The following is a 57671-nucleotide window of genomic DNA, read 5'->3' on the forward strand; positions in this document are numbered from 1 at the left end:
CCTCTTGATTTATATAATTCCATATGTTTTTTTAAGTTTTTTATTTATGATAAATGGGTAAACTAAATAGTAAAATGAAATAATACCTAACGTTATTAAAATAATACCAACCGATAACCAATTGGGCATAATATTAGAATATCGAGTTACAAAACCTTCTAAAAAACCAGCCGCAATAGTAAACGGAAACGTACTAATTAATATTTTAACACCATCTTTCATGCCTCTTTTAAAGCTTGTAACTCTAGAATAGGTTTTAGGAAATAAAATACTTGCTCCCAAAAGTAAACCCGCTGCACCTTCGATAACAATAGCAAAAATTTCCATAGCGCCATGAATCCATATACCACGAACACTTTCCCAAAGCACGCCATGTTTTTGAAACATAAATTGAAAAGCGCCAAGCATAATACCGTTTTGTAACAACACATAACCTGTTCCGAGTCCGCCAAAAACACCAAATATAAAGGACTTGATACCCACGTATAAGTTATTGAGCGTAATGCCTATAAAACTCCCCCAATTACTTCCACTTTTGTAAACAGCCACCGGATCGCCTTTTTCGATATTCTCCAAAGTCATGTTTACATAATGATCGCCTAAAATAAGACGCACAAACGAATCATCGAAAGCAGCCGACAAAACACCAATGGCAACAAATGTTAAGAAAATAGCGAATGCATAAAGCACATATCGCCTGCTTTGATAAACAATTAAAGGCACTTCTATTTTCCAAAATTGTATAAATCTATTACTGTCTTCACGCTTAGTTTTATAAATTTTTTGAAAAGCTTTGGCTGCTAAGTTGTTTAAATAAAGAATTGTTTTACTTTTGGGATAATAGGTTTGAGCGTAAGATAGATCGTTTACCAAATGAATATAAAGAGAAGCCAGCTCGTCTGGATTTTTTAAAGTTTTTCCAAAAATAGCTTTTTCAAAATCTAGCCATTTCTCTTTGTTTTGTTTAATAAATGCAACTTCTCTCATGTGTAATCAAATTAAAACAATTCATGGTAGAGTTACAAATAAATACTACACAAAATGTTAATATAAATTTTACAGCGGCAAGTGTTGGTGAACGTATTTTAGCATATGGTATTGATTGGATTATAAAAATCGCCTACATTATTGTTGTTTACCAGCTGCTTTTCAACCTGTTTAACATTCCTGCTTTAATTCAGGATATGGATAATTGGTCTCAAGGCGCTATATACGTCACCTTCTATTTTCCCGTTATTTTTTACACCTTAATTTTTGAAACTCTTTTGGACGGACAAACCTTAGGTAAACGTATCTTAAAAATAAAAGTGGTAAAAATAGATGGTTACCAAGCCTCTTTAGCCGATTTTTTGATACGTTGGCTTTTTCGTATTATAGATTTAAATATGCTTAGCGGTGTGGTTGCATTAATCTCTATTATTACGAGTAGTAAAAACCAAAGACTGGGTGATATTACGGCCGGAACATCGGTAATTACGTTAAAAAACAATGTAAATATCAGCCATACTATTCTAGAAAATCTGCAAGATAACTATAGGCCCACTTACCCGAATGTTATAAAATTATCGGATAATGATGCTAGAATTATAAAAGAAACATTTACCACAGCAAAAGCATCACTAGATTATCCAACTTTAATAAAACTGCGTAAAAAGCTTATAGAAGTTATTGAAATCAAAGAAGTTAAACAAAAAACTGACATAGAATTTATTGATGTTATTATGAAAGACTACAACTATTACACTCAAAACATGTAAGTGTGGTATTTCTGTTATTCTTATAAAAAATTACTAAACAAACATCTCGTAAAAAATCTTCCTAAAGAAAACAGAAACACTCCTTAAAAAGAACTAATTTCGCGCAAAAAAATAAGCGTTGTTAATACGTTAAACTGTTCAGCAATTACATATATCTACTGAATTTTCTAATAAAACATTTAACAGCTATAAATTGAACTCATATGTTTTACATCGATATTTTAGGTATTGTTGCTTTCTCTATTTCGGGTGTTTTAATTGCCTTAGAAAAAAAGATGGATATTTTTGGCATCTTAATCATTGCCTTTGTAACAGCTGTTGGTGGCGGAACATTACGTGATCTACTTATTGGCCACACACCAGTAAGCTGGATGCAAAACATCACTATTTCTTACGTTATTTTAGGCTCTACCATTGCCGCAGTACTTTTTAGAAGTAAAATTAATTACCTACGTACCTCTCTATTTTTATTCGATACCATTGGTATAAGCATATATACTATGGCAGGTGTTGAGCAAGGTATTGAAGCCGAGTTACACCCGTTAATCTGTATTGCTTTAGGAACAATAACAGCTAGTTTTGGAGGTGTAATTCGTGATATTTTATGTAATGAAATTCCTGTAATTTTCCGCAAAGAAATTTATGCTACCGCGTGTATTATGGGTGGTGCGACTTATTTTATTTTAAAAGAATTTCCTATTCAAGAAAATTGGATTTTTATAATTTCTGGTGCTGTAGTTATTTTAATACGCTTACTTGCTGTTAAATTTAAAATCTCTTTACCACGACTTTATAAGGAAGAATTCGAACATTAAGTTTTTTAGTATGAATCTTTACTTGTTTGGCACTAAATCTCCCCACTCTGTCCAAGAACCATCGTAAACAGATAAGTTGTTATAACCAGAAATATCTGCCGCTAAAGCCAAAACACATGCCGTTAAACCAGATCCGCACGAAAATATAATATCATCATTTTTATCCGCTAGCATATAAAAAGCTTTTTCTAATTCTACTTGAGGTTTTAAAACACCATCGGTTAATAAATCTGTAAAAGGTAAATTAACCGAGTTTGGAATGGTCCCCATACGCAAACCTTCGCGAGGTTCTGGTACTTCACAGTTAAATCGTCCGGCAGAACGCGCATCTATAATTGTATGTGTTTTATTTGCTGAAGCTGTTTTTACATCATCAAAAAACTGCATAAATTTTGGTTGAAGATTAGCTGAAAAATCACCAATTTCACCATCATAATTCGTCATAGACTCTGTGGCATAACCAGCCTTTAGCCACTCAGGAAAACCTCCATTTAAAACCGCAACGTTATTATAGCCAAATGCCCTAAATAACCACCAAACACGTGCGCTCGAGTAAATTCCTTTATCATCGTAAACTACAATGGCACTATTGGTATTTACTCCTAAATTTCGAGCTTCTCTTTGAAACTGTTCTTCCGAAGGAAAAGCGCTAGGAAACGGATTCGATACATCGCTAAATTTCTTTTTGATATCGAAAAGTCTTGTTCCTGGTATTTGCTTTTGCGAAGCATTAAAAACTTTATTTATAGTACCATCTAAAACAATAAGGTTTTCATTGTTTAAATGCTCTTGAAGCCATTTTACAGAAACAATTGGTGTTGGTAAACTAATTGAAGTGCTCATGTTGATTTTATGGTTTAATCAAATATAAAGAAATAAGTTGTTTTCTACATATATCTATAATGTCCAATAATTTTAAAATCAAAAAGACAGTCTTCTAAAACTTGTCCGCTACCAATATTATGAACAATTAAATTCCGTTTTCCGTCTGTAGATTTTTTATTGACAACAATTCCTATATGCGTTATGGCACCTCCTAGATTCCAACACACTATATCTCCAGGTAAATAGTCTTTAGCTAGGTCGCTAATTACTTTTTCTGCACCTTGCCTTTTAAAATATGTCATTAAATTAGGCACTCTTCGATGATCAATATTTTTATCAGTTCTTTTAAGTCCCCAAATTTTAGGATAAGCACTAAAATTAGCTTTCATATCCTCATGCACGTTTTTCTGCAAGTCGACTCCCATTTTTCTATACGCACGAATAACAACATCTGTACAAACGCCTTTATCTTTAGGCACATCTCCATTTGGATAATCTATTGAAAAATAGCTGGGATCGTAAACCACGTTTTGTTTTATTAACTCTAGAGCACAATCTGATAGTTGAAAATTAGTGTTTTCAGTTTGCGAAAAACAAAAATTGAGGTTAAATAATAATATTAAAATAAATACTTTTCTCATAGAAAGCCTGATTATTTAAACCCCTTTTTTCGCTTGAAATAACACTATAGTTATCTGAATTAATTCATGGCTGGATCGGACCTTAAAACTCCAGAATTTGTATGCACATTACCTACTTCTGTAATTACTGCCCCTTCTGGACCTGCCATTTGCCAATGAGCAGACTCTACAAGTGCTAACGAATCGAAACCACCTTCATTTAATTCTACAATATGGTTTGCCGTTACCTTACCGTCCCAATGTGTTTTTGGAACTACAACTTGAGGAAATTGATCGCGGTTATTCTCGCCTACACCTGCTACATAACTTTTACCGTGCCTAATAAGCCAACCTTCCATTTTAGCTGGATTGTTTTCTGCTGCAAAATGCATATGCTCTCCTAACATTTGACTCGGCAATAAAAAGATATCCATTAACATATATCGGTCATCTTCATTATTCACAAACATAACAGAAGCTAAACCTAAGTTAGCATAATCGCCTTTGTTATAATCGGTAAGCCAAATTTTTTCGCGAAGTCCATCAAACACTGGGTAATTATGATATTCTAACATTTCGATTAAAGCATCTTTAGCCTTTTCTTCTAAAAACTTACCATCCTTATCGTAAAATTGGTCGTTAGTAAACTTTAATTCCGTTTTAACAACCTCCTTAGTGTTTACCATTGGCTTTTTTTCTACTTTATTATTACAACTTGTAAATAATACAAACATTAATAAAGCGTTTATAAGAATTCTTTTTTTCATAAAATGTGTTTTATTTAAATTTTTATGTTTTTTATTTTACCTCCGCATAATTATCATCCCATTCTTGAGGTTTTGGATCGTGTAGCTTTCCTAAAGATTTCGCCACAATCATAGCCACAGTAGCATCTCCTGTTACATTAACAACGGTTCTACACATATCTAAAGGTCTATCTACAGCAAAAATTAAAGCTAAACCAATAGGCAATAATTCAGCAGGAAACCCAATAGATTCTAGCACAATTACAAGCATTACAATACCGGCACTTGGTACAGCTGCACTACCAATAGAAGCTAGCAACGCCGTACCGATAATTACTAATTGATTGGTAAATGTTAAACCTTCTGGCCAAACTACTTGCATGATAAATACGGCTGCAATACCTTGATATAAACTGGTTCCATCCATATTTACTGTAGCTCCAACGGGCAGTACAAATCCGGCAACTTCACCGTCTACTCCCAAATGTTCTTCTACACGTTCCATAGTTACAGGTAATGTTGCTGCACTACTACTTGTTGAAAATGCTAATAATTGTGCTGGGCTAATTTGTTGTAAAAACCACATTGGTGATTTTTTAGTGTACACCGCAACTAGAATTAAATAAACACCTATCATTAAAACAAGGCCTACAACTACACATAAAGCGTATAATAGTAATTTTAAGAGTATCTCAGTATCATCGAAAGCTATAATTACATTCGCCATTAATGCAAACACGGCATAAGGAGCAGAAAGCATAATTAAGTCGACCATTTTCATGACCACATCATTTAAAGAATTAAAAAAACCTGTTAATGGTTTGGCTTTTTCTTCTCCAATTAGTAATAAACATATACCAACAAAAAGTGCGAAAAATATAATTTGAAGCATTGAAGCCTCTGTGAAAGATTGAAAAATATTACTCGGAAAAATATCTACCAAAGCTTGTAATGGTCCTGCATTTGTTCGTGCAGATGCTTCGCTAATTTTATCGGCTATACCAGTGTCATTAGCATAACGTAATTTAATTTTCTCAATAGTTTCTTCTGGCATTCCAACTCCTGGCTTTACTGTATTTACCAAAGCCAAACCTATAGCAATAGCTATTACGGTAGTTCCCATGTAGATTCCCAGGGTGCGTAAACCCATGTTTTTTATTTTAGAGATATCTTTTAAATCGGTAATTCCTTTTATTAAAGATGCTAATATTAAAGGTACTGCAATAAGTTTTAAAAGATTAATGAATATCTTTCCGAAAGGTGCAACCCAGTCGCCTACAAAGCCTCTTCCACCGTCTACATTATTCATAATAAAACCAAAAATGATTCCGAGAATCATTCCTATAATAATCTTCCAGTGCATTGCAAGTTTTTTCATATGTTTTAGGATACTTTTTACGTCTTTAAAATTTGACACAATATAAGTATTTTTGGTATGAAAAAAAGCAGATTCGCTATGAGTTTACTGCAAAAAATTGAAGATAAATTAGATTTTTAATTACAAATACGAATATTTGCACACAATAAATGAATGAAAAGTGTCTTAAATTGATTTTTTAATAATTAAATACACGTGTTTTTTAAGCAAAAAAAGACACTACCAAAAGCTATAATTTGGCAGACAGGTTTAGCCCCGATAGCAGCGACATCCTTCTTATATGCTTAATATTTAAGTTATTAAACAGAAAAACAATAACTGGTTAAGCTATATTTTTTTAAACACAAATGACGTTTCTGCACATAAAAAGATATAGCGGAAAGCGGGAAATAGCTTCTAAAAAATATTTTAGTTATAAAGCTTATTAATTAATTGAAAATCGGCTATTACAAGTGCTGCCATAGCTTCTACAATAGGTACGGCGCGTGGTACAACACATGGGTCGTGACGTCCTTTACCTTGCATTTCTACAAAATTACCATCTTTATCTATGGTTTCGTATTTTTGAATTAGCGTAGCCACGGGTTTAAATGCAACACTAAAATAGATATCCATACCGTTGCTTATTCCGCCTTGAATACCGCCAGAATAATTTGTTTTTGTAGTACCATCACTATTAAAAGCATCGTTATGATCGCTTCCATACATGGTGCTTCCATGGAATCCGCTACCATACTCAAAACCTTTTACAGCATTGATAGATAACATGGCTTTACCTAGTTCCGCATGTAATTTATCGAAAACCGGCTCACCTAAACCAACTGGTACATTTTTAATTACACAGCTCACTATACCACCAACGGTATCACCTTTTCCGCGAACTTCCTTGATGTAAGTTTCCATTTTTGCTGCCATATCTTGGTCTGGACAACGTACGATGTTAGATTCTACTAAATTTAGGTCTAGCTCGTTGTACGGTTTATCTAATTTCATGGTGCCAACTCCAGAAACGTAGGCTATTATTTCGATACCTTTTAGCATTTGTTTTGCAATGGCTCCGGCCACTACGCGACATGCCGTTTCGCGCGCCGAGCTACGACCACCACCACGATAATCGCGTACACCATATTTTTTATCATAGGTATAATCGGCGTGACTTGGACGGTAACTATCTTTTATATGACTGTAATCGTGAGATTTTTGATTGGTGTTTTCGATAACAAAACCAATAGATGTTCCTGTGGTTACGCCCTCGAAAATGCCTGAATGAAATTTTACTGTATCAGGTTCTTTACGTTGTGTAACGATAGCAGATTGGCCTGGTTTTCTTCGGTTTAATTCGTTTTGAATTTCGTCTAAATCTAACTTAATTCCTGATGGACAACCATCTATAACACCGCCCAATGCTGGGCCGTGAGATTCGCCATAAGTTGATAAAGTAAATAGTTTTCCGAAGGTGTTACCTGCCATGATTTCAATTTTTGGCTAAAATAAACTATAGTCGTGAATTTGACGAATTTAGTTGAATAAAAATGTTGGTTAAAAATATGTTTTATTGTCCTTTTCTTTAATTATTATGCCTTTGGTTTAGGCTTTTATTTTATAAAAAAATCTTTAAATAAAGATATCTCGTATCTGTAACAATCTACCTAATTATCAAAAATTTAATGTTTTAACAAAGCTAAAACACACGTAACACTTAGTTAACAATTACCTCATAATTAGTTAATTATATAGTAAACATTAAGTAATACAAATCTCACCTAATTATTAGAAATTTACAATGAACAACACCTCAGCTTTTGAAAATAAAACGTAAAATAGAAATTGCCGTAATATCGGATGTGCACCTTGGAACCTATGGTTGTCACGCCAAACACCTACTTACATACCTAAATAGTATAGAGCCTAAAAAACTTATTTTAAATGGTGATATTATTGATATTTGGCAATTTAGTAAGCGTTATTTTCCGAAATCGCATTTAAAGGTTATAAAAAAAATAATGACCATGGCTTCTAATGGTGTGGAGGTGATTTACATTACTGGTAACCATGATGAAATGCTTCGGAAATTTAGTAACACTACTATTGGCAACATTTCTATTGTGGATAAAATAGTTTTAGACTTAGACGGATTGAAAGCTTGGTTTTTTCATGGTGATGTTTTTGATGTTTCCATACAAAACGCCAAATGGCTAGCGAAACTCGGCGGTTATGGTTACGATATGCTTACACTAATTAACCGCGGTGTAAACTGGTACTTAGATAAACGTGGAAAGGAACGTTACTCACTTTCTAAAAAAGTTAAAAACGGAGTTAAAGGTGCCGTAAAATACATAAACGATTATGAAAAAGTAATATCGGAACTTGCTATAGAAAACGGCTACGACTACGTGGTTTGCGGACATATACACCAACCTAAAATGGAATATATTGAAAACAAACACGGTAGAACCATGTACTTAAACTCTGGTGATTGGGTAGAAAACTTTACTGCCTTAGAGTATCAGTTTAAACGTTGGAAGATTTATAACTTTAGTAAAGATAAACTAGCGCCTTTTATAGTTGACGAGGATTTTGAGGAAATGAAAATTAACGATTTAATTGCCGCCATTACTATTGTAGATCGGGCAGAAAAGAAATCGAAAATTTAAGCCAAACTAGCTATTCTACAGTTGAGTAGCAAAAATCTACATTTCGGTAAACTGTTTTATAATAACCTGTATTTAAGTGAGATCTTTGAAGTGTTAAACAATTAAAACACAACATTATGAAAACTTTATCTCTTATTTTCGCTTTATTATTTTCAATAACTTTTACTACCGCTCAAACCTCCGAAGGCAAAAACAACACTAGCAGTATTCATGTTAAAATAAACAAACTACCTTCTAGTAACGGCCATGTTATTTTAACTCTGCATAGCGAGGAAACCTTTATGAAATCTGCTGGTATAAGAACCATTAAAGCTGAAATTACTGATGGCAAAATTGATGTGAATTTTGAAGACATTACACCTGGAACTTACGCCATTTTAGTTATACATGATACTAATGACAACAATAAAATGGATTTTCAACCAAATGGCATGCCAAAGGAAGCTTACGGCGCATCGAACAATAATATGAGTTTTGGTCCTCCTCAATTTTCTAATGCTAAATTTGAGGTTAATGATGAAGATTTAGAAATGAAAATTATTCTGTAGTAAATAATATCTTTTAAACTTTAATATTGAAAAAAACCTAAAGCAAGTTTTAAGTTAAACTTGCTTTAGGTTTTTTATTTTTATTTTTTCTTCGGCCCCACCAAATTAAAAACCCGGTGACAGATAATGATGTTGCAATAACACCTGTGAGAAAGGTTATTAACTTACCTATTTGGCCCCACCACTGTCCCATATGTAATTGCCAAACAATATTTTCTGTTTTAGTCTTAATAATTAAAGGTTTTTGCATTTCTATTTTTTCTCCGGTGTATTTATTGTAAACGGTTACATCTAAATTTTCAATACTTTTAAGTCCAGGTTTACCAGAATTAAACGTATAACTACCTGCTTTATCCAAATTAAAAACCCACGAATTCACAGCTTCTTTTTCGGGGTATTCATTCTCTAAAGTTTTATAAGCCAGAGATACTAAATCTTTCGCTACAAGTGTACTATCAGCTTTTGGTAAAAAGGTTTCTAATTTTTCGGTATCACCACCAGAGAGCTTTACAGTAAAATCCATTAAAGGATGAAAGAATATAATTAACCCTGTTATACTTAAAATAATACTGCTAGGCAAAGCATAAAAGCCAAGCACATTATGCAAATCGTAATTTAAACGTTTAAATCTAGCTCTCCATTTTATTTTAAAACTAGCTTGCCTCGTTGCTTTTGTCCATTTTTTAGGCCACCATAACACCAAACCTGTAATACAACCTATTAAGAAAATAATTGTAGAAATTATTACAATCCATCCGCCAATAGGCCCTGCCAACAATTCGGCATGTAAATGTGCCACTACAAAGAAAAAATAAACAGTACTATCAATTTTTAAAACAGAGCCCGTATAAGGATTCATATAAATCATAACCAAGCTTTTTTCTTTTATATCGAACACACGAAGTCTAATACTACGAGCTGGGTCTTTAAAAAACACCAGTTCTGAAATACGGTAATTGGGGTTTAAACCTTCTATGTTATTAAAAATTTCATCGTGAGTAATTCTATTTTCTTGTGGAGTAACGTATAGCGAACTACCTGCTGATAAATCCATGATTTCATCACTATAAACAATAATTGTACCTGTAAGACAGACAAACAAAACTATAATTCCTGACACTAAACTTGGCCAAAGATGAAGCCAAGCTACTACTTTTTGAAACTTACTTTTATTTTTCTTTTTAGCCATTTTTTTAACCTTAAAAAAGGACAGTAAAAATCACCGTCCCTTAGATAATATTCAATTAACACATTTTGAATTTATACGAAAATCAAAAAGAGAACGCCTTACTAACTAGCGTTCTCTTTAGCTTTTACTTTATTTAAAAAACACTATAAAATAAACCTACTCTAAAATTGAAAGGTTTTTGCGGAATTCCATATCCGTTATAATATTCTTTATCCAAAAGATTATCTACTTTTAAACTTACTTTATACTTGCCTTTTTTGTAAAATGCTGTTGCATCTACGGTTGTATAAGCATCGGAACCAAAATTGTTTGTTGTGCTGTTGTAAATCTCACTCATATGGTTGGCTCCTACTCCAAAACCTAAACCTTTTACTTTACCTTTTAAGGCCTGGTAACTCAACCAAAAATCCCAAACAGTTTCTGGTGTATAACTTAAACTATTTCCAATAAGATCTTCACTTCCTGAACTCACTTTTTCTAAAGTTGCATTATTTTTACTGAAACCAGCCACAATATTTAAACCTGGTAATGGGTTTGCTATAAGGTCTATTTCAAAACCTTTACTTAATGTTTCTCCTGTTTGCGAGCTAATACCATTTTCATCAACAATAATATCATTATCAATTCTAATATTATAATAACTAATGGTACTTAATAATTTACCATTAAAGAAATTTAATTTACTTCCTACTTCAAATTGCTTAGCTCTTTCAGCATCCCAAGTAATAATTTCACCATTTCCATTATCTGATGGTGCATTGTTACTAAGTCCATCCATATAATTCACAAATAATGATGCTTTATCATCAAATGGATTATAGGCTAAACCTAATTTAGTACTAAGTGCATTTTGGTTATATCCATTACTTCCTTCTGCTCCATTTGATATGGTATTGTCAGACATAAAACGATCGAAACGTAAACCTCCAGTAAAAGTTAATTCTTTATTTAAAGTTATGGCATCGAAAACATAAAAGCCTAAAGTTTGAAACTTAGTAATTGTTTTATTCTTTGTTTCATCGGCTATATTGGCTTCAAACTGCTCGTTTGTTAGACCTGTTATTACCGGGTTTGTAATATCTACGGCATCTATAGCATTCCAAACTCCCGTGCGCTGTGTATCATCTAAATTATTTAAATAACTTAAACCTGCTACAAATTTATTATCAATTTTTTCGCCTTCAATTACATTTAAAAAATCTTGTTGAATATGTGTATTATCTGTTTCTCTAGGGTCTAATTGAAGATAATATCTGCCAACGTTAGTTTCATCGAGCATAACAACTCTTAGGTAATTAGCATCGGTAAATGAATTCGCTTTAGTAAATGTTGTTTTGGCTGTCCAGCTATGTGTAAGTTTATAATCTATTTTTATTTGACTTACTACAGATGAAAAATAACCTGCCATTTCATTAGTACCATAATTTGTATCAAAATCCCAGTTTAAATCATCCCAAGAGTTGACACTATCAGAAATAAGATTAGAAGATAAACCTCTAGCAAAATTTAAATTACGTTTACTCTGGTTGTATTCTAAGTTTCCTTGAATTGTTAATCTATCTGATAATTTTAAAGTTAACGAGGGAGCAAGCATAAACTCTCTTTTAATGCCCTGATCCTGAAAACTATTTTCGGTGTTATAAGCTCCATTAAATCTAAAATACACTTGGTCTTCTTTATCTAATACTGTATTATAATCAATGGTTGCTCTATTTTGGTCCCAACGGCCAGTGATATAACCAATATCTAGTTTTTTTCCGCTATAAGCTTGCTTAGTAACCTTATTTACAATACCACCAAAATTCGCTACATTGTTAACATTAGCACCATAAAATAAAGATGCCGGACCTTTAACAAGTTCTATTCTTTCAATATTTTGAGGATCAATTGGAGCCTTAATCCAAGCTATCCCACCGTTTCTTAAATGAACATCAGACCTAAACCCTCTTAAATATACACTTACGTTACCATCGTTAGATTCTACATAACCACCACCTGTAATACTTTTAAAAGAAGAAGGTAAATCTGTATTTATTTGTTCCTTTAATAAAGCATTAGTTACCACAGAATAAGATTGTGGATTGTTAATATTTTTTAATGGTACGCGAGCAACATATTCCGATTCTTTATGAGCAAATTGATTTAAACGCTCAGCAATAACGATTACCTCGCTTAATTGTTCTTGGTTTTCATTTAAAATAATATCGTTGATTTTAACTTCAGGTTCATTTACCTCTATGTCAACTGTTTTTGTTTCCATTCCCATTAAGGAAAACTTTAATGTATAATTTCCATAAGAAATGTTTTTAATAGAATACTCCCCGTTTTCATCGGTCATAGTTCCTATTTTAGTAGATTTAATGAGAACATTAATAAAAGCTGCTGGACTATTATCCGATGTTAAAACTTTTCCGGCTATACGACCTTTATTCTCCTGAGCATAAGTGGTTGCTAGCATAAGCAAAGCAAGAGTTGTGCTTAAAATTTTTGATACTTTCATAAAATTAATTTGGTTTTATTAAAAAACAGGATTTTACTTTAATTTAGACTAAATATAAATAATATTTATATTTTTGTGCAAATGTAGATAAGTGCGCCCTTTAGGCTATAACGCAAAGAGTTTTTTAACCAACGTAAAAAGAAGTAATGAAAACCATACTAAAAAGTTCGATGTTTGAAAACAACGTTTTGGTTAAACGTTTTGAAAAAGACTTTAAAACTTCGGGTTTTATTGAACAAAAGAAACAAATAGATTATGCTTTAGTAAAAGGTACATTGATTGAAATATCTATTAATGGTCTACGTATTTTAATAAGAAATGTTAAAACCGAAGATTACAGTGTTGATGTACAGCACGATTTTCCGTTTTTTAAATTACAATTTGAAATTGAAGGCTCTAGTTTTTATGAGCCTTTAGATAAATGCCAGCCTAAAGTTTATATCCCTAATGCGCATTACAATTTATTCTATTTACCAAAAGTTCAGGGGACACTAACCTATAAAAAAGGACATAGAAAAACCTTAGAAATTCTATTTACCGAAAATTACTTAAAAGATATAATAGGTGAAAATTTTAATGAGATACTACATCGATTTGGGACCGCCATATCAAGAAAAACACCTTTTTTTATGTGGGATAAAAGCCAACCAATAACTAATGATTTACAAAACCATATTAATGAAATTGTATTTTGTAATTATCACAAAGATTTAAAAAAACCTTATTTAGAAGCCAAGATAAAGGAGTTACTTATTTTATTATTAGCACAAACCAATGATAACATTAATACGGATACACCTTTCAATCTTCCTGAAACGGATTATAATGCCATACTAAAAGTAGAATGTTATATAAATACACATTTAAAAGACACCTTAACAATTCCTGAATTAGCCATAATTGCAGGTATGAACACCACAAAATTAAAACAGGGCTTTAAATTAATATTTTCAACAACTATTTTTAAATACATATCTTGTTTAAGAATGGAACAGGCTAAAAAACAGATAGTAGAAAAAAAATGTACAGTAGCAGAAGCGGCATACCATGTTGGGTATAAGCATCCGCAACATTTTACTGTAGCTTTTAAAAAAATATACGGTTATTTACCAAGCGATCTAACTTAGTGGCAAAACAGATATTTTTAAACATAAAAAAGGCGACCTAAGTAGATCGCCTTTTTTCGCTATTAATCAATTAATTTATTTTAAACTGTTTCGTTCAACCAAGCTTTCATCATCCAAACAGTTTTTTCTTGTTCGGTAATAAAATCGCTCATCATAGAACCTGTTCCTTCATCGCTAGCATCGCCTGCTTTTTCTAATATTTCACGTTCAATTTTTAATAATTGAGCTAAAGAATCTACAATTAACCTAACAGCTAAATCATCTTGAGAAATATTTTTACCAACAGGTACTTGTGCCTTCGCTGCATAATCTTCAAAAGTATGTAATGGTGTATCCCCTAAAGTTAAAATACGCTCTGCAATTTCGTCTACCTTGGTATTAGCATCGGTATACAATTCTTCGAATTTAACGTGTAAATCAAAAAAACGTTTACCCTTAATATTCCAGTGAATACCTCTTAAATTTTGATAATATATTTGAAAATTAGCTAAAAGATGATTCAAATCTGTTGCTATTTCTTGTGTTTTTATGGTATCTAAACCTATTGTATTTAAAGTCATTACGATGTGTTTTTTATGTTCATACAAATTTAAGTCATAAAAAAAGCTTTTTAGCATAAGTTTTATTGATAGTTTTTATATTTTTATAGTCAAAATTGATTCTTATGACAATTACCCAATTATCTTATGTTTTGGCTGTTGCCGAAAACCAGAACTTCACTAAAGCTGCCGAAAAGTGCTTTGTTACGCAGCCTACTTTAAGTATGCAAATTCAGAAATTAGAAGATCAACTCGATATTTTAATTTTTGACAGAAGTAAAAAACCTATTGAACTTACCGATGTTGGGCGAAAAATTGTAACCCAAGCTAGAAATATTGTAAACGAATCTTACAGAATTCAAGATATTGTAGATCAACAAAAAGGATTTATTGGTGGTGAATTTAAATTAGGAATTATACCAACAGTAATGCCTACTCTACTGCCTATGTTTTTGAAAAACTTCATAAAGAAACACCCTAAGGTGAAACTTAAAATTGAAGAATTAACTACGGAAGAAATAATGGCACGTATAAAAGATGGTCATTTAGATGCTGCCATTGCCGCAACACCTTTAGAAGATGAAAGCATAAAAGAGCGTGTACTCTATTTTGAGCCTTTTGTAAGCTATATACCAAAAAGCCACAGACTATATAAAAACAAAACAATTGATGTATCAGATTTAGATGTAGATGATATGCTACTTTTAGAAGATGGTCACTGTTTTAGAGATGGTGTAATAAACCTGTGTAAAGCGTTTAAAAATCAAACCGATGAAACATTTCAATTAGAAAGTGGAAGCATTGAAACTTTAATTAGACTATCTAATGAAGGTTTAGGCATGACGCTTCTACCCTATTTACATACCCTAGAAATTAACGAAAAAGAAAAAGAGAATCTACGCTATTTCAACGAGCCATCTCCTGCTCGTGAAGTGAGTTTGATTTACCATAAAAGCGAGTTAAAAATGCAGATTATCGAAGCTTTACAAGATGTTATTTCCGGTGTGGTTCGTGGAGCGATTGCTTTCCAAAATGTAAAAATTATTAGCCCATTACCGAAATAGAAACTATTCCAATAAGGTTTATATAAAATAAAAAGATTCACAGAAGTTTAATTTCTCTGTGAATCTTTTTTGTTGGCAAACACCTGGTTTACATATACTTTTAATAAAAGATATTATAGCGCAAAGTTGACGTAAATAGAAAAACGGTTTTTAGATTTCACATTCCCGCCAAATAAATCTTGACTTAATGGCGCAGTGTAATTTGCTCCGAAAATAAATTTTTCAATAGCAAATTCAGAACCTATAGTACCACTTAATATCTTTCCATCAGTATCTGCTAAAGTTTCGCCATATTGAGTGATTTTATCGTAGACATCACCAGAAACCCCAATAAATGGCATTATATTGTAAGTTTCCTTCGGAAAGGTTGTGAAAAAATTAGCTGAATAACTAAACTGATTTCCGAATTGATAATCGTTTTTATTTTCGCCTTTCAGGTAATAGGTCATAAGTGTATTTACTCCAAATTTATTAGTTCCATAATTATAGCCAACAGCAAAAACACCATCTACACTACCGGTACCAACCTGAAAACCAGGATTAACATTATCTGCCAAAGCTTCTTCAAACTTACCCGTTGGAAGTTTTGCACCAACACCAAATTGTAGAGAGTGTCCCGACGCTATACGCTCGGTATTAAAGGTTAGGGAGTCGCTTTCTTTTTTATAAAACTGTAATTTATACCAGCCCATAACACTACTGTCTCCCAAACCATTTAGGTTTTCATTATTCCCTTCGGAATACTCTCTATTTAGATCTTGATAAGGCACATTCACACTCACATAAAAGGCATCATTTATAGGCAATTGCGCCCATAATTGATACGTATTAAAGGTTTCTTTAGTTATCGGAGAGTTAGAAAAAATTCCATCTTTAGATTCGAAGTTTTGATAAATATAACGGATGCCAACAAAATTAGCATTGCTTAATGTACCAAAACCAAAACTACCTGAACTAGTAGAACAACCACACAAATCGCACATAACGCTTAATGGTTCAAAAACATGTTCGTGAACACCAAATGGCGGATCTATCTCCCTTGCTTCCATCACCCCTATATTTAGCACAAATGCAACCGCAAGAACGCTTATTTTTTTAATATTCTGAAAATCTATCATCGGTCAAAAACTCATTATCTGTTAATGTGTAAAGAAATGCTATTATGCTCTCTTTTTCGTAATCGGAAAGTGTGATACCCAAGCTCCCATCTTCTCTATTAAACGCCTGGTCTACGTTACCATTATCGGTCATGCCAGAATCATAAAAATTTAAAACGGCTTCTAAGGTAGAAAAGCGTCCATCGTGCATGTATGGTAATGATAGCTCTACGTTACGCAAACTTGGCACCTTAAATTTATATAAATCGGCTGGGTCTTCAAAAATATCATATCGTCCTTTATCATCTAGCTTCGGATTTATTGACAAGCCATTGTTGCGGTAACTATGGTCCGTAAATAAATCGGTAGCATGACAGGTTGCGCATTTATTTTGAAAAGTATTTAAACCGTCCAATTCAATTTCGGTTAGCACCACACCGTCTTCACTTCTTACGTATTTATCGTATTTTGAGTTTGACGACACCATCATAAGCATAAATTGTGAAAGCGCTTTTAGCATATTTTCGCTATTTATCTCGCCATCTTCAAAAGCTTTTGGAAACTGCTTTTGATAATAAGCATCTGCACTAAGTTTACTTAATACATTACTTAAAGTTTCTCCCATTTCAACCTCACTTGTTAATGGAATTATAGGTTGAAAATCTAGATGCGTAGCGGCACCATCCCACATAAACTCCGATTGATATGCTAAGTTTTGAATGGGTTGCGCATTACGCGTTCCAATACCACCATTTACACCATGACTAACGGTGTGTTCGTGGTGAGTGAAAGCAAAGGCTTGCTCATGGCAAAAAGCACATGGAATAGCATCGTTTGCCGATAGTTTACCATCGTAAAACAAGCTTTTCCCTAACTCGAAACCTGCTTCAGTTACTGGATTATTATCCAGATTATAACCCATTTCCGGAAAATTAGCTGGTTGCTCTACATTTAAATACACCGGAACATAAACCTCTGTATTGGATGATTTGGAACAAGATAGGACACTGACAACTGCCAAAGTAATAAGAACTATTTTTTTCATTTTAATAAGTGTTAAACCAACGAAATAAACGCTACCTCTTTGGTATTAATAAATACACTCCTTTGTTTGATAAAACAAATAAGTTTCCTCGGTAGGTTATACCGAGGAAATTATTATCTAAAAAAAATTAGTCGTTATGCACGTGGTGTACAGAAAATATGCCACTCATGTTTGTTGCAATTACACCTGTTGTAGTTTCATCGGTATGCACTTGTGCATAACCATCATCGAAACTTACAGAAGTTACACCATCAAAAACCTGAGCAATATCTGCCTTAATATGTACCGATGGCTCATTACCTTCTCTTACTAATACTTCGTTTGGAAAAGTCAAGGTTGTTTCTTTGTAGTTATCTATAGCCGTACCAACGCTTCCCATGTGGATGTTTAATGCTGCATCAGTTTCCGTTTCAGAAGTATAAGTTCCATCGAATCTCATAAACCTATATCCAGTGGCCCAAGACCACATCATACCTTCATCTTGCGCTGTAGTAAGGAAATCTCCTTGACCATCTGCTCCAGAAGCATAACGCTCTTGATCGATACCAATTCCAAAAGTTACTTGAGTATAATTTGCTGCATCTACATCTTCTAAAGTAATATAGATTTCGCCTGCAGTATTTCCGTTTGCTTCACTTACAATAAAGATATTGTCTTCTGCTGGGTATGTGTAAACATTACCGTCGCTATCTGTTAAGCTTACATTTGATATTAAATATTTTAATGTTTCTAATTGGTAAGTTTCACCGTTATCTTTAGTGTAAGTTGTTCCGAAAATAAAATCTTGATCGCCAACACCGTTATCGAATTTAAGGATTAAATCTCCTGTTTGTCCTGTTAAATCTTCTGTATTACCATCATCGTCTGATGAACATGAAGCGATAGTTATAGATAATAAAAGTGCGATTGTATATTTTAAAATTTTCATTAGTAATGGTATAAGTATATAACAGCCTTATCGTCATTATTTGGACGGCTGCTAAATTATTGTAAAATTGATTTTAATAAGTATGTTTAAGGCTGGTTTGCCTTTTTAAGAAATCAAATTACACCATTGGTGGACGAAAATGGTTATGCTCGTATAAATATGCATAACTACTATTACAGATTGTATTTACTATTTTATTTAAAGGAATTTGAGTTTCCTTTAAATTGAAATTTTCGTTTTCTTGAAAGTATAGCGCGAATAAATACTCGGTTAATAATACTACTGTTTTACTATCGTCTTGAGGATTGGTATCGGTTTGTAATTGTTTTGCTAAATGACATTTACCGTTACAGGCGAGTTCTACTTTTTCTTTGTTGATACAGAAAACCTCGGTAATATAATCCACATTTATTTCGTAATAAGCCAAATAACTCAGGTTATAGAGTGGCTTTATTACAAAGGCAATGAGTAATATGAATACAAAAGTCTTTTTCAACGGTAATTTTATAGTTTGGCAAATGTAAAAAAGTTTAGATTATTTTTATAAGAAAAACTTGCGTTAGTTTAAAACTTTAACGGTTTTTAATTTTAATAACTGCGCTTACCGATTGCCCTGCGTTAAGGATTGAACGGCCTGTTTAAGCTCCCCGACCAACGGAAGGGAGCGAGTAGTGAAAGCCTGCCCCATACTGTGCCCTTAAAGCACAGTATGGGGAACGCCCTAATTTTATTCAAAAAAAAAAGCGACCGTTTGGCCGCTTTATAACTTAATGGTCTAATAGTACCATACATTGATTTAATTCTGGGTTTTGCTGAACGAGCGATTGTATAAAGATTTTAAGTTCTTCTATCTCGTAAGGTAACAATCGGTTTAGGGCCTTTTTTACCTCTTTGCAAAACAACGATGTGTCGAAACTAACTTTATTAAGCACTGTTTTAGTGTACTCAAGCATTGCTCTTGCCATAATATTGGGTTTGGTTTAGGTTTGTAATAAAAAGTAGATTTAATTTATAAGCTCGGGATTATTAGATTATAAATTTAGTAAAAAAAATATCAATACTTATAATTTTAGATAACATTAACACATATAAAACTATTTGTTTATAATTATTTAACGCTGTAATTACGAGTATGAGAATTTATAAGCATTATTCTTAGAAATATGTAAAAAGCTGAACAAATGCTGTGAACTGCTTAGTTTAGGGCATAAAAAAAGAGCCTCTTATGATAGAGGCTCTTTTTAGATTATGTAAACTAAAATTTTATTTTACTAAAACTTTTTGTGTGTACATTTTATCTTGACTAATCATTCTTAAAATATAAGTTCCTGCTGCTTTATCTTTTAAAGATATTACAGAGTTTGAAACATCTAAAGTACCTTTAAGTACTTGTTCTCCAAGAAGATTATATAAATAGTACACATAATTACTATCTGTGTTTACTAATTTTACATTTAAAACACCGTTTGAAACTGGGTTAGGATATAAAACTGGAGCTTGAGAGCTTAAACCAGCTACTTCGTCTGTTCCTAAAGTTACTAACGGACCTGTGCTTAAATTTGCTTGCCAGCTACCTCTACCATAAGTTGCTGCTCTAATTATTCCAGTAGATTCTGTCGGATAGAATATCTCTAAATCTTGAACGGCACATTTTGGCAAATCGGTTAAAAATGGAACTGCCGAGCTTACATTATTATCGATAGCATAAACGCCTAAATCTGCTCCTATATAAACCTCATCGTAAAGACTATTTTTTCTGTAAACAACAGTATTCATTGGGATATTAGGTAATCCGTTTGATACGTTTACCCATGTTGCTCCTGCATCTGTAGTTTTGTATACTTTTTCACCATCTGAATATCCTGAAAACACAACCCAAACCTTAGATGCATCGGTATTAGAGATGGTTAAATCTTTTAATTTAGCATTTGCAACTGGTAAACCTGCAGAAATATCTGTCCATGTAGACCCCGTATTTGTAGATTTTGAGATAATATTCTCTTTTATCACATAGATTACATTGTTACTACTTGGTGCAATCTCAAAACTTAAAATATTTTTATCTGCTGGGCTTGGAGCAATAGCTCCTGTTTTGCTGTGTGTAAAATCACTATTACCCGAAAACATATCTGTACTTACATATAAGTGCGGACGACCACCAATGTAAACGTTGTCCACATTTCCTGGGTCTTGCTCTATCGGGCTAAACCATTGACCTTTTGGTAAAGGTGTTGTCCAAGTTACATCTCTATAATCAGCACCACCATCTGTAGATAAAAAGAAATCTCCATTGGTTGTAGATGATACAATATAGTTATCGTTAGTTCTATCAATAAAACCATCTTCACCATCACCACCGGTTAATACAGACCAAGCTCCGTTTTTATGTAATAGCGAACCAATATCTTGTAAGCCTGCGAAATAAAAATCTTCGGTTGTTTCAGATAATTCAATATTAGTTTGTTGACCTACAGCAATATTAGAAGTAATATCTGTCCATGATATACCATCGTCTGTACTTTTGTAAATACCACCATCGCAGGTTGCGAATAAGGTAGTTGTAGCCGTATCTCCAGGTAAATATTGAAGATATTGTACATCTGCATGCATATAAGCCTCTGGTGCGTCACCTTCCCCTGGGTGGTTTGGGTCTGTACCTCTCCAATACGTAATACGCGTCCAGTTTAATCCACCATCGACAGATTGCCATTGGTTTACACCTCCAATTGTAATTTTATCTTCATTATTTGGAGACACTGTTATTGCTAAATCATGATTGGCTTGCCCTCCTTCTGACGCTGCAGTTGGAGCCATATCTGAATGTAAAATATTTGGTGTAGATGCAGATGATTGTTTTGTAAATGTATCTCCACTATCTGTTGAACGGTAAAACCCTTCAAACCCTGAATCACTTTCTCTCCCTACGATAGCATATACATAATCACTATCAGCTTCTGTTACGGCTAATTCAATTCTAATAACATCGTTAGCATTTGGTAAGTTTGCTGAATCTATATAATCCCAATTATCTCCACCGTCTGATGTTTTATACATTTCATACCCGCCAGCATAAGCTACAGTTGAGCTGCCTGGCTTATATTCGATATCGAAAAATGTAAAAGTAGGACTAGTTTCTGTACCACTTGGAGCAGTGTGTGTCGCCCAACCATCGGTAGTTTTAAAAATTCCTTTGTTTGTGGCGACCAACATGATGTTTGATTGGTTTGGGTCCATAACAATTTTATTGATTTTATATTCGTCTTGAGCTGTAAACACTAAACTTGTAGTATTCCAGTTTAAACCACCATCGGTAGATTTCATGACACCAATACTACTTCTATCGCTACCTCTATCTCCAGTAGCTAAATACATTATATCTGTATTATTTGGGTCGATAACTAGACCAGAACAACCAATTATAGGTAAATAATCGGTATTAGTTGTCCAAGTAGTTCCACCATCTGTTGTTTTCCAAAGTCCACCATCTGGTGCTCCAACAAACATAGTTGTTGTTGGATTATTTGGATCGAAAGTCACAAAATTTAAACGACCAGATCCAGAATCGTACCCTGAAGCAATCGCATTTTGATTTAAAGATACCCATTGAGACGATGTTAATGTCGCCTTCATTTTACTGTTAGCATTTCTAGCTAATTTATTATTGTAACGTTGTTGCCACTCAATAAAATTTGGATACGTATGAGATGGTAAAGACATATCTCCAGATGGGTAAATTTTATCTGCAATTTGATTTTCCCAACGTTTAAAAATTTTATACCCTTGTCCTTTTTCTGGAGCTTTATTCTCCCAGTACTGATTAAATTTTTCTTGAACACTGTAAAATGTTTCATTTTTACTAGATCCCATTTTTGCCCAACTTTTATCGTTTTGCCCAAACGATAAAATTGAAAAAAATGCAGTTAATACAAATGCGTAGAGTTTTCTCATTTCTTGATGAATTAATTAAGTTTAAATAAATATGTTTTTTGTGTCGTTTAATTAAATTAACTAAGACTTAGTTTAGACCTAGATAATTACAATACAAATATCTACACACTACCTTTAAATAAATAATTTTGAACTACTCAGGTACTACACACTTCAGTAAATATGTACCATTACAATGATTATACTGATAACACAAAGCGCTTTAAACACACCTGTATTTTTAATAATAACCAAAGTAATTCCTCCATATTAAACAGTCTTTTTGAAAACAAAAAAAACGACTACCTAATGAAATAGGTAATCGCTTTTAGCAATAAAACATATCTATTAAATTTTAGTAATAGCTAACTCGTTTTTAATAGAACAAATTTTAATGTATTCTCAACCCTCTACTTTTTGCGCATTAAAAAATCTAATCCTTACCATTTTGTTAATCGATATGAAGTTTATTCTCGAAATACAGCGCCTATTAGTTTTATTAATGCACCAACAAATATCTAAAAGACTTTAATGATTACTTGTATTTTAAACTACTCAGGTACTACTTACACTCGAAAAATTTTATTTTGAAGACTATTGATCACTTAAATTCTAACTTTCTACTTTTTTTAAACTCTTAAAAGAAGTATTGAGATACTCTACTAATGTAAAATCACTTTTTTGAAGATCCATTTTTTTTGCGATACGGTATCTTTTTCCTTCAACAGCTCTAGTAGAGCTATTTAAAAACACAGCGATTTCCTTGCTTTTAAAACCGACGAATAAATAATAACATATTATAACTTCAGAATCGCTTAACTGAGGATATTCATTTTTTATTTGGGTGAAGAAATCAATATTAAACTCATTTACTAATTCTAAATGGTTTTCTGTTTTATCTAATAACAACGACGAATCTAAATGAAGGTTTTTCAATAATTCCTTTATCTTTTTTCGCTGTGCATCTCCCGAATCCATAGACGAGATAGACTTAATCTCCTTTTTAACCTCAACAATATAATCTTCTAAACCATGAACCTTTACTTTGAGTTTTTCGTGAGTCGATTTTAAATAGGTAAACTCATCGTTACTTTTTTCAAAGTTGGTAATTACCTTTTTAGTTTTCTTTTTATTTAACGTATAGAGCACAAAAAGTAAAATTAAAAGCACTGCCAAAGCTATAAGCCACTTAATAATGTGCCACTTTTTTTCTTGCTCAGCTTTTAGTTCTGTTTCTACGTCTAATAATGAATCTCCAATATTAATACTAGAATCCATTATTTCATTCAACATTTTATGTTCAAAAACTTTTAAAGAATCTATATATTGAGTTTTAGCTTCATGGTTCTCCTTTAAATCGTAATAATTAATTTTTAGATTGAAGTAGTTTCTTAAATCATAATCGTTCATTGCGTGCTTTAGCAATTTAGATTCTGATATGTAATAAAAACTAGAGTCTACCTGCTTGTTTTCTAAATAAAAATCGGCTAGACCAGTCTGTATCGTTGCCAAATGCGATTGATATAATGATTTAGAAAGCGTTGCGTTTCCTTCTAAAGATTTTAGAATATTGAAATATTTATGACTTTTACCAATATCTCCTAAATCAATATAATTGGAGCTTAACATAAAAAGCGCGTACATATAATAGTAAGCATCATCTTTTATGCTTTTGTAATTTTCTAATTGTTCTAAAATAAGTTTATTACTTTTTTTAAAATTCCCGCTAAAAAACTCCACATAAGCAGGCATTTGCATAACCTCTACTAAACCATTTTTATTTCCGCTTAGCTCATAAAACTTTTTAGCGTTATCTAAATATTTATATGCGCTAGAATCTTTTTTGATTAAATAAGTATTATAAAAAAGCTCTAATGACGCGGCACCGGCAGCGTCGTAATTTTTCTCTAACTCCGCATATTTTAAAGCTAATGTAAAATTTTGGTAGCGTTTAGCCGTCTCATTAAATTTATCGTTAATTAAAGCCTTTAACTCGTAATAACAAGCCAAATGATTCTTTACATTTTTTTTAATAGGGTTGGGAATAGAATCTAAGTACTGTCGCGCTATTTTAGGGTTCTCGGAGAATGAATCGCTTGCCAATTCTAAAAACCTTAAATATTTATCTTCATGATTGTGCTGAGAAAAGACACTAAAAACAACAAAGAAAGGGATTAATAATATAAACTTATTTAAGAATTTAAAATTCAAAATAATTAGAGGGGTTAATTAGTTTATGCGTTTGGTTAAACAAAAGTAGCTAATAAACAAAAAAAAGCTGTGTTAAAACACAGCTTTTTTTATACTCTTAAATCTATTAAAAATTAAAATCTATTATCGCCATCTAGTATATTACCAATACCACCCAATATACTACCTTCTCCTTTTTGACTACCTCCGCTTTGTGGCGCCGATGCCAATACACGACCTGCTAATCTGCTGAATGGTAAAGACTGAACATAGACTGTCCCTGGACCTTGAAGTTTTGCAAAAAACAAACCTTCGCCTCCAAAAACCGTGTTTTTTATTCCTCCTATAAACTCGATGTCGTAATTTACAGTTTGATCGAAACCAACAATACACCCCGTATCTACCCTAAGAATTTCTCCTGCTTTTAACTCTTTCTTCGCCATAGTTCCTCCGGCATGCACAAAAGCCATACCATCGCCTTCTAATTTTTGCATTATAAAACCTTCGCCTCCAAAAAGACCTCTTCCTAGTTTTTTAGAAAACTCGATACCTACGCTAACACCTTTAGCCGCACATAAAAATGCATCTTTTTGGCAAATAAATTTACCTCCAAATTCCGATAAATCTATTGGTATTATTTTTCCTGGATATGGCGATGCAAATGATACATTACGTTTACCTACTAAATTATTGTAAAAGGCCGTCATGAATAAGCTTTCGCCTGTTAATATACGTTTACCTGCACCTAAAATTTTCCCTAGAAACCCTGAATCTTTTTGAGATCCATCGCCAAAAATAGTTTCCATTTTTATGCCATCGTCCATCATCATGAAACTACCGGCTTCGGCAATTACACCTTCTTCTGGATCGAGTTCTATTTCTACATATTGCATTTCTTCGCCGTAGATTCTATAGTCAATTTCGTGTGCTGTCATTTTTAAAAGGTTTTATTTGATTAAAAATTAATTCATTTACTTGTATGTTGCAGTAATTGTGAATTTGTTACAGAGTTAAAAAAGTTTATTTGTGCAATTGCTTAATAGTTTTATTAAATCCCTTTCTAGAAAAAGTTTTATCTACAAGAGTAAACACTGAATACAGCGACTAAAAACTACCCCTTCACCTTTACACTCCACTGAAATTTAAAGGTAGATACCACAACACCATCTTGGTTTACACCTACAGATTCCATCCAAAGGGTTTGCCCCTCTCCTGTTGCTATTGTTTTCTCTAAGGCTTCGTCTATTAAATGTCCGTCATTACAAGTAAATGTAATACGCCCAGTAGCTTTTTTTGTAAAAGTTGCTGTTTGGGTAGTAACCAACATAGATATACGTTTTCCTGAATCTTGAATTTTAGAAATCATTAAAGCACCTGTAGAAAACTCGGCAGCCATACCTTGTACCGCCCAAAACATAGACTTAAATGGGTTCTGGTTTATCCATTTATGTTTAACAGTTACCAAGCACTTATCTTTATCTATATGTTTTGTTCTAACGCCACAGAAGAAGGCAGCAGGAAGCTTAAACATAGTGTAAGTATTTAGTTTTCTCGGTGTTAAAGTCATATTTATTTATTTTAGTTTTCACGAAGTTATGAAAAATTTTGATGTCAATCATTTGTTAATTTTATGTTAAATTTCAGTACTATGCGTTACAAAGTACCTTCTTTTAGATATATATTTGCATAAGAAACTATTATATGTTTTAATATTATGCTAGACAACCATCAAAAAAACATCGCAACTTTTATTCATTTATCGACATTTAGTAGGTTCTTTTTCCCTTTCGGAAATTTTATTGGGCCTATTATTTTATGGGCAGCTAATAAGGATAAATCGGATTTTATAGATCGCCATGGTAAGCAAGCGATTAATTTTCAGATTAGCATTTTGCTTTACGCTATAATCTTGGGTACGTTATCGGTTCCGTTTTTTATTTTCAAAATATTTAATGGTTTTAATTTTATAGATTTTAACGGATTTCAAAATTTCCATATCACTATAGGCAAACCTTCTGCCCTACTTTACATAGGTGGCTTTTTAGGTGTTGTTGCTGTTATTGGTTTTATTATAGAACTCATTTGTATTGTAAATGCGAGCCTAAAGGCGAGAGATGGAGAGTTTTATAATTACCCATTAACAATTGAATTTTTAAAATAAGATAGACCGGTGATGTTAAAACACAACCTAGCAAACATGCCCGCGTTAGGGATTGCAGTGAAAAGCCCACAGGGCTCCCGATGGTAATCGGGTGCACGAGGACTTGTAGCGGAAAGCCCGACCCTGTTCCTGAACTTTTTTCAGGATAATGGGTAACGCCAAAATAAAAAATTAAATTTCATCAATAATCAATCATCAAAATCAATCAAAAAATGAACAGTTTCACAAAATTAAAATGCTTTAGAATATGAAGATAGAAAACACAAAAGCACAAATGCGTAAAGGGGTATTAGAATTCTGCATACTCTCGGTTTTAAAAGACGAGGATGCTTATGTTGCCGAAATTCTAAGCACCTTAAAAGATGCAAAGTTGCTGGTTGTGGAAGGTACCATTTATCCGTTGCTTACGCGACTTAAAAATGCGGGACTTTTAAACTACAGATGGGAAGAATCGACCTCTGGACCACCACGGAAATATTATGGCTTAACCGAGACGGGAAAGCTATTTTTAAAAGAATTAGACACCACTTGGAGTGAATTACACCATGCAGTAACCATAGTAACTAGCCAAAAACCACCAAAAAAATGAATAAAACAGTAAATATAAATTTAGCAGGTATATTTTTTCATATTGATGAAGATGCTTACTTAAAGCTGCAACGTTACCTGGAGGCTATTAAACGTTCGTTTACAGACTCGCAAGGGCGATCGGAGATTATAGCTGATATTGAAGCACGAATTGCCGAACTTTTTAACGAACGTGTGCAAATGGACCGCCAAGTTATTAGAGTAAAAGAGGTGGATGAAGTGATCTCTATTATGGGCCAACCGGAAGATTATTTGGTGGACGACGAGATTTTTGAAGATGAGCCGCAACCAACACCTAGAAGAAAAAAATCGAACGCTAGAAAATTATTTCGTGATACAAACAACTCATATATTGGTGGTGTATCTTCTGGGTTAGCACATTATTTAGGTATAGATGCTATTTGGATTCGTTTGGTTTGGGTTTTATTATTTTTTGGATTTGGAACAGGGATTCTACTTTATATTTTACTTTGGGTATTAGTACCTGAAGCTAAAACAACAGCTGAAAAAATAATGATGACCGGAGAACCGGTTAACATTAGTAACATTGAAAAAAAAATTAAAGACGGTTTTGAAAACGTATCGGAAACGGTGACGGATGTTGCTAAAAATGTTTCGGATTCGGTATCTAACGCTACAAAAAACATCGATTTCGAAAAGCAAGGTAGTAGAATAAAATCGTCTTCTAGATCATTCTTTGAAGCTATTGGAGACATTATTATGTTCTTTTTTAAAGTGATTGCTAAATTTATTGGTGTGCTCCTTATTTTTATTGGTGCCGCTGCTTTAATTGCTTTAATTATTGGCCTATTCTCGGTTGGTGTTGCCAACTTTGTGCACATACCTGGTTTAGATTTGGTAGATATTGTTAATGCTGGCGAAACTCCTATTTGGTTTGTTTCCCTACTTACGCTATTTGCTGTTGGTATTCCTTTCTTTTTCCTGTTCTATTTAGGCTTAAAAATTTTGGTAAACAACTTAAAATCTATTGGTAATGTTGCTAAATTCACTTTACTAGGCTTATGGATTATATCTGTAATTGGCTTAATTGTTATTGGTATTCGCCAAGCTAGCGAGCATGCTTTTGATGAAACGTATGTTGAAAAAACAGAACTCCCAATTACAGCTATAGATACTCTAAGTATTAAAATGGTTGGTAACGATAATTTAAGTTCAAGCTTTTACCGCGACCACAGTGATTTTAAATTAGCGCATGACGATGAAGGGAATAAAATAATTTATTCTTCTGATATTGATATTAGAGTAAAATCTACCACAGATAGCGTAATTACTGTTGCTATAGAAAAAAGTGCCGATGGACGCGATTACCAGAAAGCCAGAGCTCGTGCTAAAAATATTGATTACAACTTCGAGCTTAGAAATAATGTTTTATTGCTAGACTCTTATTTTACAACCGATCCAAAAAATAAGTTTAGTGATCAAGAAGTAGATGTTGTTCTCTACATTCCAGAAAACATGATTATTAACTTTAAGAAGAACACAGAGTCTTATATTTACTACAGAAACTATGATGGTAACCTGATTAGAAGACAACATGTAAACTACAATCTTAAAATTCTTGATAATGACCTTGAATGCTTAGATTGCCCTATTGAGGAAAATGAAGACATGGAAATTGAAATCAACATGCCTAACGTTAAGATAAACGAAAACGGTATTGAAGTTAGATCTGAAGAGAACCATTTAAAAATAGACGAAAGTGGTATTAAAGCAGAATCGGACGAAGTTAAACTGAACATTGATAAAAACGGAATCCATATTAACACCGAAGATTAATAATTGAAATGTTTTATATCAAAAGATTGCTAAACATCAATTCATCAACCTAAAACAACAATTCAGGTATTTAAAGTTTTCATCAGACGCTTTTTAAAAGATATTTGAATTATAAATAAAGTACAACACAAACTTTCATCAATCAAAAAACGAATAACTATGGCAACTCTAACAAAAATTATAGTCACAACACTTTTAAGTTTATGCTTATTCTCTTGTAACTTCAACATCAACATGCATTCTGGCGTTAAAGGGAATGGCAATTTAAAAACTGAAACTCGAATGGTAACCGAACCGTTTTCAACCATTAAAGCTACCGAAGGCCTAGATGTTTACCTTACACAAAGCGACAACGAAAGCATTATTGTTGAAACCGATGAGAACTTACAAGAGCTAATTATTACCGAAGTTATAGATGGTGTTTTAAAAATCCATACTGCAGAAAGTATTGGTAAATCTGTTTCAAAAAAAGTAACGGTTAGTTTTAAAACCATTTCTAGTATTATTGCAACTAGCGGCAGTGATGTGGTATCGAGCAACACTATTACAGTAGAAGAACTAGATTTAAAAACAACAAGCGGTAGCGATATGTCTTTAAAACTAAACACCAAAATTTTGAACTGCGAGTCTACTAGCGGTAGCGATTTAAATTTATCGGGGATAACTGAGAAACTTAATGCAGAAGCGACTAGCGGAAGTGATATTGAAGCCAAAGAACTTATTGCTCAATACAGTAATGTAAAAGTTACTAGCGGGGCCGATATTAGTGTAAATACCAAAAAAATATTGGTTGCCAAGGCTACAAGCGGTGGCGATATTAAATATTATGGCAATCCGGAAAAGGTTGATAAATCGAAAAACTCTTCAGGAAACATAACGAAGAAGTAATTTAAAACCATTATTTCACCTTTAAAAGAAAGCCATTCCGGACTTAAATATAAGTTTGGGATGGTTTTTGTTTTATCTTTGTTCTAATATTTAATTAATGTACAAAATGAAACAAAAATCCCTTACTCTACTATTAGCAATAAGTATTTGTTTTTTGGGCCAAGCTCAAAGTGTAGAAAAAGTAAAAGGTAATAGAAATGTAACCATACAACAAACTCCTGTAAATTCTTTTAAAACCATTATTATTGATGAGGGTTTTGAAATTGATTTAGTTTACTCAAAAGAACCATACGTTGAAATAGAGACTGATGAAAATATTCATGAGTTTTTTGTTCTTAATTTAAGAGATAGCGTACTTAATATCGATTTAACAAAACGCGTTACCTCTAAAAAAAGACTGAATATCAAGGTTGCTTATGACGATTTTTTAACAACTATTGAAACTCGTGACAATGCTGAAGTACATAGCTTATCTACAATTAATGCAGATAACATGACATTAATTACATCGGGTAATTCTGAAGCTGGACTGACAATAAAAACGGAAAACTTCAATTTTGAAGGATTAGATAAATCTGACACCAAATTGAATGTAACTGCTAATACGTCGAAAGTTATTTTAAACGGAAACAGTAAATTGGAGGCTTTAATTAATTCACCAATACTAAAAGCCGATTTATACCAAAGAGCAAATGCTGAAATTGAAGGCAGCTGTGATAACCTAACACTTAGAACAGACAATAACGCACAGTTTACAGGTAAAAATTTCACTATTAAAAATTGCGATTTAATTTCGGAAATTGCTAGTGAAGCAATTTTAGAAGTTACAGACACTATAGCTGTAGAAATTTCTGGAGCAAGTTCTCTATACCTTTACAATGAACCGCAAATTATAGTAAACAAACTAGCGAACACATCTAAAATTCAGAAAAAAGAAAAATAATTCTACACAGAATTAATTAAGGTAGCTTTCTAAGAAATGCTACCTTTTTTTTGCTTTCACATTAACCGAAAACCAATTTAACCTACTAAAAATCAATTAAATAAAAAAAATAAATTTTTAAAAAACTCTAAGCTACTCAAAAACATAAAGTTACACAAATGGTTACTCTTTCATAAATTTCTCAAAATTGAAAATAAACCAAACTATATTTTTTCAGTCTAATAATATTAAAGGTTATATTTAACCTTTCAAGACTCTTAATATAAAGATTAACATTAACTTCCGTAACTGTAGATGAATAAATTGGCGTTTTTAAAAAAAGTATCATTCTTAGTTATATTCCTTTTCTGTCTAGCTAGTTTTGCCCAACTTAGTAAAACACACTTTATACCACCTTTAACATACGCCGATTCTGACAATGCTGTACCTCAAGATCAGTATATATATTTATCCACACCTTCTGTAACCGATGTCGCTTACACTATTATTCCGGTCGGACAACCCACATCAACTTATATATCTGGAGTAGTTTCAAATTCATCTCCTGTAGTTATTTTTATAGGCAATGGGGATAGTCAGCTATTCATGCCACCTACACAAACAAGTACCGTTACCAATAATAGAGGTTATATTATAGAAGCTCAAAATAGTATTTATGCCTCAGTTAGAATGATTGCTGCAACTACTGGTGCACAAGCAGGAGCGCTAGTTAGCAAGGGTTTAGCTGCTCGTGGAGAAACTTTTAGAATTGGTAGTTACACCAATGAAAATCCTCAGGACAACTACCTCAACTTTGTTTCAGTAATGGCTACCGAAAATAATACAGAAGTAGCATTTAGCAATTTACCCGTGGGTTTAATTATTGAAAATTATTCAGGAACAACCCCAATAACGGTTAATCTAAACAAAGGAGAAAGCTATACTATTGCAACTAACAGCAATGAAAGCACTATAAACACTGATGGATTAATTGGCACTTTAGTTAACTCAGATAAACCCATTGTTGTAAACTGTGGATCTGCAAATGGTAGTTTTCATAACGGTAATGGTAGAGACTACGGTATCGATCAAATTGTGGGCCTAGATAAGGTAGGCACAGAATATATTTTTGTAAAAGGTGACGGTTATGATGGTTGGGAAAACATTCTTATTGTGGCACATTACGATAATACTTCAGTTAGTATAAACGGAAATGCTGCAATTGCAACTATAAATGCAGGCGAATATTATTTAATTGAAGGCGATCAATATATTAATGGCAATATGTATGTAGAAACCTCTCAACCTGTTTTTGCATATCAAGGTATTGGAGCTACACCAAGCGAAGCTAACCAAGGTATGTATTTTGTACCTCCATTAAGTTGTGAAACACGTGGAAATCTAAATAATATCGCGAATATTCAATCAATAGGAAGTATAGATTTTGAAGGAGGTGTTTCTATTGTTACTAAGGCTGGAGCAACAGTTACCGTAAATAATATAGCTTTAAGTAATTTTTTCACAACAGGACCAACTGCAGTTACAGGAAAATCGGACTACGTCACTTATAAAATCGTAGACCTAACCGGAAACATTTCTGTACAAAGTACAGACGAGTTGTACTGTGCTTATTTCAATTTTAATGGAGCAGCAACCTCTGGTAGTTTTTATTCTGGTTTTCCAACACCGCCAGAAATTAATTTTAATGCCGTTTTTGAAAGTCTAGGAAATTGCATTCCAAATGTAACTTTAGAAGTTGCTAATATGGACAACTTTGATAGCGTTGAATGGTTTTTTGACAATGGCTCAGGTAGTGGCTTTGTAACAACAGGCATTACAACATTTCAAATTACACCAACCGTTTCTGGAACCTACAAACTAGTTGGAGAATTACTCTGCTCAGGCTTAAAACTAGAATCTCTCGAAGTACCTGTAAGTATCTGTCCTGACGATAGAGATACCGACGGGATACCAGACAATATAGATATTGATAACGATAACGATGGAATCTTAAACTGTACAGAATCTTATGGTAATCAAATTATCAATTTATCAAATATTAATAGTGGTAGCATACCTGTAGGAGCATATACTTTTTCAGGAACCACAACTGTAGCTAACAATACAGTTACTACACCAATTTTCGGAAATAGCGAAGGTATATTTACTAGTGAGGTATCTGTTAAAACTGGCGACCCAGAAAGCAGCACAACCTACCAATTAAACTTTAACAAACCACTTAATTTATTGGTAAGCTATCCCGATACTACTTTTAGTGGAAGCGGCATACTCAACACCAATCAAGAGTTTATTATTCGAGTACCGAGTTCAAGAACGATTACCCTTTTAGATCCTGACGATCAACTTTTAATAGATAGCGATTTCGATGGTATTTACGAAACAGGAATCACGCAAATTTCAGCTTTCGAAATTCGATTTAAATCAAAAACATCATTAGCTTTTGGAGCTGCAACATTCAGCTTTTCGTCCCATGGCGTAAACCAAATAACTTATATTCATAAAAATATTTCAGATACAAATGGCAACCAAGCTTCTTTCCAAATTGCGGCAACTTGCGTTGGAAAAGATAATGATTTAGACGGTGTTGACGATAGCTTAGACCTAGATAGTGATAACGATGGTATTCCAGATTTTATAGAAAACCAAGGAGAACTTATTACGCTATCAAATATAGATGCAGACTCTAACGGATTGGATGATGTTTATGATATTACGGCAACTCCAATAGACACTGACAACGATGGCGTACTTGATGTTTATGATTTAGATAGTGACAATGATGGTATTTATGATTTAGTTGAAACTGGTGTATTAGGCACAAATTTATCCGATACAGATTTAAACGGTATTGACGATGGTCCTAACTTTGGAATAAACGGATGGACAGATAACGCAGAAACCTCAGCAGACAGTAACCAAATAGGATATACGCTAAGTGATTTTGACAATAACGCCGTATTTAGCTATATTGATTTAGACGCCGACGGAGACACATGTTTTGATGTTATTGAGGCAGGGTTTTCTGACGCAAATATGGATAACTACCTTGGAGATACTGCAACAATTACAGTAGACATTAACGGACTAGTAACTAATGCTTCAGACGGATACACGCTTCCTAATTCAAATTATTCAACCAGTGCTACATTATCAATAACTACGCAACCCGTTGATATTACTATTTGTGAATCTTACGAAGCTTCTATTGCAATAATTTCAGATGAGGCTGAAACATTTCAATGGGAAATAAGCACAGATGGCACCACTTGGAACACCGTTATTGATGATACCAACTACAACAACTCACAAACAGCAACCCTAACTATTATAAATACACCTATAACTTTTAACAACAATCAATACCGTGTAAAGTTAGATAGAAGCGGAAATGGCTGTGGCTTATATTCAGAAAGCATGACGCTTACTGTAAATGCGCTTTCAAATGTTAATTCGCCTGTTATTTTAATTCAATGTGATGATGCTGATCCATCAACACTTGGTTATAGTTATTTCAATTTAACCGAAGCTAATGATGAAATTTCATCAAATGCTATAAACGAAACATTCAGCTATTATTTAACTGAAGCTTCCGCGAAGTTAGGAGATGAGACGAGCCCTGATTTTATTGCAGACCCAACTACTTTTATAAATAGAACAATTAGTAACGATATAGTTTGGGCCAGGGTCGAAAATGCACTTAACTGCGGGAATATTGCAGAAATTCAACTTAATGTTTCAACTACAGTAATCCCTTCCAGCCTATCCATTACATTTAATCAATGTGATGATTTTCTTGATATTGACGGAAATGATACAGCAAACAATAACCAAAGAGATGGCATTGCAACATTCGACTTTAGTAGTGTAAATACAACTTTATTAAGTTTAATTCCTGCTGGACAAAACCCGTTACCACCAAGATATTATAGAAATGAAGCAGATGCTTTAGCAGAAATAAATGAAATTACAGATATCTCGAATTACAGAAATATTGGGTATCCAAATTCGCAAATAATTTACGTACGTGTAGATAGCTCTATATCTAATGATTGTTTAGGTTTAGGTGGCCATATTTTATTAACTGTAGAACCTTTACCACTTGCGAATCCTGTTACAATTACCAGAGCATGCGATGATGATTCTGATGGCGCCTACCCTTTCGATACTTCTAATTTAGAAAGCGATATTTTAGGAACACAAAACCCCGCAGATTTTAATATTTCATATTTTGATACTGCTGGAGATCCTTTATTATATACTAACGGCACTCCCGTTGTTAGTCCAATTTCATCTACATTTTTAACAAGCAATCAAACCATAACGATTCGAGTTACAAATGCAACATCTTCGGCTCCCGACGGACCTTGTTTCGATGAAACTACAGTAGAATTTATAGTAGACGAAAGCCCTATTGCTAATCCAACACCCTCAATTATTGTATGCGATGGTGAAACTGGAGACATTGATGATGATGGTATATTTCCTTTTAACACCAATAACTTTTCTAGTACAATTTTAGGAGCGCAAACCGGTATGGATATTAATTATACATATATAGATGAATCTGGAGTTACAGTCACAAATTCATCTTTACCAAACCCTTTAAATTCAGAATCTCAAAATATTTTAGTAGAAGTTACTAATCCGGCTAACACCACCTGCATAGCAACAACTACTATAGAATTAATTGTAAACCCACTTCCAGATTTCACTGTAGATTCACCCTTAATTGTTTGTACCTCAGACCCAAATTTCAGTGTAAACTTAGATCCTATTGAAGCTAATGTAATCGATAGTTTTACTTACGAGTGGTATTTTGAGGATGGTACATTTTTATCTAACCAGCCTACTCTAGACCATGTATCTGTTGCCGGAACATACACGGTAACACTTACAAAAACAGATGGAACAGGATGCTCACGCACACGTGATATTATAGTTACAGCTTCGGAGTCTGCAAATATTACTCAAGACGATGTTACTATTGTAGATATCTCTAACAACAACTCCGTCACTATAGATACTACAAATTTAGGTTCTGGAGATTATGAGTATGCCCTGCGCGAAGAGGGCTCAAACTTTATTACTTACCAAGCGGAACCCGTGTTTACAAATGTACGTCCAGGCTTTTACACCATTTATGTAAAGGATGATGTTTGCGGAACTACAGAATTAGATATTTCGGTGATTGGTTATGCTAAATTCTTTACACCAAATGGCGATAGTTATAATGATTATTGGCAAGTAAAGGGCTTAAACGCTCAAACACAACCAAACTCGTTAATCTTTATTTACGATCGTTATGGAAAACTACTTAAACAATTCTTAGCAGGTTCAACAGGTTGGGATGGTACATTTAATGGAAATCCTTTACCTTCTGATGATTATTGGTTTAATGTTCAGCTAGAAGATGGACGACATTTTAGCGGACATTTCACTTTAAAAAGATAACACATTTATTTTGCGTAATTTTGTAAAATGAAGTTTAAAATTGAATCAGAATTTAAGCCAACAGGCGATCAACCAAACGCAATTAAACAATTAGCGGCAGGTTTAAATGCCGATGAAAAATATCAAACTTTATTAGGGGTTACTGGGTCTGGTAAAACATTTACTATTGCAAATGTTATAGAAGAAGTACAACGCCCAACTCTAATTTTAGCGCATAATAAAACTTTGGCAGCGCAGTTATACTCGGAGTTTAAACAGTTTTTCCCGAATAATGCTGTTGAGTATTTTGTATCTTATTACGATTATTATCAACCGGAAGCTTACATTCCTGTTTCTGGAGTGTACATCGAAAAAGATTTATCTATAAATGAAGAAATAGAGAAAATGCGTTTAAGCGCAACCTCTTCCCTACTTTCTGGACGTCGTGATGTTATTGTTATTGCGTCGGTATCTTGTATTTACGGTATTGGAAACCCTGTAGAATTTCAGAAAAACGTAATTTCATTAAAGCAAGATCAAGAAATTTCACGAACTAAACTCCTTCATACCCTGGTACAAAGTTTATATTCTAGAACCGAAGCCGATTTTAGACATGGAAATTTCAGAATAAAAGGTGATACTGTCGATATTTTTCCGAGTTATGCGGATGATGCTTTTAGAATACACTTTTTTGGAGATGAGATTGAAGAAATCGAGTCTTTCAATATTCAAACTAATGAAATTGTTGAAAAATACGAACAAATAACAATTTATCCTGCAAACATGTTTGTAACATCTCCCGATGTTTTACAAAATGCCATTTCGGAAATTCAGGATGATTTAGTTAAACAACACGATTATTTTAAAGAAATAGGCAAACACCTTGAAGCCAAACGCTTAAAAGAGCGTACGGAATTCGATTTAGAAATGATACGTGAATTAGGGTATTGTTCTGGTATTGAGAACTACTCGCGCTATTTAGACCGAAGGCAACCAGGAACAAGACCTTTCTGTTTACTCGATTATTTTCCAGACGATTATTTAATGGTTGTAGACGAAAGTCACGTTACCGTTTCTCAAGTTCACGCCATGTATGGTGGTGATAGAAGTCGAAAAGAAAATTTAGTAGAATACGGTTTTAGATTACCTGCCGCTATGGACAACAGACCTCTAAAATTTGAAGAGTTTGAAGCCATACAAAACCAAGTAATATACGTAAGTGCCACACCAGCCGATTACGAATTACAGAAAACTGATGGTGTTTATGTAGAGCAAGTTATTAGACCTACAGGACTTTTAGACCCTATTATTGAAATTAGACCAAGTTTAAATCAAATTGATGATTTAATTGAAGAAATACAAATACGCGTAGAAAAAGATGAGCGTACTTTGGTTACCACACTTACCAAACGTATGGCAGAGGAGTTAACCAAATATTTAGACCGTATTCAAATACGTTGTCGTTACATACATAGTGATGTTGATACTTTGGAGCGTGTTGAAATTATGCAAGATTTACGTAAAGGCTTATTTGATGTTTTAGTTGGTGTAAACTTACTTCGTGAAGGTTTAGATTTACCAGAAGTATCTCTAGTCGCTATTTTAGATGCCGATAAAGAAGGCTTCTTGCGTTCGGCAAGATCTTTAACGCAAACCGTTGGTCGTGCCGCTAGAAACCTTAACGGAAGAGCCATAATGTATGCTGATAAAATTACTAAAAGTATGCAGAAAACGATGGACGAAACCGATTACCGTCGTGAGAAACAAATTGCCTACAATACCAAATTTAACATCACACCAACAGCATTAAACAAGAGTTTAGATAATGTATTAACCAAAAACTCGGTAAGCACTTACAGTTATGAGCTAGAGGCTGCAAAAGCCGCTGAGCCAGAGAGCGAGTATTTAACCAAAGGTGAATTAGAAAAGAAAATTAGAGAGAAACGCAAACTTATGGAAGAAGCTGCAAAAGCATTAGACTTTTTAGTTGCAGCTAAACTACGTGACGAAATTAAAGCATCTCAAGATAAACTAGAAAAGCTAAAGAATTAAATCTTTAGCTTTTCTATAATCTTATACGTCTCAAGTAAAATTAACACTTAGCAGATTTTCCTTAAAAGAAATAGAATGAGTGATAAGATATTATTTTAGAATGTATAAATCCCTTTTTAATTATACTGTGTTTTAAAAATATCAATTAAAACATCTGGTGGTACAATTTTATTAGGAAAACTTTCCATTAAATAAAGTACTTTAGTGATAGACTCGTGACTTAATCCCATACGTAAACCAAAATTGTACAATTTAATTACACCTTTAGAATTGTTTCCTCCGCCATGTTCTTGTTCTATATTCATTAAAAGTACTAGTCTATGAAATTGTACAATACGTTCGCTATGCGATTTTAAATGTGTATAGTTTATTGGATTTTTAATTAAATATTCAAAATCCTCGCGTTCTATCTCTAATTGTTTGGCAACACCTAACAAAAAGTTATATTCTATGTTTTTTATATCCTTATCGTGCTTCGCAAAAGCAATCATTTCGGATAGGAGATGCAATTTCTGAGCTCTATTAATCATTTTTAAACTAGTTTTTGAGGGTTATACTATAAATTTAAGCAGAAAGATTAAAAACTAATCGAAGATATAATGTAGCTTATCGAAAAAGCCATGGTATTTTATCGTGTTTTTCTTTATTTCATCAATGTTTTAAAAAATTTCATCTAATAAAATTGCGTTTTATCTTTTATAGTCCTTATTAACAGAATATTAAGAACCTTTCAAACAGCCTAATAAATCAAGAGGTTCCAAAGGAATACTACACACAACTCTCCTCGTTTCAGGGTTTTACAGAATTAACTCACAGATAGAAAACAAAAACATCAGCTTGTACTATTTCAAAAGTAAAAATCGATGAAATGCACAGCATTGCTAAGTTCACCCTATAAAATGATTATTTTTTTTAATGAAGTAAGAAATACTAACTAAAATTCTATTTAAAATATTAAGTTAACTTAAATTTTAATATCTTAATTTTACATTTCTCGATAAAAGGACGATTTAAAACCTAATTTAAACTGTAAAAACAGCAATTGCTATTCAAAATATGACAAATAATGATATTTTAAAAAAATTACGCGTGGCATTAAAACTGCGTGATGATGAAATTGTAAAGATTTTAGAACTGGTAGATTTCAGAATTTCTAAAAGTGAATTGGGTGCGTTCTTTAGACGCGACGATCACCCGAAGTATATGGAATGTGGAGATCAAGTTTTACGTAATTTCCTTAATGGCTTAGTTATTCATTTAAGAGGGCCAATGCCTAAAAAAGGAGAAAAGAAACCACAAAAAAAGGAGTAGCGATTAGCTACTCCTTTTTTTATGGATTAAAAATATAATTAATCTTGATTAGATTCTGTTTCTGTAATATCTAGATATTTTGCAATGCCATTAGCACCAATATCATTTCCTGGATTACCATCTTCGTCTATATCTTCATATATAGAGAAAACACCATCATTATCATCATCTGTATCAGCATAATCTGGTGTTCCATCACCATCAGTATCATCGTCTGTAGTATCTTCTAAATCATCATAATTTACTGTAAATTCACCATCACCATTTAAATCTTCAAGATAAGATGGCACACCATCAAAATCATGATCGTTTACAGTAGTTTGTAATAAATCGAATTTAAAAATTAAAGGCGAGTAAGCTGAAATATCTGTTAAACTAGAAGAAAAATAACCAAGTCCTGAAGGAAGAAACATAACGCCTGCTCCATGATTAGAATAAGCTATAGTTCCATCTGCAGCATCTGCAATAGTTTCAGCTGTATTAAAATCGGTTAAAACTTTTCTCCAAGCTGGTATTAAATCTATTAAATCTAAATTCACAGGATTAACAGCACTATCGAAAACAGTACCATCTAATCCAGATCCTTCATATCTCACTCTTACATCATCACAAAAGTGTGGAGATTCATCGCCACCACCATCATTTAAATGTAATATGTATACAATGTAATCTGTTTCCGCATAAACCACTTCTTTCGCATCTAGTACAAAATCTGCATCGGCATTATTCAATAAAGAACTTAACAAAATGCTACCTTCTGGTAAAGTCTCACCATCTAATAATTCTGTTAATTCTAAATCATCAATATTAGGATTTACATCTTCTCCTTGAAAATCACTTGCATTAAAGTAATGGCTTTCTAAATACGTAAGTAAAGCTTCATTATCTTCAACTTGCTGTTCTGTTCTATCATTTTCTTCAACAATAACCACGTCATCAGCGTCGTCATCCTTCTTACAGGCCGAAAAAACTAAAACTAAACTTAATATTAAAAAACTTATTTTTCTTAAACTCATTATTGCGTATTTTTGACGCGCAAGATACACTTTATTCAAGAATATTTAATCTTGCACAACAACATTAACGAAGTTTTTACAATAATTGTATGCGGATTGATAAGTATTTGTGGTGTATTAGATATTATAAAACGAGAACCTTGGCAACAACGGCTTGTAAAAAGGGCCAAGTTAGAATAAACAATGACCAGGTAAAACCAAGTAGGGAAGTTTATCCGCAGGATATTGTAGAACTTAGAAAGAACCAAATTAATTACCGTTTAAAGGTTAACGATATTCCGGAAAGCCGTGTTGGTGCAAAGCTTGTAGATCTTTATAGAACAGACACAACACCAAAGGAACAATTTGAAGCTCAAGAACTTTTAAAATACTCAAAAGATTACTATCGTAAAAAAGGTGTGGGACGCCCTACTAAAAAAGATCGAAGAGATATTGATGGCTATACTGAAGATCCTCTTTTTGACGAAGAGGAATAGTTGTTTTTTAAAAACAAAGATTAAAACCCAATAAAAAAACTTAATTTTATACTTTAAAGTTAGCTTAATATGACTGCAACAAGTAACATTATTTTAAATCACACGGAAATTAACCACAAAATACGCCGTATTGCTTTTCAAATTTATGAAAGTAATATGGACGAAACAGAAGTGATTTTAGCGGGAATAGACAGTAATGGCTATGTTTTTGCAAAAAAACTAAAATTAGCATTGCAAAAAATTTCTAAAATTAATGTTTCACTATGTAAAGTGATTATCGATAAAAAAAATCCGTGGCAAGATATTAAGACCTCTATGGATCCCGAAGATTACAAAAACAAATCTATTGTATTGGTAGATGATGTTTTAAACTCCGGAACCACACTAATTTATGGCGTTAAACACTTTTTAAATGTGCCTTTAAAACAATTTAAAACGGCTGTTTTAGTAAATAGAAACCATAAAAAATACCCTGTAAAGGCAGATTATAAAGGTATTTCGCTTTCTACCTCGTTGCATGAACACGTTAATGTTATTTTAGAAGGTAAAAACTTTGAAGCTATTTTAGAATAAGCTATCAAAAACATCTTTTGTAACTTCCTTTTTAGATCTACCATCAATAGACACCTTAACATTGGCCTGATTGTAGTAATAAGCACGTTCAAACAAGTGTTTCCCTATAAATTCGCCCATAGCCTCCTCGGTTTCAATATGCGCTATTAAAGGGCGTGTTGCCTTTTTCTTCATTAACTTTTCAATCAATGTCGGTATCGATGCCTTTAAATACACACTCTTTACATTCTCGGCGCCTAAAATAGCATCCATATTATTACTGTAGCAAGGTGTGCCTCCACCAACAGATAAAATAATATCTTCTTTAGATTGAAGTTGCTCACGCAAATAAAGTGCTTCTTGTTTTCTGAAATAGATTTCACCTTTAGATTTAAACACCTCGGAAACCGAAGCATTTTCTTTAGATTCAATTAAATCATCTAAATCAATAAAATTATAATTTAGTTTTTTTGCTAATCTCTTTCCAATTGTTGACTTTCCGGAAGCCATATACCCCATTAAAACTATTATCATTTTTTCGTTAAGAATTGATTTTTAAAAACATACGATTTACAGATGCAAAAAAACGAAATTTATTTAAAAAAAGTGTTGTTTTATTAAAGAAAGGTTTTATATTTGCACCCGCTAACAGCAATGTTAACAACTTTGAAATAATGACCTGGTAGCTCAGTTGGTAGAGCATCTCCCTTTTAAGGAGAGGGTCCTGGGTTCGAGCCCCAGCCCGGTCACAAAAAACCTATAGATTGAAAAATTTGTAGGTTTTTTTATTAAAGTTTTTTAATAAAAACTTAAGTTTAATTACAAATTTAATTGTTTTTCTAATTAAAGATGTTATATTTGCACCCGCTAACAATTACTGTTAGCATTTATTTTGAAATAATGACCTGGTAGCTCAGTTGGTAGAGCATCTCCCTTTTAAGGAGAGGGTCCTGGGTTCGAGCCCCAGCCCGGTCACAAAAAAAAACCTTTAAGTCTTTTGATTTAAAGGTTTTTTGCTTTTTATAACTTTCTAATACGTCGTGCTAAGCGCTTTTCAATAAACTAGAAAGCTTCGAGACCTCAAACTATTTTAAGGCCCCAAAAAACATTCTAAAAGTATTCTATTAAAGATTTAAATGTGTTGCTTACATATTTCGGCGATACTGCCCTCCTACTTCAAACAGGGCATTTGTAATTTGCCCTAAAGAACACACTTTACAAACTTCCATTAAAGCTTCAAATATATTTTCGTTATTCACGGCTTTATGTTGAAGCTCTTTTAATAAAGATTGAGTATCATTAGCGTTATGCAGGTTTTTCAATGTTTTAATTTGAAATTTCTTTTCTTCTTCAGTAGCACGAATTACTTCTGCAGGTAAAACCGTTGGAGATCCCTGGCTACTTAAAAAGGTGTTTACTCCAATTATCGGGAAATCTCCATTATGCTTTAAAGTTTCGTAATACAGACTTTCTTCTTGTATTTTACTACGTTGATACATAGTTTCCATAGCTCCTAAAACACCACCACGTTCTGTTATTCTATCAAACTCTAACAATACAGCTTCCTCGACCAAATCGGTTAATTCTTCAATAATAAACGAGCCTTGTATTGGGTTTTCATTTTTATTTAAACCTAACTCTTTATTAATAATAAGCTGAATAGCCATAGCACGACGCACAGACTCCTCTGTTGGCGTTGTAATGGCTTCATCATAGGCATTTGTGTGTAGCGAGTTACAGTTGTCGTAGATAGCATATAAAGCCTGAAGTGTTGTACGGATATCATTAAAATCGATTTCTTGAGCATGTAAGCTTCTACCAGATGTTTGAATATGGTATTTAAGCATTTGTGCTCTAGCGTTTGCACCATACTTATGTTTCATGGCTTTTGCCCAAATTTTACGAGCTACACGACCAATAACCGCATATTCCGGATCGATTCCGTTAGAAAAAAAGAAGGACAAGTTTGGTCCGAATTTATTAATATCCATGCCTCGGCTTAAATAATATTCCACGTAAGTGAAACCATTAGATAAAGTTAATGCCAATTGAGTAATGGGGTTTGCTCCTGCTTCGGCAATATGATATCCGGAAATAGACACCGAATAAAAATTACGCACATTATTATCTATAAAATATTCTTGCACATCGCCCATCAATCGCAATGCAAATTCTGTTGAAAAAATACAGGTGTTTTGAGCTTGGTCTTCTTTCAAAATATCGGCCTGAACCGTACCACGAACTTGAGCTATGGTATTTGTTTTAATTTCGGCATAAACATCCGCTGGTAACACCTGATCTCCAGTTACACCTAAAAGCATTAAACCTAAACCGTTATTACTTTCGGGTAAATCGCCATTGTATTTTGGGCGCTCTTTACCTTTATAAATTTCAGCTATTTTAGCTTCTACTTCAGCTTCTAAATTATTTTCTTTTATATAAATCTCACATTGTTGATCGATGGCTGCATTCATAAAAAAGCCAAGCAACATTGGAGCTGGCCCATTAATCGTCATACTCACAGAGGTCATTACGTGTGCCAAATCGAAACCAGAATATAGTTTCTTAGCATCGTCTAAACAACAAATAGAAACTCCTGCATTTCCAATTTTACCGTAAATATCTGGTCGTAAATCGGGATCGTTTCCGTAAAGTGTAACACTATCAAAAGCAGTAGACAAACGTTTTGCCGGCAATCCTGCACTTACATAATGAAACCTTTTATTGGTACGCTCTGGTCCGCCTTCGCCTGCAAACATTCTGGCCGGATCTTCCCCTGTTCTTTTAAATGGATACAAACCAGATGTGTATGGAAATTCTCCAGGTACATTTTCTTGTAAGCACCATTTTAGTAAATCGCCCCAAGCTTGGTATTTTGGTAAAGCTATTTTAGGAATCTGCAAATGCGATAACGACTCGGAATGTGTTTCAATATTAATGTCCTTATCTCTAACTTTAAAGCTATATATTGGATTTTTATATTTTTTTACTTTCTCGTCCCAAGTGGTAATAATTTCCCAGTTGTAAGGATCGAGGTTTAATTTTACTCTGTCGAATTCTTTTATAAGTAGATGTAGTAAACTTCTTTGAGATTCCTCGTCAGTCGTTCCTCCTTCTTTCGGAATCGCAATTCCTTTATCATTCTGAGCTTGTTGAAGAATCTCATCTTCATTTAATCCTAATTTTCCAATAAGCGACTTCTCAACTTCGTTCGATGACACATTCATTACAGAACAAATGGTTTTATAAATTCCGTAAAGCTTCTGTGCCACTTCAAACTGTTCCAAGCCTTTTTTATCGTAAACACGGTTGTTTTCAGCAATTTCAGATAAATAACGTGTTCTATTTGGTGGAATTACAAAAATCTTTTCACTCATTTCATTAGAAATGGTAAAGGTTGATTTTAAATCGGCGCTCGCTTTTTCAACCAAAGTATCCATAATAGCCTTGTAAAGCGTATTCATTCCGGGATCATTAAACTGAGAAGCGATGGTTCCGAATACGGGTAAATCGTCCTGATGGGTATCCCACAAATTATTATTACGCATGTATTGTTTTTTTACATCGCGTAAAGCATCTAGCGAACCCCGTTTATCAAATTTATTAATGGCTACCAAATCGGCAAAATCGAGCATATCAATCTTTTCTAGTTGGGTTGCTGCTCCAAATTCTGGTGTCATTACATATAAGGACACATCAGAATGTTCGATAATTTCCGTATCACTTTGCCCAATTCCTGAAGTTTCTAGTATAATAAGGTCGAATTCTGAGGCTTTTAGAACCTCAACCGCTTCGTTTACATATTTTGAAAGCGCTAAATTAGATTGTCTCGTTGCCAAACTTCTCATATAAACACGCGAGTTATTAATAGCATTCATACGAATTCTATCCCCAAGAAGTGCTCCACCTGTTTTTCTTTTTGAAGGATCTACAGAAACAATACCAACAGTTTTTTCTGGAAAATCTATTAAAAACCTTCGAACAAGCTCGTCTACCAAACTCGATTTTCCTGCACCACCGGTTCCGGTAATACCCAAAACTGGTGTTTTTGAGTTTTTATTTTTATTATGAATTTTATCTAAAACTACTTTTGAAATCTCCGGAAAATTCTCTGCAGAAGAAATAACTCTAGCTATAGTTTTATCATTTTTATTCTTTAAAGTATCAACATCTATATCGAGTTGATCGCCTATGGCGAAATCTGCTTGTTCTACCAAATCATTAATCATCCCTTGCAAACCCATTTCACGGCCATCATCGGGCGAATAGATTCTGGAAATACCATAATCCATTAAATCTTTTATTTCCGAAGGTAAAATAACACCGCCACCGCCGCCAAAAATTTTGATATGCTCTGCTCCGCGTTCCTTCAACAAATCGAACATGTATTTAAAATACTCGTTATGCCCACCTTGGTACGATGTTAAACAAATGGCATTAACATCTTCTTGAATAGCTGTATTTACAACTTCTTCCACACTTCTATCGTGGCCTAAATGAATCACTTCCACTCCAGTAGACTGAATAATTCGACGCATAATATTAATAGAAGCATCATGACCATCAAATAATGATGCAGCTGTAACTATTCGAACTTTATATTTTGGTTTGTAGGAAGGAATTTGTTTCATTCTTAAAAAATCTTATGATTAGAACTGCGAATTTACGGAATATTCAAAAATATCAACAATTTGCAACAGATAATCTAATTTTAAAATGCAAACTCCAATTTATCTAATTTTAACTTACATTTAACAAAAATTAACAAGTACGTTTTAATGAATAAAATCACCATACTCATTCACTGTAAAGATTTACCTGGCATCATTGCATCGGTTACCAACTTTATTACTGAAAAACAAGGTAATGTTATTTACTTAGATCAGCATGTAGATCGAGAACAGAACATATTTTTCATGCGTTTAGAAAGTGAATTTCAAGACCCAAACTTTTCAACAGAAACTTTTAAAGATTGTTTTAAAAGTAATATTGCTGATGAGTTTAACATGAAATGGCGCATATATTCTTCTGAAAAGAAACCTAAAATGGCGCTTTTTGTTTCTAAATACGACCATTGCCTTTACGATTTACTTGGCCGCTATAATTCTGGCGAACTTAATTTAGAAATTCCTTTTATAATAAGTAACCATAACGACTTAAAGCCTATTGCCGATAGTTTTAAAATACCGTTTTATCATATTCCTGTTACCAAAGACACTAAAGCACAGGCCGAAGCCAAGCAATTAGAGTTGCTAGAAGCACATAATATCGATTTTATTGTACTGGCTCGCTACATGCAAATAGTTTCTGGTACATTAATTAATAAATACCCAAATAAAATAATAAACATACATCACTCCTTTTTACCTGCCTTTGTTGGCGCCAAACCTTATCACTCTGCTTACAAGCGTGGTGTTAAAATTATTGGAGCTACAAGTCACTACGTAACCGAGGAGCTAGATGCCGGACCAATTATTGAGCAAGATGTTGCACACGTATCTCATACATATACTATAGATGCACTTATTGCCAAAGGAAGAGATTTAGAAAAAATAGTGCTAGCTAATGCGATAAAATCACATTCAAACAGAAAAGTTATGGTGTATAACAATAAAACCGTAATTTTTTCGTAACTTTTTAATCCATTAACAATCAACACTTAGAACCCTTAAAACCCCTCAAAAAAGTGCTCTTAACTAACACTTTTTAATTTTTTATCAATATAACTTGTGACTTATCAGTTTTTCCTGTGTCTTAATAATGTGGAAAAACAACCATTAACTAAATTTTAATTTTTATGAAAACAAATTTATTTTTAAGCCTAGCTTTAATTTTCGGAATCGGGTTTACCCAAGCTCAAAACTTACCAGCAAATCCTGATCCAGGGAAATGTTATGTAAAATGTATTACAAAAGATGAATTCAAAGACATCGAAGAAACTATCGAAGTATATCCAGCATATTCTGTTTTAGAAGTAGTTCCTGCAACATACAGAACTGTAGAAGATCGTGTATTAGTAAAAGAAGCTTCTAAGAAATTCGTTTACGTTCCTGCAACTTACGAAACTGTTGAAGTACCTTACGTAAAGAAAGAAGGAAGAACAGATTTAAACATTAATCCTGCAACTTTCGGTTCTAGCTCTAGAACTTTCGAAACTTACCCAAAAACTTCTGGATGGGAATACAAGGAAACTGCTTGTGATTCTCCTAACAAAGAAGATTGTGTTGTAGCATGTTTCGTTGAATATCCTGCTCAATCTAGAGATGTAAGCTTTACAACTTTAGCTACAGATGCTTCAACTAGCCAAGTACCAGTTACAGAAGTAAACACAGTATACAAAAAACGTGTTATCAAAACTCCAGCAAGAATGGACGAAATTGAAATTCCTGCAGAATACTCAACTATCAAACGTCAAGTTGTTAACACTCCAGCATCTACAAGAACTGTAACTGTACCTGCAAAAATGCAAACTGTTACAAGAACTGTATTAGCTAAAAAAGGTGGAATTACTACATGGGAAGAAGTTGATTGTGGGTTATTAAAATCTAACGTATTACCAATTTTTTACGAAACAGGTAGCGCACGTATCACACCAGCATCTAAAAAAATTATTGACGAAACATTATTACCATTATTAAACAGTAAGCCTGTGAGCATCGAACTAATGTCTCATACAGATGCTAGAGGAAATGATGATTTCAATATGTCTTTATCTCAACAACGTGCTAACTCAGTAGTAAACTACTTAGTATCTAAAGGAATCTCTAGAAACCGTTTAACTGCAAAAGGATACGGAGAAACAAGATTAGTAAACCGTTGTGCTAATGGTGTTGATTGTTCAGATAACGAACACCAAAAGAACAGACGTACAGAATTTAGAGTTATACAATAAAAACATTGTAAATTCTATTACAATTTTAAACTGAGGGGTTAGTTTAATTATCGAAAAGGGCATCTTTTAATTAAGATGCCTTTTTTATTTTTCAATATTTTGGGCGTTACCACAAGGGTCGAGCTTTACGTTGCAAATCCTCGCGCCACCGATTACCATCGGCCACGCTGTGGGTTTTACACTGCAATCCCTAACGCAAGTATTTGCCAACCATATTTCTTCTCAATGCAGTATTAACATTTAGCTAAACCAGTTCTCCATGATTACTAAAATAAAAATATACGAGCACTAATAGACCAACGGTAATGTTTTAATTAAAATAAGAAAAAACTTCAATTCTTATTTTTTAAACTAAGGTATATCTCTATATTTAATCCTTAATTCAATTAAAACACTCAAATAAAACAACATGAAAAAAGTAATTTTTGCAGCAACATTAATGTTTCTAGCCATTATCAACACATCTTGCGATAGTAATGATGACAAAGATGACACCTCGGAAACTCAATACCCAATTACCCTTAAATTCTCTCACGTAGAAGAAAGCTTCTCTTACATTAAAGATGGAACAGAAACCGAAGAAGTACCCGATGATGTTTTAGCCGCATATTACGAAAATAGCGGACTTGGGCGTAATAAAGCAGAAATAGAAGAGGAAAGTAAAGACTATTATTTTAAATTTATAAGTGACACAGAGGTGGTGGTTGCTCAATATGGCGAAATCTACAATGTAGATTACGTATTTGAAGACGGATTTCTTCACGTCTATTATGAAGACCAAGATGAGGATGGAGAGATCATTAAACTGTTACTTGGTAAAGGCGACCTTAATAAATTAGAATACCTATACTCTTCTATAGTGCATAAAGTAGAAAACGGAAGTAGTGGATCTGCCAGTGCTTACGAAGATGCCGGAGATATACCATATTTTCCAACAACTTTTGACAACTCTGTAAATTTCCATAATTACGAGAATATTACAGATATACAAGGTGATGAAACTTATTTGTTAATACACAACTTAGCTGATGTATATATTAAAGAATAAATAATTTCCTTTTACAAAATAAAAAAGCTCAGGATTTATATCCTGAGCTTTTTTATTTTAAAGTAATTAGTTCTCTAATAAACCTAACGCTTATTGTAAACATACTCTAGGTATGTTGTAACTTTCTTTTCTACCTTTATTCCGTATTCTCCAAGATTAGAAGACATAAACTCAAAATATTTATAATGAATTTGCCAATCATGTAACTCTTCATTTTTAAACTTCTTATCAAAAATAATAGGAGTTTCTAATAAAAAAGATAGTTGATAAGCAATATCCGTTACAGAAGCATTATCTGCTTGTATATCGGAATCTCCGATTAAATATTTAGGATTATTAATACCCCAATCTATTTGGTTAGTATCCCAAAACTTAGCATCATCAATATTTAAAACCAATACATCTCCCTCCTTTTCATACTCTTTACGGCGTAACTTTAAAGCTCTACTAATGCTATTTTCTTTGTTTTCAAAGGCTTTAGAACCTTCTTCAAAATACATCTTGTAATACTTATTATCTTCTTTAGAAATTTTAATTTGCGCTTTATTACTGTGCAACGCATAAGCCATAATATCTTGTAAACGCCCTTCAATCTCTAAATATCCATTTCTATTTACAGCCTGAATTCCAGAATTAAGACTATGATCTACTTCCATTTCTAGATAATCAAAATCTTTTCTTCGCTTTATAGGGTTTTCTATAGCGACTTCTTGTTTATATTCTTCAAGTTTAAAAAAATCGTCTACCGCAATAGTTTTTTGATTTCTAGCTAAAAATCCACCAATTTTATAAGCCTTTAAATCTGCTGCATGCCCTTCCCATAGTTTTTGTCCATCGGCATTAAATAAAATACCATAAGGTAAACTAGCAATGTTATTTAAAGCAAAAGTCTCACCTTCATAATCTGTGGCAACTGCCAAACCTGTATTGTGTTTAACCATAAACTTATTTACTACTTCTGCACTTTCTTGAGTTAGAGATAGAATATAAAAGTTTTTAGGAAACTGCTGTTGTAAAGATTCTAAATATTTAGAAACATGAATACACGGGCCACACCATGTTGCCCAAAAATCTACAAAATACAACGCGTTTTCATCCGTGGTTGCAATCGAAGATTTTTTAATGTTCTTTGATATATGTATTTGCCCAAAAAAAATCATTGGAGTTAAAACACATAACAAGCAAAGTACTAATTTTCTTATTTTCATTATAATACAGCTTAATATAGAGTCAATTTAATAATATATTGTGATACATACAATAATTGTGCTAAAATAGTATTTAAAAAAAAGAGAATGGTTTTCATTTGTAAAATATATCTTTGTATTTTAATATAAAACCCAATATCATGATTCGTAAAGCACTCGTTTTCTTACTAATATTTAATCTTACGGCATGTGCCGAACTTCAACAAGTAGTTAGTCAACTACCACAAGCAGGTGGCGCATTAGGCACTACCGAAATAGCATCAGGCTTACGTGAAGCTCTAGATTTAGGTATTGACAAGCAAGTAACAAAACTAACACAAACCGATGGTTTTTTTAAAAACGACTTGGTTAAAATTTTATTACCAGAAGAATTACAAAAAGTTGACAAAGCCCTTAGAGATATAGGATTGAGCAGTCTTGCAGACGAAGGTTTAAAAGTACTTAATAGAGCGGCAGAAGATGCTGTAAAAGAAGCAACTCCTATTTTTGTAGACGCTGTAAAAGACATTACGTTTGCAGATGCTAAAAATATTTTACTCGGTAGCAACGATGCTGCAACGCAGTATTTAACATCTAAAACACAAACAGCTCTTTACGATAAATTTAATCCTGTAATTAAAAGCTCGTTTGGAAAAGTAGGTGCCGATCAAGTATGGAGTAATTTAATTACTAAATACAACGCATTACCATTTACTAGTGATGTTAATCCAGATTTAACAGATTACGTAACAGGTGAAGCTTTAAAAGGTGTTTTTACAATGATTGCAGTTGAAGAAACTGAAATTAGAACTAAAGTATCTTCTAGATCTACAGATTTATTAAAAAAGGTTTTTGCTTTGCAAGACTAGATTTTTAAACATAAAAAAAAGCCGCATACAGTTTTAAATTGTATGCGGCTTTTTTTTATGGAATAAATTATTGCAAAAACACAACCGGCTTAAATAAAACGTATTCAACTGAAAATCAATTAAAAAGAATTAAATAATTAAACAAAAAAGTGTATATTTATGTTCTACTTAATTCCCTTTAATCGTTATGAACCGAGTTGACAGTATTAAAACAGACCAACACAGACTAAGCCAACGCTACAAAGAACTTATAGAACAGGCTTATAATTTCCGACAAACAGATTCCGCTTTAAGTGATATTTCGGAATATCGAGCTATAAAGCTTCTCCATAAATTAAACCGATTAAAATATCTTATTAGAGATTCTAATATTTATGAATAGCATCTTTTCTTAAGACAACTAAAACTGATTCTAGAACAAAGCCAAAATCACATTTTTAATTATATAGAGGTGTATACTTCATAGTTATGCTTCCGTTAGCTAAAGGCTCCTCAAAATCGATACCTATCCTAACAGCTCCTTTTCCTTCTCGTAAATATTCTACAGGAACATGTTCTGGGTTAATAATAACTTTACCACCACTACTTTTTATTTCAACCTTCACTTTTTGATTTTTCCCTATTAGTATAATGGTGCTTTCATTGACAATTTCATATTTAGAAAACGTCATAATTGCCGTTCCAAAAACTACGGGTTTTGTCGTTTTAAAATCGTCTTGAATGGTTATTGTTCCCGCGCCAGACTTATCATTCACCATTGTTCTAGATAAAGATTCTAGCACAGGCAACTCATAAGCATTACTAATATCCATAACCACTTTATCTTCTGCATCAGTGAATTTGGTTTCTGTTATTTTTCCTTCAAATTGACGTCCATTAGATTGCAAAGTATCATCTATTCTAGGAACTGGGTGCCCCCAAGAACTTCGTGCTTTATTTTTTGGAGAAAAAGAACCGGCACGATATGATGGCGCACCGATATCTCCTGAAATTAAATCTTCCCCTAAAACTAAAATATATGTCCCAACATCACTATGATTGTGGTTTTCTTTATTGTGCCCAGCTTTAACCGCTACAGAAAATGGTACATTTTGTTTTCCTCGCGAAATAACCATTCCAAAATCGTTAAAATAAGAATGATTTGGTACTTCAAACGTTCCTGAATTTGTTGTATTTCTTGTTGTATAATCTTCTGGGTTTTTCCAAACAATAAGTTGTTCTACAGCCTGATCTAAAATATTTTCAATAGGTTTTCTTGCCCCATATTGTTTTGCTGCCAATACATAAGCAAAATTTCCTTCGTTATTTTTAACGATAGAGCTACCATCGGCAAAAGGTGCAAATTTTTCATTTTGAATATGGAAATTCTCAGGAAAGTTGGCCACTTTATCAAGTTTATAAGGGTTATGACCTTCAAACAAATTAATTTTTCCATCGGTATAATCGAAAAGTATTTCGGCTAAATATAGGTAATGGCCAAAACCATAACGCCAATATCCAACACCTTCAGAGCAATAACCATCGGCACCAAAACCACTGATATAATGTTTCATGCTATTAATTGCAGAACCTATAGCAGCAATACGCTCATCTCCATCTATTGCATTCGCTATAGACGTAAAAACGGCTCCACTAGTGCACACGGCATTCCAGTTACTTTTGCCATCAATCCAATGGTTATTTTTATCGGGTATTTTACAACTTTGCAAATAGTTATCCGTGATTCTGTATTGAAGTTGTGCTTTAATTTTGTCTCTAAGTTCTGGTGATAATTGATCTTCGAGAAGTATTTCAGCTACAGCTAAAACCGACCCGAAACGTCTTGCTCCCAAATCTATCGAAACTCGTTTTCCTTCTAGAACACTATTGTTTCTGTCGTCATGATTAGGGTGTAACCACGATTTCATATCCATAATAGCTCTTAAGTATGTTTTAATTTGAGGAACAAACCGTCCTTTATTTTCTAAGCATTCAGCTAAAATAAAATGCTCTAAGCGTATCATGGTATTGTAATACCTTGGTTTATAAATGGTACGATTCCCTTCTTTATTAGCTCTTCGATAAATTTCATCAGAAATTGGAACCTCTGGAGCTTCAGCTAAGTAAGACAAGGCTTTTTTAAAATATATTTTACCCGATTCGGTTTCCGCGACCTCATTCCAAAACACTCTATCGCTAATTTTTGGTGCGGGTTGAAAGACTTCATTTGGAATGACATTTTTAAGCATTTCAATTTGCTTTTCCGAAGGGTAAATAGTTTCTTCGTCAGCTTGTTCCAAATAAGCTTTAATATCTAAAACTTCCTGATTTTGAGCAAAACCATTAAATGAGAACACTCTAAAAACAAGCAAAAAAAATAAAACAAAAACATATTTTTTTCTATTGAAGCTTTTCTTTTTAACCAACATATTCAGCTTTACTTTAGAGTTACTTTCACTATTTTATTTGATACATCATAACTCGCTTTTTTAGAAACCCCATTCACTTTAAGTGCCGATGTCTTCTTAGAGCTATACAAACTCACCGTTGCATTTTCTTGACCTTGATAAACCACTTTCGGTGTTGCAGAAAAACCTTCTACTAAAGCCGTGTATTTCGATAATGAATGCATTAAAACTTGATTATCTCGACGTAAATAGCTGCCGTGCCCAATAAACATTTCATCAACATTATTGATTTTTGTTTTATCAGCATCAGCTTTAAATTTTAAAACTGTTAAATAAGCATCGGTTTCCCAACCATTCATATTAATGACACTATTACGGTGTTTTAGTCTGCCATCGGCCAAAAGATTAAAATACACTTCTGTTGTTTCACCATTCTGTGTAATAGAAACTCCTAAAAAGTCTTTTCCTTCAAAACGTTTGATAACTGGTAAGTTCTCTTTATTTTCTTCAGTTTTTAAAGTAATTGCAGAAATAAATTTGGTTCTAGCTGTTTCTTCAAAATGACTGATAGACCAATATTTCGATCTATTTTCTGGATGATGATCTTCATATCCTAACTTTTCTTCCAAACGCATTTGCTCAGGAAAATCGTGAGGTAATCCTCCTTCAGGAAAGGTTTCTGGATATAGCGAATTTACTATAACCTCAGCATCGCCATCTTTAATCGACAGGTCTAAATCTTTACGTTTAGATTCTCCATTGTAATGCAGCAGCCACTCAAATTTACCTGGTTTATGAGCCAATAAATCGTCTATCACTAAAATAACATCACCCACCCAAATAAAATTACGATAATTACGTGCTAATGTTTGTGCATAAGGTCCTGTGGCATTGGCTAAAATGTATTTAAAATTGTCGCCTTCTATTAAATTATGAAGCGATCCGGGGTTTGCAACTCCGAAATAAGGGTCTTTTCTATTCTGACCTTCACCATTAAACAGCACTACATTATGCGCTTCGCTTTGGCAATAATATTGCGTGTAAAGCGGATTTCCATAAGATGCATTTCCTGAATCGATAATTAAATTTTTTCCATTATGAAATAAAATATACGATCCCGCATCGGCATGCGTATGGTTCCAAGTAAAACCAGATTTTACGGCTAACATGGTAGCGTTTTTATCCCAGGAATTACGCATGGTTGCCCACCCCATATCTTTAAACAAATGTGATGTTGCTAATTTAGGCGCATAATTACTTGCTATTTCTGGTAATTTAGGATGTAAAACAAGCCCGTTAGGTGTTTCTAGTTGCAAGCCTTCTTTATCATTTCCTGCTTTGGTTTGATTGATGTACCAAGCATAATCGCTTTTCTTATATCCCAATTGCCATAGCAATGTTAAGCATGCGTTTCCTGTTTTATTGATAAAACTATCTCCAAAGTTTACAGACATTGGTTTTCCTTCTTCAACGTAATAAGTGGTTTGAATAAAGAAATCGCCTATTTTATCTAAAATTGGTAAATCGACCTGTTTTGTATTTGGTAATGCCGATTGCAAAGCAAAACGAAACAATAAATATTGAGAAATACCGTAAGACGCATAGTTTATACTTTCGTAAAAGCCACCGTCCTGATCGAATGTTGGCGGTTTATTCTGTAATACACTACCCGAATAGTTAACAAACTCGGTAGCGGTTTGAGCAATATCATTCACCCAGTTTTTAGCGTCTGGAACTTCGTTTCTAATTGCTAAGGAGCTAAAACCAGCCATATAAACGCAAGCGCTCCACCAGTTATGCCCCATAGTATCAAACGTATGAAAGTTTGAATTTGGCAATAACCAATCGTCTAAAGCAGGTTGAATACCAACGCGCACTAAATTTTCAGCAATATCCTTTCGTTCTTTTTTAGTTAAGTAATTATAAATACAATCGAACCCTATAGAAACGAAAAAACTAGTATGCGATGTATTTAACCCTCCTTTCCAAGCTGGTGTTCTGTTTAATAAATTAGCGCCTTCCCAAGTATCTTTTGAAGTATAATCTATCAATATTTTTTTAATCGTTTTGGCATATTTCTCATCGCCCGTCATACGATAGGCTAATCCTAACACTTGACAATTATCGGCTTTAAATCTATCTTTTAAAACTAATTCGTCTGCATGTTTTAATTGCTTTTCCCAGCTATTTTTTATGTCGTTATCAACTTTAATTTGCTGTTTTAAATTAGTAATATTACTATCGGTGTACAACAGATAATTTCTTTTTTGGGCTGTGACTATCATCACAAAAAAGCAGCAAATAACAAATGAGATTCCTTTTTTCATAGTTCTAAAATGAAACATTAATGTTTAATATTTATATTCTATTCAATATTACTTATTTATGCTTTAAATGAATATAAACCATTAACCATTGTCTGTAAATTATAGCTTTTATATATCGATTCTCATTTTTTCGAATCACAATAAGGCATAAAAAAAGCCAAGACAAACTAAAATTACTTTTAGAGCATCTTGGCTTAAACGTTGGCATCTACAACGATTTCTAAACAAATTTAACCGTTGGACCATAACGTCATTATAGCTTAATTAGTTTTTTCACAGTTGTACCTTGATTACCTGTAAATTTCATAAAATAAACTCCTGTACTCAAGTTTTTCAATGAAACTTCCTTATTGTTTTCGGGTAGAAAAAATTTCGATTCTAAAACACCATTAATATTATATATTTCTAACAATAAATTAGATCCATTTACAACAGTAAGCACTTGGTTTGCTGGATTCGGATATAGAATTATTTGAGGTAAGTTAAAATCACTAACGCTTAAAGTCGTTGTTCCATAAACCTCAACCTCTGCTAAAGACAATCCTCGATCTGATGTTTTTGATATTTTTATAATTCGCCCTGCTTTATTATCAACATCTATAGTTAATGGTCGCGAAGATGGATAGTTTTTATAAAATTGTGTAAACGTAACATCTCCATTATTGTTTAAAATTTCTACAGTAAAATTGTTCAAATCATTAACATAATTACTACCTGTTCTACCATAAATTACAATTTCCCAAATAACATTATTGGTGCCTAAATCTACTTGCCACCATTTAGATGTATTAGATCCAT

Annotated in this window: 48 protein-coding genes and 2 tRNA genes (2 of these 50 cut by a window edge); 23 read left to right on the forward strand and 27 right to left on the reverse strand. The window is 33.1% G+C overall.

Annotation, left to right across the window (positions count from 1 at the left end):
* Both BM246_RS10180 and BM246_RS10185 read right to left on the reverse strand, forming a co-directional pair.
* Nucleotides 1–23: the start of a hypothetical protein gene (locus BM246_RS10180; RefSeq protein ID WP_074937668.1), read on the reverse strand. Its footprint begins 916 nt before the window's first position; 23 of the gene's 939 nt are visible here — the first part of the coding sequence; it begins with the start codon at nucleotides 21–23; its stop codon lies beyond the left edge, outside the window.
* Nucleotides 10–987 carry a stage II sporulation protein M gene (locus BM246_RS10185; RefSeq protein ID WP_074937671.1) on the reverse strand — a complete coding sequence of 326 codons (978 nt, stop codon included), beginning with the start codon at nucleotides 985–987 and terminating at the stop codon, nucleotides 10–12. The genes BM246_RS10180 and BM246_RS10185 overlap by 14 nt, the downstream gene beginning before the upstream one ends.
* A gap of 23 nt (nucleotides 988–1010) precedes the next feature.
* Between BM246_RS10185 and BM246_RS10190 the strand changes: the two genes are divergently transcribed.
* Together BM246_RS10190 and BM246_RS10195 are read left to right on the forward strand one after the other, a co-directional pair.
* A complete protein-coding gene (locus tag BM246_RS10190; RefSeq protein ID WP_074937674.1) occupies nucleotides 1011–1757 on the forward strand; it encodes an RDD family protein in 747 nt (248 codons plus the stop codon).
* Between the two features lie 203 nt (nucleotides 1758–1960).
* A complete protein-coding gene (locus BM246_RS10195; RefSeq protein WP_042495557.1) occupies nucleotides 1961–2572 on the forward strand; it encodes a trimeric intracellular cation channel family protein in 612 nt (203 codons plus the stop codon).
* A gap of 18 nt (nucleotides 2573–2590) precedes the next feature.
* On the opposite strand, the gene BM246_RS10200 is transcribed toward BM246_RS10195, so the two are convergent.
* The 5 genes from BM246_RS10200 to aroC form a co-directional block, all read right to left on the reverse strand.
* Complete coding sequence (locus tag BM246_RS10200) at nucleotides 2591–3415, reverse strand: sulfurtransferase (RefSeq protein ID WP_074937676.1); 825 nt, start codon at nucleotides 3413–3415, stop codon at nucleotides 2591–2593.
* A 44-nt stretch (nucleotides 3416–3459) separates the two neighbouring features.
* Entirely contained in the window at nucleotides 3460–4038 is a 579-nt protein-coding gene (locus BM246_RS10205; RefSeq protein ID WP_175489790.1) for a DUF1287 domain-containing protein, read from the reverse strand.
* 59 nt (nucleotides 4039–4097) lie between these two features.
* Nucleotides 4098–4784: a cupin domain-containing protein gene (locus tag BM246_RS10210; protein WP_074937682.1), complete on the reverse strand. Its 687-nt coding sequence runs from the start codon at nucleotides 4782–4784 to the stop codon at nucleotides 4098–4100.
* 31 nt (nucleotides 4785–4815) lie between these two features.
* Nucleotides 4816–6141: a dicarboxylate/amino acid:cation symporter gene (locus tag BM246_RS10215; RefSeq protein ID WP_042495564.1), complete on the reverse strand. Its 1326-nt coding sequence runs from the start codon at nucleotides 6139–6141 to the stop codon at nucleotides 4816–4818.
* Nucleotides 6142–6549: 408 nt separating this feature from the next.
* The gene (gene aroC / locus BM246_RS10220; protein ID WP_074937684.1) at nucleotides 6550–7611 is read right to left on the reverse strand and encodes a chorismate synthase; all 1062 of its coding nucleotides are present in this window, start codon (nucleotides 7609–7611) and stop codon (nucleotides 6550–6552) included.
* Nucleotides 7612–7943: 332 nt separating this feature from the next.
* On the opposite strand from aroC, the gene BM246_RS10225 reads away from it, so the two are divergent.
* Nucleotides 7944–8795: a UDP-2,3-diacylglucosamine diphosphatase gene (locus BM246_RS10225; RefSeq protein ID WP_042495570.1), complete on the forward strand. Its 852-nt coding sequence runs from the start codon at nucleotides 7944–7946 to the stop codon at nucleotides 8793–8795.
* Between the two features lie 116 nt (nucleotides 8796–8911).
* Nucleotides 8912–9343, forward strand: a complete 432-nt coding sequence (locus tag BM246_RS10230) for a DUF2141 domain-containing protein (protein WP_042495573.1) — start codon at nucleotides 8912–8914, stop codon at nucleotides 9341–9343.
* A 49-nt stretch (nucleotides 9344–9392) separates the two neighbouring features.
* On the opposite strand, the gene BM246_RS10235 is transcribed toward BM246_RS10230, so the two are convergent.
* Entirely contained in the window at nucleotides 9393–10532 is a 1140-nt protein-coding gene (locus BM246_RS10235) for a PepSY-associated TM helix domain-containing protein (protein WP_074937686.1), read from the reverse strand.
* A gap of 133 nt (nucleotides 10533–10665) precedes the next feature.
* Nucleotides 10666–13032, reverse strand: coding sequence for a TonB-dependent receptor (locus BM246_RS10240; protein WP_074937688.1), 2367 nt, complete (start codon nucleotides 13030–13032; stop codon nucleotides 10666–10668).
* Nucleotides 13033–13178: 146 nt separating this feature from the next.
* Here BM246_RS10240 and BM246_RS10245 point away from each other — a divergent pair, with 146 nt between their 5' ends.
* Nucleotides 13179–14159 carry a helix-turn-helix domain-containing protein gene (locus BM246_RS10245; protein ID WP_074937692.1) on the forward strand — a complete coding sequence of 327 codons (981 nt, stop codon included), beginning with the start codon at nucleotides 13179–13181 and terminating at the stop codon, nucleotides 14157–14159.
* 80 nt (nucleotides 14160–14239) lie between these two features.
* Here BM246_RS10245 and BM246_RS10250 read toward each other — a convergent pair whose 3' ends face one another.
* Nucleotides 14240–14719 (reverse strand): Dps family protein, encoded by a 480-nt coding sequence (locus BM246_RS10250; RefSeq protein ID WP_042495584.1) that lies wholly within the window; start codon nucleotides 14717–14719, stop codon nucleotides 14240–14242.
* Nucleotides 14720–14823: 104 nt separating this feature from the next.
* On the opposite strand from BM246_RS10250, the gene BM246_RS10255 reads away from it, so the two are divergent.
* The gene (locus BM246_RS10255) at nucleotides 14824–15762 is read left to right on the forward strand and encodes a LysR substrate-binding domain-containing protein (RefSeq protein ID WP_042495587.1); all 939 of its coding nucleotides are present in this window, start codon (nucleotides 14824–14826) and stop codon (nucleotides 15760–15762) included.
* 113 nt (nucleotides 15763–15875) lie between these two features.
* Here BM246_RS10255 and BM246_RS10260 read toward each other — a convergent pair whose 3' ends face one another.
* From BM246_RS10260 to BM246_RS10300, 9 genes are all read right to left on the reverse strand, one after another.
* Entirely contained in the window at nucleotides 15876–16811 is a 936-nt protein-coding gene (locus BM246_RS10260) for a transporter family protein (protein ID WP_175489791.1), read from the reverse strand.
* Between the two features lie 46 nt (nucleotides 16812–16857).
* Nucleotides 16858–17904 (reverse strand): cytochrome-c peroxidase, encoded by a 1047-nt coding sequence (locus tag BM246_RS10265; RefSeq protein ID WP_042495590.1) that lies wholly within the window; start codon nucleotides 17902–17904, stop codon nucleotides 16858–16860.
* Nucleotides 17905–18031: 127 nt separating this feature from the next.
* Nucleotides 18032–18832: an MbnP family protein gene (locus tag BM246_RS10270; protein WP_042495592.1), complete on the reverse strand. Its 801-nt coding sequence runs from the start codon at nucleotides 18830–18832 to the stop codon at nucleotides 18032–18034.
* Nucleotides 18833–18950: 118 nt separating this feature from the next.
* Nucleotides 18951–19328, reverse strand: coding sequence for a hypothetical protein (locus tag BM246_RS10275; protein ID WP_139221878.1), 378 nt, complete (start codon nucleotides 19326–19328; stop codon nucleotides 18951–18953).
* A gap of 271 nt (nucleotides 19329–19599) precedes the next feature.
* Nucleotides 19600–19797 (reverse strand): hypothetical protein, encoded by a 198-nt coding sequence (locus BM246_RS10280; protein WP_042495598.1) that lies wholly within the window; start codon nucleotides 19795–19797, stop codon nucleotides 19600–19602.
* A gap of 298 nt (nucleotides 19798–20095) precedes the next feature.
* Nucleotides 20096–22780, reverse strand: coding sequence for a T9SS type A sorting domain-containing protein (locus BM246_RS10285; protein ID WP_074937697.1), 2685 nt, complete (start codon nucleotides 22778–22780; stop codon nucleotides 20096–20098).
* Between the two features lie 591 nt (nucleotides 22781–23371).
* Complete coding sequence (locus tag BM246_RS10290) at nucleotides 23372–24970, reverse strand: helix-turn-helix transcriptional regulator (protein ID WP_139221879.1); 1599 nt, start codon at nucleotides 24968–24970, stop codon at nucleotides 23372–23374.
* Between the two features lie 113 nt (nucleotides 24971–25083).
* The gene (locus BM246_RS10295) at nucleotides 25084–25884 is read right to left on the reverse strand and encodes a TIGR00266 family protein (RefSeq protein ID WP_042504803.1); all 801 of its coding nucleotides are present in this window, start codon (nucleotides 25882–25884) and stop codon (nucleotides 25084–25086) included.
* A gap of 176 nt (nucleotides 25885–26060) precedes the next feature.
* Nucleotides 26061–26516 (reverse strand): DUF4442 domain-containing protein, encoded by a 456-nt coding sequence (locus tag BM246_RS10300; RefSeq protein ID WP_042504805.1) that lies wholly within the window; start codon nucleotides 26514–26516, stop codon nucleotides 26061–26063.
* A gap of 147 nt (nucleotides 26517–26663) precedes the next feature.
* On the opposite strand from BM246_RS10300, the gene BM246_RS10305 reads away from it, so the two are divergent.
* From BM246_RS10305 to uvrB, 7 genes are all read left to right on the forward strand, one after another.
* A complete protein-coding gene (locus BM246_RS10305; RefSeq protein ID WP_042504806.1) occupies nucleotides 26664–27110 on the forward strand; it encodes a DUF4870 domain-containing protein in 447 nt (148 codons plus the stop codon).
* 247 nt (nucleotides 27111–27357) lie between these two features.
* A complete protein-coding gene (locus BM246_RS10310) occupies nucleotides 27358–27699 on the forward strand; it encodes a PadR family transcriptional regulator (protein ID WP_042504808.1) in 342 nt (113 codons plus the stop codon).
* Nucleotides 27696–29495 (forward strand): PspC domain-containing protein, encoded by a 1800-nt coding sequence (locus BM246_RS10315; protein WP_074937703.1) that lies wholly within the window; start codon nucleotides 27696–27698, stop codon nucleotides 29493–29495. The genes BM246_RS10310 and BM246_RS10315 overlap by 4 nt, the downstream gene beginning before the upstream one ends.
* A 159-nt stretch (nucleotides 29496–29654) precedes the next feature.
* Entirely contained in the window at nucleotides 29655–30383 is a 729-nt protein-coding gene (locus tag BM246_RS10320; RefSeq protein ID WP_074937706.1) for a head GIN domain-containing protein, read from the forward strand.
* Between the two features lie 106 nt (nucleotides 30384–30489).
* Nucleotides 30490–31326: a GIN domain-containing protein gene (locus BM246_RS10325; RefSeq protein WP_083415765.1), complete on the forward strand. Its 837-nt coding sequence runs from the start codon at nucleotides 30490–30492 to the stop codon at nucleotides 31324–31326.
* A gap of 294 nt (nucleotides 31327–31620) precedes the next feature.
* Nucleotides 31621–36777 (forward strand): T9SS type B sorting domain-containing protein, encoded by a 5157-nt coding sequence (locus BM246_RS10330; RefSeq protein ID WP_074937709.1) that lies wholly within the window; start codon nucleotides 31621–31623, stop codon nucleotides 36775–36777.
* A gap of 27 nt (nucleotides 36778–36804) precedes the next feature.
* Nucleotides 36805–38808 carry an excinuclease ABC subunit UvrB gene (uvrB, locus tag BM246_RS10335; RefSeq protein ID WP_074937711.1) on the forward strand — a complete coding sequence of 668 codons (2004 nt, stop codon included), beginning with the start codon at nucleotides 36805–36807 and terminating at the stop codon, nucleotides 38806–38808.
* A gap of 116 nt (nucleotides 38809–38924) precedes the next feature.
* Here uvrB and BM246_RS10340 read toward each other — a convergent pair whose 3' ends face one another.
* On the reverse strand, nucleotides 38925–39338 hold the full coding sequence (locus tag BM246_RS10340) for a hypothetical protein (protein WP_042495622.1): 414 nt from the start codon (nucleotides 39336–39338) through the stop codon (nucleotides 38925–38927).
* Nucleotides 39339–39864: 526 nt separating this feature from the next.
* Here BM246_RS10340 and BM246_RS10345 point away from each other — a divergent pair.
* A complete protein-coding gene (locus tag BM246_RS10345) occupies nucleotides 39865–40119 on the forward strand; it encodes a DUF1456 family protein (RefSeq protein WP_042504819.1) in 255 nt (84 codons plus the stop codon).
* Between the two features lie 38 nt (nucleotides 40120–40157).
* On the opposite strand, the gene BM246_RS10350 is transcribed toward BM246_RS10345, so the two are convergent.
* A complete protein-coding gene (locus BM246_RS10350; RefSeq protein ID WP_074937714.1) occupies nucleotides 40158–41135 on the reverse strand; it encodes an FKBP-type peptidyl-prolyl cis-trans isomerase in 978 nt (325 codons plus the stop codon).
* An 89-nt stretch (nucleotides 41136–41224) separates the two neighbouring features.
* On the opposite strand from BM246_RS10350, the gene BM246_RS10355 reads away from it, so the two are divergent.
* Together BM246_RS10355 and BM246_RS10360 are read left to right on the forward strand one after the other, a co-directional pair.
* Nucleotides 41225–41611 carry an RNA-binding S4 domain-containing protein gene (locus BM246_RS10355; RefSeq protein ID WP_042495628.1) on the forward strand — a complete coding sequence of 129 codons (387 nt, stop codon included), beginning with the start codon at nucleotides 41225–41227 and terminating at the stop codon, nucleotides 41609–41611.
* Nucleotides 41612–41680: 69 nt separating this feature from the next.
* Nucleotides 41681–42184, forward strand: a complete 504-nt coding sequence (locus tag BM246_RS10360) for a phosphoribosyltransferase domain-containing protein (RefSeq protein WP_042495630.1) — start codon at nucleotides 41681–41683, stop codon at nucleotides 42182–42184.
* Here BM246_RS10360 and BM246_RS10365 read toward each other — a convergent pair.
* Nucleotides 42176–42697 carry a shikimate kinase gene (locus BM246_RS10365; RefSeq protein ID WP_042504822.1) on the reverse strand — a complete coding sequence of 174 codons (522 nt, stop codon included), beginning with the start codon at nucleotides 42695–42697 and terminating at the stop codon, nucleotides 42176–42178. The two genes, BM246_RS10360 and BM246_RS10365, sit on opposite strands and share 9 nt — an antisense overlap.
* 142 nt (nucleotides 42698–42839) lie before the next feature.
* Between BM246_RS10365 and BM246_RS10370 the strand changes: the two genes are divergently transcribed.
* A tRNA-Lys gene (locus BM246_RS10370) sits at nucleotides 42840–42912 on the forward strand.
* Between the two features lie 153 nt (nucleotides 42913–43065).
* A tRNA-Lys gene (locus tag BM246_RS10375) sits at nucleotides 43066–43138 on the forward strand.
* 170 nt (nucleotides 43139–43308) lie between these two features.
* On the opposite strand, the gene BM246_RS10380 is transcribed toward BM246_RS10375, so the two are convergent.
* Complete coding sequence (locus BM246_RS10380; protein WP_074937716.1) at nucleotides 43309–46794, reverse strand: methylmalonyl-CoA mutase family protein; 3486 nt, start codon at nucleotides 46792–46794, stop codon at nucleotides 43309–43311.
* Nucleotides 46795–46941: 147 nt separating this feature from the next.
* Here BM246_RS10380 and purU point away from each other — a divergent pair, with 147 nt between their 5' ends.
* The 3 genes from purU (at nucleotide 46942) to BM246_RS10395 (ending at nucleotide 50103) form a co-directional block, all read left to right on the forward strand.
* Nucleotides 46942–47796, forward strand: coding sequence for a formyltetrahydrofolate deformylase (purU, locus tag BM246_RS10385; protein ID WP_042495632.1), 855 nt, complete (start codon nucleotides 46942–46944; stop codon nucleotides 47794–47796).
* A gap of 164 nt (nucleotides 47797–47960) precedes the next feature.
* Nucleotides 47961–49055 carry an OmpA family protein gene (locus BM246_RS10390; RefSeq protein WP_042495634.1) on the forward strand — a complete coding sequence of 365 codons (1095 nt, stop codon included), beginning with the start codon at nucleotides 47961–47963 and terminating at the stop codon, nucleotides 49053–49055.
* A 409-nt stretch (nucleotides 49056–49464) separates the two neighbouring features.
* A complete protein-coding gene (locus tag BM246_RS10395; RefSeq protein WP_042495636.1) occupies nucleotides 49465–50103 on the forward strand; it encodes a hypothetical protein in 639 nt (212 codons plus the stop codon).
* 83 nt (nucleotides 50104–50186) lie between these two features.
* Here BM246_RS10395 and BM246_RS10400 read toward each other — a convergent pair whose 3' ends face one another.
* Nucleotides 50187–51311, reverse strand: a complete 1125-nt coding sequence (locus BM246_RS10400) for a TlpA family protein disulfide reductase (protein ID WP_083415766.1) — start codon at nucleotides 51309–51311, stop codon at nucleotides 50187–50189.
* Between the two features lie 140 nt (nucleotides 51312–51451).
* Here BM246_RS10400 and BM246_RS10405 point away from each other — a divergent pair, with 140 nt between their 5' ends.
* Nucleotides 51452–52159 (forward strand): DUF4197 domain-containing protein, encoded by a 708-nt coding sequence (locus tag BM246_RS10405; protein ID WP_042495638.1) that lies wholly within the window; start codon nucleotides 51452–51454, stop codon nucleotides 52157–52159.
* Nucleotides 52160–52346: 187 nt separating this feature from the next.
* Nucleotides 52347–52541: a Lacal_2735 family protein gene (locus BM246_RS10410; RefSeq protein WP_074937721.1), complete on the forward strand. Its 195-nt coding sequence runs from the start codon at nucleotides 52347–52349 to the stop codon at nucleotides 52539–52541.
* A gap of 55 nt (nucleotides 52542–52596) precedes the next feature.
* Here the strand turns inward: BM246_RS10410 and BM246_RS10415 are convergent, their stop codons facing one another.
* The 3 genes from BM246_RS10415 to BM246_RS10425 form a co-directional block, all read right to left on the reverse strand.
* Nucleotides 52597–54495 carry a heparinase II/III family protein gene (locus BM246_RS10415; protein ID WP_231961840.1) on the reverse strand — a complete coding sequence of 633 codons (1899 nt, stop codon included), beginning with the start codon at nucleotides 54493–54495 and terminating at the stop codon, nucleotides 52597–52599.
* 80 nt (nucleotides 54496–54575) lie between these two features.
* The gene (locus BM246_RS10420) at nucleotides 54576–56873 is read right to left on the reverse strand and encodes a heparinase II/III domain-containing protein (protein ID WP_074937725.1); all 2298 of its coding nucleotides are present in this window, start codon (nucleotides 56871–56873) and stop codon (nucleotides 54576–54578) included.
* A gap of 253 nt (nucleotides 56874–57126) precedes the next feature.
* A protein-coding gene (locus BM246_RS10425; protein WP_074937727.1) for a carbohydrate-binding protein crosses the window boundary here: on the reverse strand, nucleotides 57127–57671 show its 3' end. It continues 2803 nt past the right edge of the window; the window shows 545 of its 3348 coding nt (coding positions 2804–3348); its start codon lies off the right edge, out of view; the stop codon is at nucleotides 57127–57129.

This window comes from Algibacter lectus (assembly GCF_900112395.1).
Lineage (GTDB): Bacteria > Bacteroidota > Bacteroidia > Flavobacteriales > Flavobacteriaceae > Algibacter > Algibacter lectus.

What these genes read in the sequence shown, in the direction of transcription:
- BM246_RS10345 (WP_042504819.1), top strand. Translation starts at nt 39,865, where the DNA reads ATGACAAATAATGATATTTTAAAAAAATTACGCGTGGCATTAAAACTG.
- BM246_RS10195 (WP_042495557.1), top strand. Translation starts at nt 1,961, where the DNA reads ATGTTTTACATCGATATTTTAGGTATTGTTGCTTTCTCTATTTCGGGT.
- BM246_RS10265 (WP_042495590.1), bottom strand. Translation starts at nt 17,904, where the DNA reads ATGAAAAAAATAGTTCTTATTACTTTGGCAGTTGTCAGTGTCCTATCT.
- uvrB (WP_074937711.1), top strand. Translation starts at nt 36,805, where the DNA reads ATGAAGTTTAAAATTGAATCAGAATTTAAGCCAACAGGCGATCAACCA.
- BM246_RS10280 (WP_042495598.1), bottom strand. Translation starts at nt 19,797, where the DNA reads ATGGCAAGAGCAATGCTTGAGTACACTAAAACAGTGCTTAATAAAGTT.
- BM246_RS10350 (WP_074937714.1), bottom strand. Translation starts at nt 41,135, where the DNA reads ATGAGTTTAAGAAAAATAAGTTTTTTAATATTAAGTTTAGTTTTAGTT.
- BM246_RS10215 (WP_042495564.1), bottom strand. Translation starts at nt 6,141, where the DNA reads ATGAAAAAACTTGCAATGCACTGGAAGATTATTATAGGAATGATTCTC.
- BM246_RS10295 (WP_042504803.1), bottom strand. Translation starts at nt 25,884, where the DNA reads ATGACAGCACACGAAATTGACTATAGAATCTACGGCGAAGAAATGCAA.
- BM246_RS10420 (WP_074937725.1), bottom strand. Translation starts at nt 56,873, where the DNA reads ATGAAAAAAGGAATCTCATTTGTTATTTGCTGCTTTTTTGTGATGATA.
- BM246_RS10330 (WP_074937709.1), top strand. Translation starts at nt 31,621, where the DNA reads ATGAATAAATTGGCGTTTTTAAAAAAAGTATCATTCTTAGTTATATTC.
- BM246_RS10305 (WP_042504806.1), top strand. Translation starts at nt 26,664, where the DNA reads ATGCTAGACAACCATCAAAAAAACATCGCAACTTTTATTCATTTATCG.
- BM246_RS10325 (WP_083415765.1), top strand. Translation starts at nt 30,490, where the DNA reads ATGAAACAAAAATCCCTTACTCTACTATTAGCAATAAGTATTTGTTTT.
- BM246_RS10250 (WP_042495584.1), bottom strand. Translation starts at nt 14,719, where the DNA reads ATGACTTTAAATACAATAGGTTTAGATACCATAAAAACACAAGAAATA.
- BM246_RS10205 (WP_175489790.1), bottom strand. Translation starts at nt 4,038, where the DNA reads ATGAGAAAAGTATTTATTTTAATATTATTATTTAACCTCAATTTTTGT.
- BM246_RS10395 (WP_042495636.1), top strand. Translation starts at nt 49,465, where the DNA reads ATGAAAAAAGTAATTTTTGCAGCAACATTAATGTTTCTAGCCATTATC.
- BM246_RS10400 (WP_083415766.1), bottom strand. Translation starts at nt 51,311, where the DNA reads ATGAAAATAAGAAAATTAGTACTTTGCTTGTTATGTGTTTTAACTCCA.
- BM246_RS10260 (WP_175489791.1), bottom strand. Translation starts at nt 16,811, where the DNA reads ATGGAAGCAAGGGAGATAGATCCGCCATTTGGTGTTCACGAACATGTT.
- BM246_RS10240 (WP_074937688.1), bottom strand. Translation starts at nt 13,032, where the DNA reads ATGAAAGTATCAAAAATTTTAAGCACAACTCTTGCTTTGCTTATGCTA.
- BM246_RS10255 (WP_042495587.1), top strand. Translation starts at nt 14,824, where the DNA reads ATGACAATTACCCAATTATCTTATGTTTTGGCTGTTGCCGAAAACCAG.
- BM246_RS10230 (WP_042495573.1), top strand. Translation starts at nt 8,912, where the DNA reads ATGAAAACTTTATCTCTTATTTTCGCTTTATTATTTTCAATAACTTTT.
- BM246_RS10270 (WP_042495592.1), bottom strand. Translation starts at nt 18,832, where the DNA reads ATGAAAATTTTAAAATATACAATCGCACTTTTATTATCTATAACTATC.
- BM246_RS10315 (WP_074937703.1), top strand. Translation starts at nt 27,696, where the DNA reads ATGAATAAAACAGTAAATATAAATTTAGCAGGTATATTTTTTCATATT.
- BM246_RS10340 (WP_042495622.1), bottom strand. Translation starts at nt 39,338, where the DNA reads ATGATTAATAGAGCTCAGAAATTGCATCTCCTATCCGAAATGATTGCT.
- BM246_RS10285 (WP_074937697.1), bottom strand. Translation starts at nt 22,780, where the DNA reads ATGAGAAAACTCTACGCATTTGTATTAACTGCATTTTTTTCAATTTTA.
- purU (WP_042495632.1), top strand. Translation starts at nt 46,942, where the DNA reads ATGAATAAAATCACCATACTCATTCACTGTAAAGATTTACCTGGCATC.
- BM246_RS10355 (WP_042495628.1), top strand. Translation starts at nt 41,225, where the DNA reads ATGCGGATTGATAAGTATTTGTGGTGTATTAGATATTATAAAACGAGA.
- BM246_RS10360 (WP_042495630.1), top strand. Translation starts at nt 41,681, where the DNA reads ATGACTGCAACAAGTAACATTATTTTAAATCACACGGAAATTAACCAC.
- BM246_RS10245 (WP_074937692.1), top strand. Translation starts at nt 13,179, where the DNA reads ATGAAAACCATACTAAAAAGTTCGATGTTTGAAAACAACGTTTTGGTT.
- BM246_RS10380 (WP_074937716.1), bottom strand. Translation starts at nt 46,794, where the DNA reads ATGAAACAAATTCCTTCCTACAAACCAAAATATAAAGTTCGAATAGTT.
- BM246_RS10235 (WP_074937686.1), bottom strand. Translation starts at nt 10,532, where the DNA reads ATGGCTAAAAAGAAAAATAAAAGTAAGTTTCAAAAAGTAGTAGCTTGG.
- aroC (WP_074937684.1), bottom strand. Translation starts at nt 7,611, where the DNA reads ATGGCAGGTAACACCTTCGGAAAACTATTTACTTTATCAACTTATGGC.
- BM246_RS10405 (WP_042495638.1), top strand. Translation starts at nt 51,452, where the DNA reads ATGATTCGTAAAGCACTCGTTTTCTTACTAATATTTAATCTTACGGCA.
- BM246_RS10210 (WP_074937682.1), bottom strand. Translation starts at nt 4,784, where the DNA reads ATGAAAAAAAGAATTCTTATAAACGCTTTATTAATGTTTGTATTATTT.
- BM246_RS10320 (WP_074937706.1), top strand. Translation starts at nt 29,655, where the DNA reads ATGGCAACTCTAACAAAAATTATAGTCACAACACTTTTAAGTTTATGC.
- BM246_RS10185 (WP_074937671.1), bottom strand. Translation starts at nt 987, where the DNA reads ATGAGAGAAGTTGCATTTATTAAACAAAACAAAGAGAAATGGCTAGAT.
- BM246_RS10310 (WP_042504808.1), top strand. Translation starts at nt 27,358, where the DNA reads ATGAAGATAGAAAACACAAAAGCACAAATGCGTAAAGGGGTATTAGAA.
- BM246_RS10300 (WP_042504805.1), bottom strand. Translation starts at nt 26,516, where the DNA reads ATGACTTTAACACCGAGAAAACTAAATACTTACACTATGTTTAAGCTT.
- BM246_RS10390 (WP_042495634.1), top strand. Translation starts at nt 47,961, where the DNA reads ATGAAAACAAATTTATTTTTAAGCCTAGCTTTAATTTTCGGAATCGGG.
- BM246_RS10410 (WP_074937721.1), top strand. Translation starts at nt 52,347, where the DNA reads ATGAACCGAGTTGACAGTATTAAAACAGACCAACACAGACTAAGCCAA.
- BM246_RS10365 (WP_042504822.1), bottom strand. Translation starts at nt 42,697, where the DNA reads ATGATAATAGTTTTAATGGGGTATATGGCTTCCGGAAAGTCAACAATT.
- BM246_RS10200 (WP_074937676.1), bottom strand. Translation starts at nt 3,415, where the DNA reads ATGAGCACTTCAATTAGTTTACCAACACCAATTGTTTCTGTAAAATGG.
- BM246_RS10190 (WP_074937674.1), top strand. Translation starts at nt 1,011, where the DNA reads ATGGTAGAGTTACAAATAAATACTACACAAAATGTTAATATAAATTTT.